Genomic DNA, 45,296 nt, shown 5'->3' with positions numbered 1-45,296 from the left:
TGAATTCGAGCTGATCCGGATCCAGATGGTGCTGGCGCGACAGTCGCCGCCACCAGAATGCCGCCCGCTGCCGCGCCTTGCCGACGTTGCCCTCGTGAAGCAGCACCATCGCTTCGATATAGGCCAGGGACGGCGAGTCCGGCAGCGTTCGCTGCGCGCTCTGGAACGCTTCCCGCGCGCTGGCGAGATCGCCGCTGTCCAGGTGCATCAGGCAGAGACGCTCCAGCGCCGCGCCACGGAGAAAGTCGGGGCCCTCCGCCATCACCCGCTCGAGCAGGGCGCCGCGCTTGCGATGAAAGCCGCGCTCCTGGTAAAGGTCGACCAGTATCTCGAACGCCGGCTCGATCTGCTCCTCCAGCGCCTCCCAGTCCCGGTTGCCGGCGAACAGCGACTCCAGGATCTGCTGCGCCCGGCCGTTGTTGCCGCTCTCCGCCGACACGATGCCCGCCTCCAGCAGCGCCTGCGCCGGCGCCTTGCGACTCTCCAGGGCCGCCTTCAGCGTTTCGCCCCGCCATTCGCGTAGCGACAGCATCCACATCAGATGCCCGGGTATCACGCTCGGCATCTCGACGCGGGCGCAACAGTCACGATAGAGCCGGCCGGAGTCGCACCAGCACGGCTCGTCGCGCTTGGGCTCGGCCAGGGGTTCGGTATCGAAGTCGCGACGCTTGAGCGGGGTCTGGTTCCAGATCAAAGGGGCCAGCGCCTGAGCCAGGTCGAGGCTGCCGCCGCAGTGTTCGACCCCCTCACTGCGGGCCCATGCCATCATCGTCGGGTAGTGTTCATTGGCGCGAATCGCCTCGAGGGCGCCGCTGGCAAAACCCAGCAGCTGTTCGACCCAAGCTGTCAGCATGGCATTCCTCCATTTGCTGGCTCCATCCTAGCACGCCGGGCAACAGCGCTGGCGAGTGCCGCCATGGGGTGATAATTTAGCCGCCGCCCCCGTCGTCGCTGCCAAAAGAGGAGCGCCCGTGCTCTTGCCGATCCCGTTTCGTCGCCCTTCGCAGTCGACGGCCAGCGATGCGCCTCAGGTTCGACTGGAACGCGAGGGTCGCGATGAAATCCGGCGGATCACCGCGGCGGTCGAGAAAGTGCCGTGGACCGTCAGCCTGCTCCAGATCCTCTGGACCGCCGGGCCGGTGACGCTGCTGGGTGCCTGGGGTGGCTACCTGCTGGGATACGGCAAGGCACCGACGCTCGAGAACTACATCTTCTTCATCTCGTTCACGGTCATCACCGGCGCGGCGGGTATCATCGCCAACCTGCTGCATCACCTCACCGGCGGACGGCGGCTGGAGCGCACCTCGAGTCGCATCGAGCGGGTCATCAAGACGCTGCCGGAGCTCCTGCTGGCAACCCGCAACCTGATCGTCGAAAGCCTCGAGGGCGATGCCCGACGCCGTGAAGCGGCGGCCATGCTGCTGCGCAAGCAGGACCTGTCCCCCGAGGGCGTCGAACTGGCGGCGCTCGAGCTGCTGGACGACCGCGACAGCGCCCGCCTGATCGGCCAGATCGACGTCTATCGCCGGGTCGGGCTTCACGCCCGCGTCAGCGACCTGGTCGAGATCTACCGTGACGAGATCGAACCTCGCTTCACCGAACTCTACGACCTGGCACCGGCGGCGATCACGCTGCTGAGGGAGCGCTTCGAAGGCCACGCGCCGGACCCACGCTACGGCGTCCCCCGGGATGAGCACTTCATCGAGCGCGTCATGGCCGCGATCGAGAACGACAATGACCTGCTGATGACACTGCAGGACGTCGAGGAGATGGTGATCCTGGCATTCGAACTGATCAGCGGCCGCGAGATACCGGTGCTGTCGTTCGAATACCGCGGCCGCTGGAAGCTGGCGCGGGCGTTCGACGGCCTCGAGGAGGCGCGCGCCCGGCACCGTATCGCCCAGGCCACCGGTCTCTCCCGTCTGAAGGCCCTGAACACCTACCTCATCGAGCATTCGGTGACCCCGCTCGCCGAGAGCGTCGCCGGGCAGCGCGCCGACGCGCTGCTGACCCACAGTGTTGCCGCCATCGACGATCTGAGCGAGAAGATCCAGTCGTTGGCCCACGCCATTCACACCGGGCGCAGCGACGATCGCCAGACCCTGCGTCATCAGGCGGAAGTGCTGACCAACGCGATCAAGCTCTACAAGAGCGTCTCCAATGCCTACAGCGAGGTCGGCCGCAGCCACGCGCATCGGCTGCGGATGGCCGAGCGCTGGGAAGCGGTCAGCGCCGATCTCTCCGACAACTCCACGCGGCTGCGCTTGGGCCCGGGTCGTCGGGGCCTGCGCATCCGCGAGAGCAAGATCGCCCTGGACGACGAGGCCAAGGCGGTGGTCTGCAAACAGCTCGGCAGCTATCTCGAGAAGGCCAACATCGGCACCCTGCGGGAACGGCTGCGGCAAGCCGAGCGCGACACTCAGCTCAGCGTGGGCGTCGAGAGCGCCAAGCGCGTCGCGGTAGAGATATTCCTGGCCCTGGAGCCTCACGTGCACCTGTCGCGGCCGGCCGTACAGCGCGCCATCAACAGCACCAACGCGGCGGACTTCGGGCAGCTCGAACCCAACCTCTCGGTGGCGGCGAAAGCGGCGATGGGATCCGCCATGGTCCGCGAGATCGAGACCGATCTGTCGCGCACGGCGGAGTCGCTGGCGCTGGCCCTGGTCAGGCATTATCGCGTCGCCCTGGAGCCGGAGGCGATGGCGTTCCTGCAGCGCCAGTACGGCGCCCGGGAGGCCACGCTGCAGATGCTGACCAACGTCAATCTGGAGCGCGGCGAGACGCCCAACGTCAGCTATCTCAGCATGGCGCCGCCGGCCGTGGGGACGCCCCATCGGCACTGGTATCGTGCCCTGGTTCGCGCGCGCCGCCATCTCGAGAAGTGATTCGCCACCGGACGGCATCCTAGGGTCCGCGGCTTTCCCCGCGGGGTCACGCCGCGGCAGAATCCAGCAACCACACCCCCCATCACCGGAGCGCGCCATGCGTTTGATCGTCGCCGAAAAACCGAGTCTCGCCCGCGCCATCGCGGATGCTCTGCCGGTCAAGGCGACGCGTCGCGAGGGCTATCTCGAGGCTGGCGATACCGTGGTGAGCTGGTGTCTCGGCCATCTGCTGGAGCAGGCCCCGCCCGAGCGCTACGACCCCAGGTACAAGCAGTGGCGACTCGACGACCTGCCGATCATTCCCGAGCGCTGGCAGCTGGTGCCCAGAAGCCAGGCACGAAGCCAGCTGGCCGTCCTGCGCAAGCTGGTCAAGGGTGCCGACAGCGTGGTGCATGCCGGCGACCCCGACCGCGAGGGGCAACTGCTGGTCCAGGAGGTCTTGAATCACCTGGGCTGGCGCCGGCCGACACAGCGTCTGCTGGTGCAGGACCTCAACCGCCCGGCGGTGGCTAAAGCACTCGCCAGCCTCGAGGACAATCAGCGCTACCAGCCGCTCTACGCCGCCGCCGAGGCTCGCTCCCGCGCCGACTGGCTCTACGGCATCAACCTGACCCGGGCCTGGACGCTGATCGGGCGCCAGGCCGGGTTCGACGGATTGCTGTCGGTGGGTCGCGTGCAGACGCCGGTACTCGGGCTGGTGGTCCGCCGAGACCGCGATATCGCCGCCTTCGAACCCAAGCCGTTCTACGTGTTGTGGGCCGACCTGCAGGTCGCCAATGGCGCCCTGCGCGCCTGGTGGCAACCCGCCGAGCATCACCCGCTGGATGGCTCCTGTTTCGATGAACAGGGCCGCCTGCTCGATCCGCGTCCGGCCGAGGCGCTGTCGCAACGCCTCGCAGGCGCCCAGGGCCATCTCGCCGAACTCGACCAGAAGCGCAAGCGCCAGGCCGCCCCGCTGCCCTATTCGCTGTCGTCGCTGCAGATCGATGCCGCACGCCGCCACGGCCTGTCGGCGAAGCGGGTACTCGACGTCTGCCAGACGCTCTACGAGCGCCACCAGCTGATCACCTACCCCCGTTCCGACTGCCGTTACCTGCCCGCCGCGCATCACCGGGAGGCCGCCCGGACCCTGACCGACGCCTGTCGCCTCGATGGCCAGTTGCGGGAATGGGCCGAGCAGGCCGACTTCGGCCTGCGCTCCAAGGCGTGGGACGACGCCAAGGTCGGCGCCCACCATGCGCTGGCGCCCACGGGCCGGCCGGCCGAGCTGGAGAAGCTGAGCCGCGACGAGGCCAACCTGTTCCGGTTGATCGCCCGTAACGTCCTGGCCCAGTTCTATCCGGCGCTGGAGACCTACGAGACCCGGGCCACGTTCGACATCCTCGGCGAGCGCTTCAAGGCACAAGGGCGGGAGATTCTGGAGCCGGGCTGGAAGCCGCTGTTCACGACGCGCGACGACGTGCCAGCCCTGCCACCGCTGACGAAAGGCGAGGCGGCGAGCGTGATCGAGGCCGGCTGCGAGGCTCGCGAGACCCGACCACCGGAACCCTTCACAGATGCCAGCCTGATCAAGGCGATGATGAACATCGCCCGCTACGTCGAGGACCCTGCGGTCAAGCGCACGCTGCGCGAATCCGACGGTCTCGGCACCGAGGCGACCCGCGCCGGCATCATCGAAACGCTGCTGACCCGGGGCTATCTGGTTCGCGACGGGAAAGCCATCAGGGCCACGCGCACCGGGCATGCGCTGATCGACTCGCTGCCACCGGCCGCGACTCGCCCCGAGCGCACCGCCCTGTGGGAGCAACGGCTGTCGGCGATCGCCGAGAGCCGGGATGCGCCGGCACCGTTCTTGACCGCACTGGTCGAGGATCTCCGCGCGCTGCTGGCCCAGGCGGACGCCGGGCGTCTCAACCAGGCGCTCGCGGCATCGGCCAAGGGTACGGCGCCGGTCGCACCGCCGCCCAAACGTGGCAGGCGGGGTACTTCGGGGCGCAAGGCCGGAGCGGGCCGCTCGCGGCGTGGCGGCAAGACGAACGGCGGCCAGTCGCAAGCCGCGGCGGACGGCGGGCAAGCACGCCCGCAACGTCCACGAAAGCGCTCTTCGTGAGCCTGCCCCAGCCGTTACTCGACGGCGTTTGCCGCCGTCGCCGATGCCCCCTTCGAATCGTCCCTGGCCTTGTCCGCCGGGAAGAAGACACCTTTCTTGAGATCGCTCTCGATCTCCTCCAGCGAACGCCCCATCGTCTCGGGTACGTAGCGGATGATGAAGACGAGCGCGATCGTGGTGATCACCGCATAGAGCCAGAAGGTACCGGAGGTGCCAAGCGCGCTGATCAGCGAAAGCGTCGTCAGCGTCACCAGCAGGTTGAAGACCCAGTGGCTCAGCGCGCCCATGCTGGCGCCCTTGCCTCGTACGAACAGCGGATAGACCTCGGCGTTGATCAGCCATAGACAGACGCCGAAACTGCAGTTGAGCGCCATGTAGATCGCCAGACAGGCGACCAGGGCGTACTGGCTGAAGGCATCCTCCGGGGCGCCGCCCACGAACAGTATCCCCATGATCACCAGCGCCACCGCCGAGCCGGGCACCATCCACAGCAGGAAGCGTTTGCGCCCGATCCGATCGACCAGGAAAATCCCCAGGATGGTCGCCAGGTTGATCAACACGGCGCCACCGATGGCCGCCAGCACCGAGGCGCCGTCGCCGAAACCGGCCTGGCTCAGGATGGTCGGCGCGTAGTAGATCAGGGCGTTGTTGCCGGTGATCTGGGAGAACATCGCGATCCCCACGCCGGCCACCAGCGCCGGACGGATCCAGGGCTGGAACAGATCGCGCCAGGATCCTTCGGGCCGGGCCGACACCTCCTTGATCTCGTCCATCTCCGACTGCGCCCCCTCCCGGCTGGCACGTACCCGCTCGAGGATACCCAGCGCCTCGGGTTCACGCCCCTTGCTCACCAGCCAGCGCGGGCTCTCCGGCAGGACCAGCATGCCCAGCATCAGGATCACCGCCGGGATGGTGCCCAGGCCGAACATCCAGCGCCACTGCTCGCCCAGGCCGTAGCCCACCAGGTAGGCGACGAGAATGCCGAACACCACCATGAACTGGAACATCACCACCAGCTTGCCTCGGTGCTCCGGCGGCGTGACCTCGGCGATATAGACCGGAATGATCTGCGTCGCGCTGCCGGCGGAGAGCCCGAGAATGAATCGCGCCGCGATCAGCATGCCGACGCTGGTCGAGGCCGCCGACAGGATCGAGCCGACGATGAATACCGCGCCGACCAGCACGATCGTCCAGCGACGCCCGAGCCGGTCGGAGAGCCGGCCGGTACCCACGCAGCCGACGATGGCGCCGAGGATGATCGCCCCGGTGACGAGCTGCTTGAGCGTGTCGTCCAGCGCGAACTGCTTGGACAGCCCGAGCAGGGCCACGCCGATGATGCCGGTATCGTAGCCGAACAACAGACCACCCAGGGCGGCCACGACCGAGACCATCACGACCAGCCCCTTGCGCTTCGGACCGCGACCGGCGGCAGCGATTGCATTCATGCTTCTCTCCTTGAAATCGGGCGTCCTGGAGATTGAGTCGCCCAGCTCGAATGATGACTACACGTCTCTGCTACGTGTCCTTGAATCGAATCCGGTTGCCGCTCCACCACAGCTGGCGATCGGCGTTGGCGGCTAGCGCCTCGATACGCTCGGCGTTGGGCGCATCGGTGGTGCGGACCCAGTCCAGCGCCTGCCGCTCGGTGCGCCCGAACTGCCGATGGCGGGCGACCAGGCGGGACTCGCGCAGCTCACGGTCGACATCGAGAAACCACACCTCGTCCAGCATCTCCCGCACCTGCGGCCACGGCGCGTCCTCGAGCAGCAGGTAGTTGCCCTCGGTGATGATCAGAGAGGTCTGTGGCGCCACCGCGATACTGGCGGCGATGGGCTCCTCGAGCTCGCGATAGAAGCCCGGCGCGTAGACCGTCTCCCCACCGAAGCCGGCGCGAAGGCGCTTGAGCAGGTCGCGATAGCCGAACGCGTCGAACGTATCCGGTGCTCCCTTTCGCCCGGCCCGGTCCAGTGCCGCCAGTTGTCGATTGGAGAGATGGAAACCGTCCATGGGGACGATCTGCGTCCGATCGCCGAGTGCAGCGAAAAGCGCCTCGGAGAGCGTACTTTTGCCAGAGCCGGGAGCACCGACCAGGCCGAGAATTCGACGTCGGGATGAATCGATTAAGCTACGGGCGGCATCGAGAATGAGCGGATCGATATCGATCGATAGCGTCCGCGTCTCCGTCGTGGTGATACGCATGGGGGATCGCAGGAAAGCCGGAAGTGGCAACAAGCGTAGCATGCTCATTTTGATGGTGAGAGTCGTCTATCGGCGACACAACCAAAGTCGTAAACTTACTAACGTCAGGGGCCGACGAAACGCCACTCGCCGAATTCACTCCGACGAGTGGCGCGAGGCGCCGGTACGGCTTCGAGTCGCGGTATCCGGCCGGGGGTCACTCGCCGGCTCGCCGACGCAAACGCGCGACCTCGTCCATCAGTTCCAGCGCCAGTGCCGCGCCGGCCAGATTGACGCCCAGGTCGCGCTGCAGACGCTGGACGACCCTGACGCGATGCAGGCTCGCGCCATAGAAACGCCACTGTTCGCGTCGGCGACCGTGGGGGACGATGACGCCCTCGTCGACCAGCTCGATGACCCATTCGGCATGTACCGTACAGGTTCGGCACAGCTCGCCCAGCGTCAGGACCGGCGTCTCGTCGAGGTTGTCGACCGGGACCCGGGTGAGATCGTGGATGGTCATGACCTGCCCTCCGCTGTCGCTCTGGGGTTGAAGTTCGCCACCGCTTCCAGCTGGCGATAGGCCGCCTTGACGTCGTCATTCGTCGCCGGCGGCAGTACGATCTTCAAGGCGACGTAGCAGTCGCCCGGTGGCTCGCCGGGAATGCCTCGACCCTTGAGTCGCAGGCGCCGCCCGTCCTGGGAGTCCGCCGGGACTTTCAGTTCCACCGAACCCTCGGGCAACGGTACCGCGATCGTCGCGCCCAGCGCCGCTTCCCAGGGCGCCACGGGCAGGGTCAGGGTGACATCGCGCCCCTCGACCTGATAGCGCCGGTGCGATTCGAACTCGATCTCCAGATAGAGATCGCCAGCCGGACCGCCACCCATGCCAGGCTCCCCCTGACCGGCCAGACGAATTCGCTGGCCCTGTTTCACGCCCTTCGGAATCCGGACTTTCAAGGTCCGCTGGCGGGGCCGCAACCTGCCCTGCTCATCGAGTTCGCCGCTCTGCAGCGTGAGGGTGCGCACGGCACCGCGATAGGCATCCTCAAGCGCGATCGACACCTTGGCATGATGATCCTCTCCGCGAGCACGATACCGCATGCCGCCGGGATCGCCACTCGAGCCTGCGAAACCCTGGCCCGACCCTCGACGTTGACCGAACAGCGATTCGAAGAAATCGCTGAAGGCGGCGTGCTGCTCCTGGGAGTAGCCCTCTTGGGTATAACCGCCACCCCGAAACTCGAACCCGGCATCCCAGTCCGGCGGCGGCCGGAAATCCTCGCCGGCCCGCTGACCTTGACCCACCCGATCATAGGCGAGACGTTTTTCGGGATCCTTCAGGACTTCGTATGCCTCACCCAGCTCCTTGAAGCGCGCATCGGCATCGGCTTCCTGGCTGACATCCGGGTGATACTTTCGAGCCAGCCTGCGATAGGCGCGCTTGATCTCATCCTGGGTGGCATCCCGCTCCACGCCCAGTACCGCGTAGTAATCCTTGAACTCCATGCCGCACTCCCTGTCGAGGGGCCGCCGGCACCCGAAGTCGGGCCGGCGTGACGATCATTACCGTTATAGCAGGTATCGATCCGCCCGCCGTGGTTAGCCGGTGTTGCGGAGCCCGGCGGCGATGCCCGCCATGGTCACCATCAGGGCCCGCGACAGTTCCGGCGTGATATCGCCGCTGGCGTCCCGGTTTCGCTGCAGCAGTTCTGCCTGGAGGCCGTGCAGCGGGTCGATATAGGGGTTGCGCACCTCGATGGCCTGGCTGATCAACGGCGTGTTCTCCAGCAGTCGATGCTGGTCGAGGATTCGCAGCAGCACGGCCTCGAGATCGACCAGCCGCTGGCGCAGCGATTCGCCCAGCCGGGTCAGGGCGGGGTCGTCGACCAGGCGCTTCTCGTAGTAGGCCGCAATGAGCGGATCCGACTTGGCCAGCAGCATCTCGAGCATATCCAGATAGGTGCCGAAGAAGGGCCACTGTTCGCGCATCTCTCGTAGTCTGTCGAGCCCCCCGTGCTCCTCCAGCCGCGTCGCGAACGCCTCGCCGCTGCCGAGCCAGGCCGGCAGCATCAGCCGGGTCTGGGTCCAGGCGAAGATCCACGGGATGGCCCGCAGCGTCTCGATACCACCCTCCTGGCGCCGTTTGGCGGGGCGCGACCCCAGCGGGAGACGGCCCAGCGCGCCCTCCGGCGTCACCGCGCGGAAATAGGGAACGAAATCCGGATCTTCGCGCACGACGCCCACATAGGCGCGATGGGCGATGTCGGCCAGGCGATCCATCTCCTCGCGCCATACGGGTCGGGGGGCGGGCGGTGGCAACAGCGTCGCCTCCAGCACCGCGCAGACGTAGATCTCCATCGACCGCAGGGCGATATCGGGCTGACCGAACTTGAAGCGGATCATTTCGCCCTGCTCGGTCACCCGCAGGCTGCCGTTCACAGATCCCGGCGGCTGCGACAGGATCGCGGCGTGGGCGGGGCCGCCGCCGCGACCGACGGTGCCGCCGCGACCGTGGAACAGCGTCAACGCGACGCCGCCGTCGCGACACACCTCGACCAGCCGCTCCTGGGCCCGGTACTGGGCCCAGGCCGCCGCCAGCTGACCGGCATCCTTGGCCGAATCCGAGTAGCCGATCATCACTTCCTGGTAATCGCCGGCGACCTCCCGATATCCCGGCAGAGCCAGCAGACGTTCGATCACGTCGCCGGCCCGGTCCAGATCGTCCAGGGTCTCGAACAGCGGCGCGATGGGCAGACGCACGCCGTTACCGGCCTCCTTCATCAGCAGCGCCACCGCCAGCACGTCGGAGGGTTGCTGGGCCATCGAGATGATGTAGGTCCCCAGGGCCTGGCGGTGCTCGCGTCCGATGACGCCGAAGGTGTCGAGCACTTCCCGGGTTTCCGCGGAACAGGCCCAGCACGACGGAATCAGCGGCCGCGGCGAGGTCAGCTCCTCGAGCAGGAACGCCTGACGGCGCTCTTCGTCCCAATCCCGATAGTTGCCGAGGTCGAGATATTGGGTCAGCTCTTCGAAGACCTGGGCATGGCGGGCGCCATCCTGGCGCACGTCGAGCTTGGCCAGGTTAACGCCGAACACCGCCACCCGTCGCAAGGTATCCAGCAGTACGCCGTTGGCAATGGTCTCCAGTCCCACGTCGCACAGCGAGCGGTGGCAGGCCAGTAACGGGGCGAAGAGCTGATCTCGCGTTTCGATGATCGCGCTGTCGGCGGGAACCTCCCCGTCGAGCCGCGCTCGCGCCCACGCCCGGGTCGCCTCCAGCCGAGTCGACAACCGCTTCAGCAGTGCCCGATAAGGCTCCGGGTCGTCACCGACCTCGGCGTGGAGGGCATCGCTCGCCTCCCACATCGACAGCTCCGCCTTGAGCTGTTCGAGATCGCGAAGATAGAGATCGGCCGCCATCCAGCGCCCCAGCAGCAGCACCTCCTCGGTCACGCTGGCCGTCACGTTGGGGTTGCCGTCACGATCGCCCCCCATCCAGGACGCGAACCGGATGGGCGACGCCTCCAGCGGCAGGCGCTCGCCGGCCTTCTCCATCAGCAGCGCATCCAGGTCGCGATGGAAGGTCGGCACCGCTTCCCACAGCGAATTCTCGATGACCGCGAATCCCCACTTCGCCTCGTCGACGGGGGTGGGACGCTCATGGCGGATCTCGTCGGTATGCCAGGACTGGGCGATCAGCTCCTCGAGTCGCCCCTGCGCGCGGTGCTGCACTTCCGGCTGGTCGCCACTGTCCTCGATGATCTGCAGGCAGTGGTCGATGGCGTCGTATTTCTGGATCAGCGTGCGTCGAATGACTTCGGTGGGATGGGCGGTCAGCACCAGATCGATGCGCATGCCGGCAATCGCATCCACCAGTTGACGAGGGGATTGACCGGCCGTCGTCGCGCGCTGGAGCAGTTCGCCCAGATCGGGCTGGGTGCCCGGCTTGTAATCCTCGACACGCCGAAAGCGCGCCCGGTAATGCTGCTCGGCGATGTTGGAAAAGTTGAGAAACTGGTTGAACGCGCGGGTGACCGGCAGCAATTCGCCTTCGGGAAGTGACCGGAGATAGTCGATCAGCTCGCGACGATCCGCCTCCTCGGCGCTCTGCCGCCCCTTCTTGGCCAGGGCGCGAATCCGTTCGATCCGATCCACGAACTCGCTGCCCAGATCCTTGGCAATGGTCCGGCCAAGGCTATCCCCCAGCAGCCGGACATTGTCTCGCAACGACTCGTGCAGCGACGTTTCCTGTTCTGAACTCATGGCATCCCTCCCCAAAATGACCCAACCGGCACGCCGGCGGGCGTGCCGGTCGCCGACGACACGACACGACACGACACGACACGACAAAGATAAATCGTTCAAGGCGTCAGCATAACGATCTGGGGGAAAGAATCGACCGGAACAGAAGCGACATTAGTCGTAAGTTTACGACATTGACGATCTGCCGCTGGCGCTCTCTTCCTGTTTCGCCGCCTGCCAGTGGCGCTCCATCTGCGCCAGCGTGGCATCGCCAGGAGTGACGCCGTCGCGGGCCAGCGCACGCTCGACATGGCGGAAACGTCGCTCGAACTTGGCGTTGGTGCGGCGCAGCTGCTGCTCCGGATCGCACCCAAGCCGCCGGGCCAGATTGACCACGGCGAACAGCAGATCGCCGACCTCTTCTTGGGCGTGAGCCCGGTCGTCGTCGGCCAGCGCCGACTCGACCTCCGCCAGCTCCTCCCGGATCTTGTCGATGACGCCACGCTCCTCCGGCCAGTCGAAGCCTTCGCCGGCGGCCCGCTTGCTCAGCTTGGCGGCACGGCTCAGCGCGGGCAGTGCCGTGGGAATGTCGTCCAGCGCCGAGAGGGGTTGCGAGGGGGAAGAGACGCGCGCCTCGCGCTCCTCCGCCTTCAACGCTTCCCAGCGCGCCTTGACCCGGCTCTCGGCTACCGGCTGGGTGGTGCCATCGCCCTCGTCGCGCCGGGAGTCCAGGGTGCCGTCGGGGAACACATGCGGATGTCGCCGCAGCATCTTCGCCGTCAGGGTGTGCACGATGTCGTCGAAATCGAACCGCCCTTCTTCTCTCGCGAACTGGCTGTAATAGACCACCTGAAACAGCAGATCGCCCAGTTCGCCGGGCAGTTCGTCGAAGCCGCGGCGCTCGATGGCATCGGCCACTTCATAGGCCTCCTCCAGCGTATGGGGGACGATGGTGTCCCAATCCTGCTTGATATCCCACGGGCAGCCGTGACGCGGGTCCCTCAACACCGCCATCAACGTCAGCAGGTCATCCAGCGAATGGCGGCCATCGTTCGGCGCTGTCGGGGCGTTGCTGTCCTGCATATGGATTCCTATCCCTGTCCATGGCCTTGCCGCAGCCGTTTCACGTCGATCACGTTGGGGAGCTGCTGGATACGCGAGAAGATGCGCTCGAGCGCTTCCAGCCCCTCGATCTCCAGGGTGATTCGCATCCGCGCGATGTTGTCGAGCTTGTCGGTCACGGTGTTGACCGAGGTCACGTTGACACGATCGCTGGAGAGCACGTGAGTGACGTCGCGCAGCAGTCCGGAGCGGTCCCACGCTTCGATTTCGATGTCCACCGGATACTGGGCGCGCTCTTTCTGGCCCCACTCGACGTCGACGATGCGCCTGGGCTCCTCGCTGCGAAGCTGGAGTACGTTGGGGCAGTCCTGGCGATGGACGGTGACCCCCCGGCCCTGGGTGATGTAGCCGATGATCTGGTCGCCGGGTACCGGATGGCAGCAATTGGCCATTGCGGTCTTGAGATTGCCGACGCCCAGCACGGTGATACCGTCGCTAGGCTCCTTGCCCTGATGCCGACGAGGCTTGGTCAGCAGGCGGTCGAGCTGCTCCTGGTCGTCGCTCTCGCCGAACAGCTGCTGGGCCTGATGCAGCACCTGGCCGATACGCAGATCGCCGGCGCCGATGGCGGCATACATGTCCTCCACGGAGGTGTAGTTGACCGCGCCTGCCAGTCGCTCGAGATCGACCCCGTCGATATCGAGGCGACGAAACTCGCGATCGAAGATCGCCTTGCCCTCGTCGAGATTCTGCTCCCGCGCCTGCAGCTTGAACCAGGCCTGGATCTTGGACCGGGCACGCGTGGTGCGCACATAGCCGAGATTGGGATTGATCCAGTCCCGGCTCGGCGCGCTCTTCGTCGCGGTCAGGATCTCGACCTGCTGGCCGGTCTTGAGCAGGTAGGTTAACGGCACGATGCGGCCGTCGACCTTGGCACCGCGGCAACGGTGGCCGATCTCGGTATGCACGCGGTAGGCGAAGTCGATGGGCGTCGCGATCTGCGGCATGTCGATGACGTGGCCATCCGGGGTGAACACGTAGATCCGGTCCGGCGCCACGTCGCTGGCCAGCCCCTCCCGGAAATCGCCGACATCGCCCACTTCCTCCTGCCACTCGAGCACCTGGCGGAGCCAGGCGATCTTCTCCTCGTAGCCCCGGCTCTTGGCGTCGGTATCCATCCCCTTGTAGCGCCAGTGGGCGCAAACGCCGAGTTCCGCCTCCTCGTGCATGCCGAAAGTCCGCACCTGGATCTCCAGCACCTTGTTCTCGGGCCCGATGACGGCGGTGTGCAGCGACTGGTAGCCGTTCTTCTTGGGGTTGGCGATGTAGTCGTCGAATTCGTTGGGGACGTGGTGCCAGCGTGAATGCACCACCCCAAGCGTGGTGTAGCAGTCGGCGATCTCGGGTACCAGGATACGCACCGCCCGGACGTCGTAGACCTGGGAAAAGTCGATGCGCTTGCGCTGCATCTTGCGCCAGATCGAATAGATGTGCTTTGCCCGGCCATCGACCTGGTAGCGCAGGATCCCCTGGCGCTCGAGCAGCGTCTCCAGGGTCTCCACGACCTCGTGGATGTAGCGGTCGCGATCCAGGCGCTTCTCCGCCAGCTGCTTGGCGATCGACTTGTATTCGGTCTCGTGCAGGTAGCGAAAGGCCAGGTCCTCCAGCTCCCACTTGACCTGGCCGATGCCGAGGCGATGCGCCAGCGGCGCGTAGATGTCGAAGACCTCGCGCGCGACGCGCAGGCGCTTCTCCCGCGAGGCATCCTTGACCTGACGCAACATGCAGGTGCGCTCGGCGATCTTGATCAGCGCGACGCGGACGTCGTCGACCATGGTCACCAGCATCTTGCGCAGGTTGTCCTGCTGGTTGTGCTGGGACAGCCCCTGCTTGGGTGCCTGCAGCTGGCTGATCGCGGCCATGCTGAGCACCCCCTCGATCAGCTTGGCGACCTCTTCCCCGATCTGCTTGGCGACGCTCTCCAGGCTCAGCAGGCCGCGACGGACGCTGCGATAGAGGATCGCGGCCTCCAGCGTCTGCTGGTCCAGCTTGAGCTGACTGAGGATATCGGCCATCTCCAGGCCGGTCAGCAGCGTCTGGTCGGCGAGGGCGTCGCCAGCTTGAGTGTCCCGCTCGCTTGCCCGCAGGGCCAGCTGGCAGGCCTGAAGGATGCGCTCGGGGGCGCGCAGTTCGACCTCCTGCTGCAGCCGCGTCACCCACAGATCCAGATCGACGCTGCCGTCATCGACCAGCGGCTCGCTTTCTCGCACCTTCACCATGCTAGTGCCTGCCTCCCGAAGCTGGGGTCCCGTGGCCTTCGTTCCGACGCCTTGACCGGCTGGAACGGGCTGGCCGTTCGAACAACGCGAGTGATTCCAGATGTGCCGTGTGGGGAAACATGTCGGCCATCGCCAGGCGGGACAGCACGAAACCGCCAGCCAGCAAGTGGGCCGCGTCCCGGGCCAGCGACGCCGGATCGCAGGAGACGTATGCCACCCGCGCCACGCCGCTGTCTGCCAGTCGGCGGCAGATCGCGCTGGCGCCCTCCCGTGGCGGATCGAGCAGCACCGTGTCGTGCTCGGCGATCAAGGCGTCGACCGCGCTGCCGGGGTCGCTGAGGTCGGCCTGCAGCGCATCGACGTCGAGACCGTTCCGCCTGGCATTGTCCCGCAGGCGCTCGACCATCGCATTGCTACCTTCGACAGCGGTGATCCTGGCAGCGTCTTCGGCCAGGGCCAGCGAGAAATTGCCGATGCCGGCGAACAGGTCGAGCAGGGAGTCGTCGCGCCCCGGCGCGAGCCAGTCCCGAAGGGTATCGATCAGGCGTTGGTTGACCGGGGCGTTGACCTGCAGGAAGTCCCCCGGCGTCAGCGCCAGCGACACCGGCCGCCGACGGCCGGACACGGTGGTGACCAGTCGCGGCTGATCGCTCAACCAGACCAGCTCGGCCGTCTCCCGCCCGCGTCGCAGCGCACAGGCCAGGGCCTCACGCGCCGCGAACGCGCGCCAGCGCTGCTCGTCTTCCGGCACCTGGCGCAGCTGTCGGACCACCACGGTGACGACATCGCCATCGGTCAGCAGCAGCTCGAGATGACCGACGTGGCGCGGCGCCTCGAGCGACTCGAGCTGGGCCCGCAGTCGCGGCAACAGGGCCGCCAGCGAGGGCGCAAGCACGTGACAGCTGTCGATATCGACCAACTGCTCGCTGCCCCGTGCACGAAAGCCGAGATGGACTCGGCCCTGGGCATCGCGTTTGACGCCGAGCCTGGCCCGGCGCCGGTAACCGGCATCGTCACCCGCCAATATCGCCACGTCCTCCGGGGCATCGATACCCTGGCGCCCGAGCAGGTCGACCAGCACCTGTCGCTTGTGCTCGCGCTGCCCCGCAACACTCAGATGCTGCAGGTCGCATCCTCCACAACGAGTGGCGTACACGCAGGGCGGTTCCACCCGGCTCGCGGCATCGCTGAGTCGCTCGCGGACATGCGCTTCGTCGTAGCGCTTGCGCTGGCGGTGTATCGCCACCTCGACGCGCTCTCCCGGCAGTGCGGCGTCGACGAATACCGTCTTGCCTTCACCGTCGCGCGCGACGCCGCGCCCGTCATGGGCCAGCCGCTCGACCGTCAGCGTGCCCGCGTCCGCGGACGCCGCGGTGGCGGGTCGCGATACCTGGCGTTCCCGGCGCACGGCCGGCGTCCGCTTTTTCCCCAGCATCGCCATGGTCAGGATTCCGGCGCGTAGAGGCCGGTGGAGAGATAGCGGTCGCCGCGATCGCAGACGATGAACACGATGACGGCATTGTCGACCTGCTCGGCGACCCGCAATGCACCCGCCAGCGCGCCGCCGGAGGAGACACCAGCCAGAATGCCCTCTTCCCGCGCCAGCCGGCGCATGTGTTGCTCGGCCTCCTGCTGGCCGATATCGAGTACGCTGTCGACCCGCTGCGGTTCGAAGATGTCGGGGAGGTAGGCTTCCGGCCAGCGTCGAATGCCGGCGATGCTGGCACCATCGGCCGGCTGCAGGCCGACGATCTGGATCGAGGGATTGCGCTCCTTCAGATAACGCGAGGTGCCCATGATGGTGCCGGTGGTGCCCATGGCACTGACGAAGTGCGTGATGCGGCCGGCGGTCTGCTCCCACAATTCAGGACCGGTGGTGCGGTAGTGCGCCAGAGGATTGTCGGGGTTGGCGAACTGGTTGAGCGGCTTGCCTTCTCCCCGGGCGATCATCTCGTCTGCCAGGTCCCGGGCGCCCTCCATGCCCGCCTCCTTGCTGACGCCGATCAGCCTGGCACCGTACGCCGCCATGGCCTGCTTGCGCTCGCTCGAGGCGTTGTCGGGCATGATCAGGACCATCCGGTAACCCATCACCGCCGCCGCCATGGCCAGGGCGATGCCGGTATTGCCGGAGGTCGCCTCGATCAGCGTGTCGCCGGGAGAGATGTCGCCGCGGGCCTCCGCCTCGCGAAGCATGGACAGCGCCGGACGATCCTTGACCGACCCCGCGGGATTGTTGCCTTCCAGCTTGGCCAGAATCGTGTTGTCGCGCCCGGCGGAAATGCGAGCGAGTCTGACCAGCGGCGTGTTGCCGACGGTCTGCGCAAGCGTGGGGAATGCCATAGTGAGTGTCCTAGAGCCAGAGCCTGAGCGTTTTCGGTCCCTGCTGTCTCGAGAAGATCAGCCGAAAACCGATGATAGAGAGTCACTACAGTATATCGAAGCCAGCGGGGGACATGACAGCGCTCGGCCAACCGATCCGGCCTTCGCTACGCTGGTGATGCTGTGACACGATGCCGAAGAGATTTTTTACACCAGGGTCGACTGAGGTTACGGCAGACACTACGGTTTTAACCGTATTCGCCGATAGAATCGATTGGGAACGCAAAAGGCTCGGGTAACTCATGGCTTCACGCTGGCTGATCATTCTATCGCTGCTGTTGTCGGCGCTACTACTCGGGATCACCGGGTGGCATGCGTGGGACTGGCATCGAGCCAGCGACGAGATGCTCTTCCGGCGGCTGAAAAGTATCAATCGCGTCTTCACGCCTTCATTGGCCGAAGCGGCGCAGGATGAAGACATGGCACGAGTCCATCGGCTGCTGGTGCGCCTGACCGACGATCCGGCGATCATCAACGCCACCCTGCGAGACGACAGCGGCGCCACACGGGACTTCACCGGGTCCGCGCCGCCCCCGCCACTTACGACGCTCCCGGCGACCTTGGCAACCTGGGACCAGGGCGGCTCGCAGCGCTGGGTGCAGCCACTGGGCGACTTCCTGGCACAGCAGTCGCCCCGTCGTTACTGGCTGGACCTGACCCTCGACCCCTCGAGAGCCAGCACCTATTCGCAAAGCGCCCTCCCCGCCCTGATGCCACTGCTGTCGCTGCTGCTGCTGATTCCCGCAACTCTCGCCTGGCGACACTCACGGCGCGCCAGGAGAAAGCCCGACAGCCTGCCGGGGCAGGCGGCTCCCGCCGGCCACTCCGTCAACCTCTCCGAGGCCGGTCCGGACAGCGACCTGACCTACATGAGTCATGAGCTGCGCGCGCCACTCTCCGGCCTGCTCGGTTTTTGTCGCCTGCTGGAGAACACGCCCCTCGATGCCCAGCAGCGCGAGTGGCTGCGTCACATTCACCTGGCGTCCAATGGCCTCCTGGATACCGTCGACCATGTGCTGGGGGACTCCCGTCGCTGTCGGACGAACAACGTGTTCGATATCGCCGAGGTGCTGTGGGAAGTCCTCTGCCTCCAGACCCCGCTGGCACAGTCCAAGCGAATTACCCTGCTGGCGATCGTCTACGACGATGTCCCGCCCCGCCTCATCGGCGCCGACGTCGCCGTGCGCCAGTTGCTGACCAACCTGGTCAACAATGCCATCAAGTACGGCGGTGAAGGCGACGTCGTCACGCGCATCGTGCTGGAGAGCCGGGAAGGCAGCGCCGTCCGGCTCCGACTGAGCGTAAGCGACGGAGGCAACGCCACCCCCGCCCACCGTGAACGGCTGCGCCGACTGATCGACCAAGGTGCGACTCGCTCCGTCAACGCCGAGGACGGCGTCGGTATCGCCATCTGCCATCGTCTGGCGGCGGAGATGGACGGCTCTCTCGCGCTGGGCGAGCGCCGGGCCGGGAGTCAGACGATCGTTTCCCGCCTCGGGTTCGAGGCCTGCGAACCCTACGTTCGTCCGGCGGAGTTCGATCTCGGGGGGGCCAGGATCGGCGTATGGCAGCCCCACACCCGTCTCGCCCACCTGCTGGATTACGCCCTCAAGCGCTGGCACGCGCTGCCGAGTACCATGGCCACGGCGGATTCGCTGACGTCGGCGGATGACACGAGTCAGCTCCTCATCATCGGCATCGACGACGAAGCGCTCTCCCCCGACACCCACGACCTCTGGCAGCGCCGATTCGACGCCATTTCCCAGCCCTGCCTGGTGGTCGCCAACGTGGCACCGACGCGGGCGCTGGCCTGGCGCCTTCCTCAGGGCAGCGTCGTGCTGAGGCAGCCGATGTCCCGCTATATGCAGGGCCGTACCCTGGCCAAGATGCTTGCGGAATGTCGTCAGCGAACACTGCCTCGCCGCCCCCGAGTGCTGGTCGTCGACGACGACGAGGTCTCTCAGCACTACCTTGACGCGGTCCTGCCCATCATTGGCGCCAAGGCCCTGGTGGCCGGCACCGCGGCAGAGGCCATCGCCATCGCTTCGGAAACACCGGTCGATCTGGTGCTGATGGATCTGCATCTGCCGGACGCCAGCGGCTTCGAGACGACGAGTCGGCTGCGACGACTGGGCGCGGATTGGGCGCACAAGCCCGTCATTGCCATGACGGCGGGGCCGGACAACCATGACACCGGGGTGGCGGGCAGCGAGGCCAACGAAGTACTGGCCAAGCCGTTGGACGAGCGCCTGCTCAGGGAACTGCTGGCGAAATACCTGCCCATCGCCGAATCGCCGACCGCTGACCGGCAGCCGGAAACGGCGATGGCCGACCGGGAGAGCGCGGTGGAAGAAGCCGGTTTACCCGCCCCGAACCCGCTGTCCCATGCCGGCGACCTGCCGGTCGTCGACAAGGCCCAGGCCCGGGAACGCAGCGGCGGTCGCGAAGCGCTCGTCACGGAGATGATGACATTGCTGATCGCGGAGCTGCCGAGACACCGCCGGGAACTGAATGCGGCATGGCAACAGCGTGATGTCGCCCTGCTTCGAGAGAGAGTGCATCAGCTCGGGGGCGGCTGTCGCTACTGCGGCGTACCGCAACTCGCGGCGGCGTGCGAGGAACTGGAGCGACGCTGTCGCCACGCCGACATCGACGAATGCGACGAGGCGTTTCGTGAGCTGATAGCCGCCTGCGATCGCCTGATCCTCTGGGCCGACGACCAGGCGATCACCGACATCCACTGACAGGTCTACCCGTGGTCGTGGTCGTGGTCGTGGTCGTGGTCGTGGTCGTGGTCAAAGGATTCGATCTGGGCGATCAGCCCGGACTCCTGGCCCGCGACCATCAGCCGCTTCATTTCCCCCACGGCTTCCTTGAGCCCGACGAACAGCGCGCGGGCGATGATCGCATGGCCGATATTGAGCTCGTGAACGCCGGGGATCGCCGCGATCGCCTCGACGTTGTGGTAGTGAAGTCCATGCCCGGCATTCACCACCAGACCCAGTTCGCTCGCGAACTCCGCCGCCGCCGCCAATCGCTCGTACTCGAGCCGCCGTGAAGCGCCCGTCGCCTCCGCGTACGCGCCGGTGTGCAATTCGATCACCGGCGCGCCCGCCTCGAACGCCGCCTGAATCTGCGCAGGCTCGGGATCGATGAACAGCGATACCTGGCAACCCGCCGCCCCGAGTCGCTCGCAGGCGCCTGCGACCGCATCACGGCCGGCCATCACGTCCAGCCCGCCCTCGGTCGTCAACTCTTCCCGCTTTTCCGGCACCAGGCAGACATCCGCCGGCTTCAGCCGCTCAGCGAGGGCGATCATCTCCTCGGTCACCGCCATCTCCAGGTTCATGCGCGTATTGAGCACGGCCGCGATCAGTTCGACGTCCCGCTCCTGGATATGCCGTCTGTCCTCGCGCAGATGCAAGGTGATGCCATCGGCACCGGCTTCCTCGGCCAGCAGCGCGGCCTGGACCGGGTCGGGATAGCGGGTACCGCGGGCCTGGCGTAGCGTCGCGACATGGTCGATGTTGACACCCAACTGAATACGAGTAGCGATCATGAACTCGGGCTCCTTGGAGCGGTGAAAGACAAGAGGACCTGGGTCGAGGGACGAGCTCCCCGGCCCGGCGATAGCGAGAATCAGGCACGCCCCTGACGGCGGCGCTGGCTGAGCCGTTGCATCAGTTCCCGGGAGCGTAGCGGCTGGTTGCCAATCAGCGGCGCCAGCGCCGCTCGGGTCAATGCCTTGCTCAGGCCAGCAAGCCCGGACGCGTCCCAGTCGCCGCGCGCCAGCAGCTTGAGGCTGCGGCCATCCCAACCGGGGTGCTGCGCACCGACGGGCATGAAGCGGCGGCTCTCGACAACGTAGGTGTAACGGGTGGAGGGGTCGAGCGGGCTGTCGTCCGTCTCGAGAAAGATCGGCTCGGCATCCAGTGCCTCCAGCAGGGTGATCTCAAGGCGCCTGAGGCTGGTGGCACGTTCGGCCGGCCGGGTCAGTCGCTCGATCGTCCAGGCGTAGATGGCGAAGAGATCGCCCGTCGGCAGCCCGACCGGCAGCGCTCGCGTCAGCAGCTCATTGGCGTAGAGTCCACAAAGCAAGCCTTCACCGGCCAGCAACACGGCGCTCTGGGTGGTTTCCATCATCCGCAGGCGTTTGAGATCGCCGTCGCCGATCCAGGTCAGATGCAGTGGCGCAAAAGGTTGCAGCTTGGCGCGGGACTTGCTCCCCGCCCGCTGAACGCCCTGGGCGACGGCGCGGATATGGCCGTGCTCCAGCGTGATGACGTCCACCAGGGCGCTGGTCTCCCGATAGGGCCGCTTGTGCAGCAGATAAGCCGGCTGGGGCGTCATGGCCAATGCCTCTTGAGAGGAGCACGCAGTTCCCTGCTCGAATCAGTTCGTCGATCGGAAGATCGGATCGTCAATCGAGATGCTCGTCAATCGAGATTGTAGCCAAGGCTCTTGAGCGCCCGGTCATCGTCCGACCAACCCCGCTTGACCTTGACCCACAGGTTGAGCATGACCTTGCTGTCGAAAGCGCGCTCCATCTCCTGGCGCGCCTCGATGCCGATCTTCTTGATCCGCTCCCCCTTGTCGCCGATCAGAATCTTCTTCTGGCCCTGGCGCTCGACCAGCATCAACGCGCTGATGTGGATGACCTTGCCCTCGTCGCGGAACTCCTCGATCTCGACGGTCATCTGGTAGGGCAACTCATCACCCAACTGGCGCATGACCTTCTCGCGCACCAGCTCGGCGGCCAGAAAACGCTGGCTCTTGTCGGTGATCTGGTCGTCCGGGAAATAGTGCACGCCTTCCGGCAACCGCTTGGCGACCTCGCCCTCGAGCTCCGGCACGTTGGTACCGTGTTTGGCCGAGATCGGCAGAATGGCGGCGAACTCGCGCCTGGCGGAGAGCGATTCCAGCCACGGCAGCAACGTCGTCTTGTCCTCCAGCCAATCGACCTTGTTGACCGCCAGGATCACCGGCGCCTGCACGTGGGTGAGCTTGTCGAGAACGACCTGGTCCTCGTCCGTCCAGCGCGTGCGGTCGACCAGGAACACCACACAATCGACGTCGCGCAGCGCCTGGGTGGCCGCCTGATTCATGAAGCGGTTGATCGCCTTGTTGCGATCGCGGGTCTGCAGGTGAATACCCGGAGTATCGACGTAGATGAACTGCGCTTCATCGATCGTCTTGATGCCCATGACCTGATGGCGCGTGGTTTGCGGACGCCGGGAGGTGATGGAGATCTTCTGCCCCAGGATGCGGTTCATCAGCGTCGATTTACCCACGTTGGGACGCCCGACGATAGCGACGAAACCACAGCTCTGTGTCATTGGCGCTTGCCCTTTGATGGTTCGAGTTTGGACAACGCAAGCTCGGCGGCTTGCTGTTCGGCGATCCGCCGGCTGGAGCCTTCGCCCAGCGTCGGCGACTCGTCCAGCATGGAGACGTGGCACTCGACGCTGAAGGTCTGGGCGTGAGCTTCGCCCTCCACCGAGATCACCTCGTATCGCGGCAGCGCCTGCTGGCGGGACTGCAGGAACTCCTGCAGTCGCGTCTTGGGATCTTTCTGCGTGTTGTGCAGATCGATCGCCTCCAGCCGTGTCCCGAACCAGGCCAGCACTCGGCTGCGCGCCACGTCCATGCCGGCGTCGAGATAGATCGCACCGATCACCCCTTCCAGCGCGTCGGCGAGGATGGAGTCGCGACGATGGCCGCCGCTCTTCATCTCGCCCGAGCCCAGCCGCAGGCACTCTCCCAGCTCGAACTCACGTGCCACCACGGCGAGGGTCTGCCCCTTGACCAATCCGGCACGCAGACGGGACAGCTGCCCCTCCCGCGCGGCCGGAAATCGCTTGAACAGCGCCTCGCCGATCACGAAATTGACGATCGAGTCACCCAGAAACTCGAGTCGCTCATTGTTGGCGCCGCCCACGCTCCGGTGCGTCAGCGCCAGTTCCAGCAGCGTCGGGTCACGGAAGTCGTGGCCGATACGACGGCTGAAGCCTTGCAGAGGATCACTCACGTCATTCCCATTGAGTCGTTGTCTTTGAAACGAAGAGTCGTTGCATTCGACGCAAAGCGGGCGCGGGGAAGTCCCGTCGCCCGCCATGCGAGTCCTGTTGCTGGCCAACGATCCGGGAGCGGGCCTGACAGGCCCGGCGCGGGGTCGGTGGCGGGTTATATGAGAATCAGTTTATCTGGCGTACCGTACTGAAGCTAGGCAATCCGCCATCCCAGTGCATCCACACGGCGAACGCCTTGCCGACGATGTTCTTCTCCGGCACGAATCCCCAGTAGCGGCTGTCATTGGAGTGGTCACGGTTGTCGCCCATCATGAAGTATTCATGATCCGGCACCACGACCTCCCGCATCTGCGGCCCCGGGCTCTGCGGATTGTTGAAGATGCGATGGTCGACATCGCCGAGATGCTCTTCGAACAACTCCTCTCCGGGCGCCTCGGCGGGATCGGCGTCGGTCATCGACTTGGGCACCGGCTTGCCGTTGACGTAGAGCTGCTTGTTCTCGTAGCGGATTCGATCGCCGGGCAGCCCGATGACGCGCTTGATGAAGTTGACCGAAGGATCCTGGGGAAACCGGAAAACCATGACGTCACCGCGCTGGGGTTCTCCGACATCGGCGATTTCGGTGTTGATGACCGGCAGGCGAAGCCCGTAGCTGAACTTGTTGACCAGGATGAAATCGCCGATCTCCAGGGTCGGGCGCATGGAACCGGAGGGAATCTGGAAGGGTTCGATGACGAAACTGCGCAGCACCAGGACGATCAGCAGCACGGGGAAAAAGGAGCGGGCATAATCGACCGGCCAGGGGTCCTTGTAGCCCACCGACTTTTCATTACCCTGCGCTGCGGCGGCCGCCTGCTGACGCTGGCGACGGGGACGACGCCAAAACAGGCTGTCCAACAGCCAGACGAGCCCCGTGATGGCGACAGCCAACACCAGTAACAACGAAAAATCCATGAAGTGTTTTCCTACTCGTTCACTTTGAGAACGGCGAGAAACGCATCCTGGGGTATTTCGACGCGACCCACTTGCTTCATGCGTTTCTTGCCGGCTTTCTGCTTCTCCAGCAGTTTCTTCTTGCGCGTGGTGTCACCGCCATAGCATTTGGCCGTCACGTTCTTGCGCAGCGCCTTGACCGTGGATCGGGCCACGACATGGCCACCGATCGTCGCCTGAACCGCCACGTCGAACATCTGGCGCGGTATCAGCTCCTTCATCTTGTCGACCAGGATGCGGCCACGGGAGTGGGCATGGTCGCGATGGATGATCAGCGCCAGTGCGTCGACGCGCTCGCCATTGATGAGGATATCCAGGCGCACCAGCTTGGCCGCGTCGAACCTCTCGAAGCTGTAGTCGAGGGACGCGTAGCCCTTGGAGATCGACTTGAGCCGGTCGAAGAAATCCATGACGACCTCGGCCATCGGCAGTTCGTAGACGAGCTGCATCTGGCTGCCGAGCACCTGCATGTCGAGCTGGACCCCACGGCGGTTGACGCACTCCGAGATGACGTTGCCCACGTACTCCTGCGGCACCAGGATGGTGGCGCGCACGATCGGCTCGCGCATCTCCGACACGTTGGCCATGTCGGGCAGTTTCGACGGGTTGGAGATGGTGACCAACTCGCCGTTGTCCATCAGGATCTCGTAATTGACCGTGGGCGCCGTGGTCAGCAGATCGATGTCGTATTCGCGCTCCAGGCGCTCCTGGACGATCTCCATGTGCAGCGTGCCCAGGAAGCCGACGCGGAAGCCGAACCCGAGCGCATCGGAATTCTCCGGCACGTAGTCGAGCGAGGCGTCGTTGAGCGCCAGCTTCTCGAGTGCGTCACGGAAATCCTCGTAATCGTCGGAGCTGACCGGGAACATGCCCGCGTAGACCTGCGGCTTCACTTTCTGGAAACCGGGCAGGCGTGGCACGTCCTTGGTCTTGGTATGGGTGATGGTATCGCCGACGGGTGCACCCTGGATGTCCTTGATCCCGGCAATGACGAAACCCACCTCTCCCGCTCTCAGGATACCGGTGGAGTTCTGCTTGGGCGTGAAGTAGCCGATATCGGTCACCTCCCAGTCGCGACCGGTCGACTTCATCTGGATCTTGTCGCCCTTCTTCAGCGTGCCGTCGAACAGACGCACCAGCGACACGACGCCCTGGTAGTTGTCGAACCAGGAATCGATGATCAGCGCCTGCAGATGACCCTCGCGGTCTCCCTTGGGCGGCGGGATGTCCCGCACCAGCCGCTCGAGCAGCAGGTCGATGTTGAGACCGCTCTTGGCCGAGACGCGTACGGCATCTTGCGCTTCGAGGCCGATGATCTCCTCGATCTCGTGGGCGACCTTGTCCGGGTCGGCCTGGGGCAGGTCCATCTTGTTGAGCACCGGGAGCACTTCGAGATTCTGCTCGATGGCGGTGTAGCAGTTGGCAACCGACTGCGCCTCGACCCCCTGGGCGGCATCGACCACCAACAGCGCCCCCTCGCAGGCGTAGAGCGAGCGCGACACTTCGTAGGAGAAGTCGACGTGGCCCGGCGTGTCGATGAAATTGAGCTGATAGGTATTGCCGTCCTGAGCCCGATAGTCGAGCGTGACCGACTGGGCCTTGATGGTAATGCCGCGCTCGCGCTCGAGATCCATCGAGTCGAGCACCTGCTCCTTCAACTCACGCTCCGTCAGCCCGCCGCAGAACTGGATGATGCGGTCGGCGAGAGTGGACTTGCCGTGGTCGATGTGGGCGATGATCGAGAAGTTGCGGATGAACTTCAGTTGCTCGTTACTTGCAGCGTCTGCCATTTAAGCCTTACCGGTAATTTGTACGCGCGCAGTCCACACGGTGGCGCTGTTGCCGAGAAAACGCCGATGGGTGCCGTTCTCTTCCCGCGTGCGGTCGATGACGAATGTGGCGCATTGTACCGACATGACCGGGGCAAGGACAGCAACAAGCCCAAAGCACACGGCCCCGCCGAAGCGGGGCCGTGTGGCGGGTAGCCGTAGGCTGCCGACCGGCGCCGGTCAGCCCTTGGCCTTCAGCCGCAGCGCCACGAACAGCGAGTTGCCGTCGCGCACGATACGTACCGGGATGGCGCGATCGTCGTCAGCCTTCTTGACCGCGTCGATCAGTTGATCGGCGCTCTCGACCGGCTTCTGGTCGAAGCCGACGATGACATCGCCCGGCTGGATCCCGGCTGCAGCCGCTGCACCGCGCGGGTCGACACGACGAACGAGCGCGCCCTGGTCGATATCCAGCTGCTGCTTTTCCTGATCGCCGAGATCGCTGATCGCGATTCCCAGCTTGGTCTGATCATCGGCAGACCGGGAGGACGGCGCCCCATCGGCAGCCATCTCTTCCGGCCAGTCGCCCACGGTGACGTCGACTTCACGCTTGTCGCCGTTGCGCATGACCTGGAGCTTCACCTCGTCGCCCGGGGCTACCTGGCCGATCAGACGGGGCAGCGTCGTGGAGTCGTCGATATCGGCACCCTCGGCACTGAGGATGACGTCGCCTGCCTCCAGCCCCGCTTTCTTGGCCGGGCTGTCGTCGCTGACATCGGAGACCAGCGCACCGCTGGTGCCGTCGAGCCCGAACGATTCGGCGAGATCCTTGGAGACCGGCTGGATCACCACACCCAGCCAGCCACGGCTGACATGACCTTCGGTGCGCAGCTGATCGGCGACGTTCATGGCGACGCTGATCGGAACCGCGAAGGAGAGCCCCATGAAACCGCCGCTCCGGGTATAGATCTGCGAATTGATGCCAACGACCTCGCCGTCGAGATTGAACAGCGGACCGCCGGAATTACCCGGGTTGATGGCAACGTCGGTCTGGATGAACGGAACGTAGGTCTCGCTCGGCAGCGTCCTGTTGATGGCGCTGACGATACCCGCCGTGACCGAATGATCGAAACCGAATGGCGAACCGATGGCGGCAACCCACTCGCCGGCTTGAAGATCATCCGAATTCCCGATCTTGAGCGTGGGCAGGTCCTTGGCATCGACCTTCAAGAGCGCCACGTCGGTTCGAGCATCCGAGCCCACCAGCTTGGCGGGTAGCTCGCGCCGGTCATTGAGCCGAACCATGATCTCGTCGGCGTCCTTGACCACGTGGGCGTTGGTCAGAATGTAGCCATCCTTGCGAATGACGAACCCCGACCCCAGCGACTTGCGCTCCTCCTCGCCCTGCGGCATCCCGGGCATCGGCGGCATCTGGTCACCGAAGAAGCGGCGGAAAATCTCGGGAACATCCTGCTGGCCATAGGGTCCGGCGGGTGCGCTGACACTGCTGGTCGTGGAGATATTCACCACGCCGGGAGCAGCCTGCTTGACCAATTCGGTGAAATCCGGCAGCTCGCGCGCCTGAGCGGCCTGGACAGCGAGCAGAGTGACGACCATCAGCAGCCACGGAGCGAACCATCTTGTCATGCGTTCCATTAAACACTCCTAAACACTGGATAAAGACTCTGGAGAGCCACACGTTGAACCGATCGATGCCCAAGGGGTAAACGTCACGAAAGAACCTTGCGCATCGAACCCCGCCGCACCTGGAGGCAGGACACGGCGACATTCTCATTGATAAGAAAAGACGGCAAGAGTTCAACGGGATGTAAAGTTTCTTTGCGGCGACAAGCGCCTGGGGCTGGAGACTGGTGGCGCCGGACGACCGCTCAGGAACCGGGAGTGGAGGTCTCGGCGGTAACGTCTTCCTGCTCTCCCTGCGCGTCGCCGACGGCCCGATCGACGCCGCCACTCCCCTCGTCCCAGATCACTCCCGAGGCGATACGTGCAAGCACTTCCGCAGGGGCTTCGCCCAGCGCCAGTATCTGCATCGGCCTGCCCTGGTGAATCACATGGCGAACCGCGGCGTGGGAGATACCCAGACGATGAATCCCGGCCAACAGCGGGTGCTGGTCACCCGCCAGGGGTTCGACGAACAGACTGATACTGGTCAAGCCGTCGCTGTACATCCGGTGCTCGGCGCGTTCACTCTGTTTCGGACTATCGGGGGGGATCGGCTGTGGCGTGAAGCCATCCGGCAACCATCGAGCCTGCCAAGGCGAGTCGGCGGGAGGATGACCGGGACCCAGGCGAAGCGTTTCGGGATACAGCGAAGGCGACTGCAGATCGGTTATCTGGAAGGTTTCGAGAATCTGGCCATCGACACCGATCATCTCGCGCTTCAACGGCAGCGATGTCTCGCTGTCCAGCCACAGACGATAACCGTAGCGGAGCCCGTCCTGTGGCTCGATATCGAGACGCCACGCCGAACGCCCCGCGACCCGCTCCAGCTCCATCGGCTGGAGTTCGTAATGTTCCACGATTTGAGCGGTCAGGGCGCCCGGTGCGACCCCAGCGGTGAAATCGAGCGCGGCCTGGCTGGAATCCTGGCTCACGCTGCCCCGCTTCTTGACCGCGACGGGCGGGCCGTCGAGAAACCGGGCGACTTCGGTCTCGACACCTTTCTCCACCCGATGGGTCAGCGCCAGCGTCCTGACGCCATCGTAGCTGATGCGTACGGCGCGGGCCTGGAAGTTGTAGCAGTGGCTGGCCCAGAGGCTTCGCAGGAACATCGCCCTGGGAGAGACGTCATCATCCGCCTTGGCCAGCTCGCGACAGTCGAAGCTCTCCGTGGCCGCCCGGGCCCCGCCGGAGGACTGCGCCAGCGCGGCGCCCGGTAGCGCTAACAGGCTGATAGCCACAGCCCCGAGGTAACACCGAAACATCAACGCGCGTCCATGGCTCCAGTTCCGGCACCCTCCGCCTGCGCGGACAGTGAACCTGGCGTGCGGAGTAGCGGCATCCAGTTGTCACCCGTGCTGTAGGCGGCGCCGACCGAGTGGCGTTCGAGGTAGGATTGCAGCGTCTGCGCCTGCTCGAGATCGACGTTGGGCGACTGGCGGGCATTCGGTGACAGGAACATCGGCCGCATGACCTGCTCGTCGACGGTCATCAGGCCGTTCCCGCTGCCCAGGCCGTTGCCACCCAGCGAGTAGGGCAATCCGTTCGATACCGGCGCCTGCATGGAAGCCTGCATCGCACCGCTCTGGCCCCCGGACCCGGCGTCGACGGCCAGCGAAGCCTGCACGCCTCCACCCTGAGCGGCACTCCCGCTGCTCGTCGCGACATCGGAAGCCGTGGTGGTGTCACCGCCGAACCGACCGTTGTACACCTGCACCCCCGTGATCACCATCAACGACACGGCGGCAGCGACGGCGGCGCCACCCATCATGGAGAAGGAGTGGCGTTTGCCAGGCTGGCCGGCAGGCTCCCGAACCGGCACCGGCTCGTCCGCCAGCGCCGCCATCACGTCACCGGAAATATCGATGTCGACGATCGCGTCGCGCTCGCGTCGCATCATGCTGCGCGCCAGATGGTATCGACGCCAGGTGTCGGATTCCTGCGACGCGGTATCCAATCGCTTGAGTACCCGTCTCAGGTCGAATTCATCGGCTTCGTTGTCCATCAATGCGGAAAACGATTCGTGTACCTGCTTCATAGTCACACCCTCACACTCGCCTTGCGGCTTGCCACGTGTTGAATGACAGCGACACCCAGGGAACACCTGAAGGCGCATCATTGCAGTCGCAAGACCGCGCCAGCCTGCTCTTCACCGGCCCTGATCGCCTGTCGTGTCACCAGTCGACGACGCCTTGACTCTCGCCTGCACCACTATGACGACGGAAACCGGTAACAGTTCATTTTCGATTCATCTTTCGTGACCCCACCGCCGACGCGGATCGAACGTACCGATACAGGCGGCGGTGCCAGCGGGACTCAGGAGCCATTGACAGCATTCTGGGCGCCATGTTCCAGCAATGGCTCGATATGCCTGTCGACGGCCTCGCGCGCCCGGAAGATCCGCGAACGGACCGTACCCACCGGGCACTCCATGATCGTGGCGATATCTTCATAGGAGAGGCCGTCGAACTCACGCAAGGTGATCGCAGTGCGCAGATCGTCGGGTAACTGCTCGATCGCCGCGAACACGGCCGACTCGAGCTGGTCGCGGGCGATGGCAGCTTCCGGTGACTCGATATCCGACAGTCGCCCGCTCTGATCGACGATCTCGGCGTCGCTGATGTCCAGATCGCTGCCGGGCGGCCGTCGCCCCCGGGAGACCAGGTAGTTCTTCGCCGTGTTGATGGCGATGCGATACATCCAGGTATAGAAGGCGCTCTCGGCACGAAAGCTTCCCAAGGCGCGATACGCCTTGATGAACGCTTCCTGGGCTACGTCCTGCACCTCGGAGTGGTCCTGAACGTAACGGCTTATCAGCCCGAGAATCTTGTGCTGGTATTTTTTGACCAGGAGATCGAAGGCCCGAGTATCTCCCTTCTGCGCGCGCTCGACGAGTTGTTGATCGGTCTCTCGAACACCCATTCAACGCCTCCCCGAACGACTGGGGGCAGGATGCGGCAGAGCAAAACAGCGGTGACAACTATGGTGACTGGGAGACAATACGCTCATGATCCAACCTGGAGCCCTTGGGGCTCGCGATTCAGTGACAGGCGTGCAACTTATAACAGAAACGAAGGATTAGCACGCGAAGCCGGCCCAGTGTTGCCGTTTTGGCCTCTCCCATCAAGCCGCCAGTTTTCCGACCGCTTCCCGGGAGACGGCGCCAGCCGGGCTCGCGAAGTTGATTTTTGTACCCCGAAACCTCCATAGTACGCGCTTCACGCGCAGCCACTACCAGAGCCAACGGGACCCAGCATGTCGGAACAGCAGGTCAACAATCTCAACGTTCTTTCCCAGGATCTCCTGATCACCCCGGAGGCGTTGAAGCAGAACATTCCACTTTCGGAATCCGCCGAACGCACCGTCATCGAAGGCCGCCAGACCATCCAGCGGATTCTCGATCGCGAAGACCCCCGCCTGCTCGTCGTCATCGGCCCCTGCTCGATCCACGACCCGGATGCGGCCCGCGACTACGCCAGGCGCCTACGCAAGCTGGCCGATGCGGTCAGCGACAGCCTCTACATCGTGATGCGCGTGTATTTCGAGAAACCCCGTACCACGGTGGGCTGGAAAGGCCTGATCAACGACCCTCACCTCAACGACTCGTTCGAGATCGAGGAAGGCCTGCATATCGCCCGCCGGCTGCTGGTGGATTTGGCCGAGATCGGACTGCCGCTGGCCACCGAGGCGCTGGATCCCATCTCGCCGCAGTATCTGCAGGACTGCATCAGCTGGTCCGCGGTGGGCGCCCGCACCACCGAATCCCAGACGCATCGCGAGATGGCCTCCGGCCTCTCCGGCCCCGTCGGATTCAAGAACGGCACCGACGGCAGCCTCGACGTTGCCGTCAACGCGCTTCAGTCGGTGGCCAGCCCGCACAATTTCCTGGGTATCGACCAGGCCGGCCAGGTCGCGGTCATCCGCACCCGTGGCAACGCCTACGGCCACGTCGTGCTGCGGGGCGGCAACGGCAAGCCCAACTACGACAGCGTCAGCGTCACCCTCGCCGAGCAGGAACTGCACAAGGCGGGCCTGAAGGCCAACCTGATGGTCGACTGCTCCCACGCCAACTCCAACAAGGATCCGGCGCTGCAGCCGCTGGTGATGGAGAACGTGACCCACCAGATTCTCGACGGCAACCGCTCGATCATCGGGCTGATGATCGAGTCGAACATCGGCTGGGGCAGCCAGAAGGTGCCGGAGGATCGCAGTCAGCTCCAGTATGGCGTTTCGATCACCGACGCCTGCATCGACTGGCCGACCACCGAGCGCACGCTGACGCAGATGGCGGAGCAGCTCGAGGCGCCGCTGCGCGACCGCCTGCAGGCCGACGACTGATCCGTTATCGGTAACGGATCGACTCCCAGGGTCGACAAGGGAAAACGCCCGGTGCTGGAACCAGCACCGGGCGTTTTCACAACGGCGAATTAACAACGACAGAGGCCTCGCTCAGCGATCAGTTCCGGACCGGCTCGCCCGCTTCCACCCCGTCGATCTGGCGTCGAAACGGTGGCAGCGCATCCAGCAACGCCTTGCCGTAGCGACGTGTCAGCACGCGCCGGTCCAGCAGCGAGATACGGCCGCTGTCGTTCTCCTTGCGGATCAGCCGCCCGCACGCCTGTACCAGCTTGATCGACGCATCCGGCACCGAAATCCGCATGAACGGGTTGCCACCCTGGCTTTCGATCCATTCGGCCAGCGTGGCGCCGACCGGATCGTCCGGCACCGAGAATGGCAGCCGGGTGATCACCACGTGGGTCAGGTAACGACCCGGCAGGTCGATTCCCTCGGCGAAGCTCGCCAGACCGAAGATCAGGCTCCCCTTGTCAGCGTCGACGGCGAGGCGATGACGCTCCAGCAGCTCCCTTTTCGGCAGCCGGTCCTGGGAGAGCAGCCGCGAGGCCCACGGCTCCTCCAGCGCATCCGCCACGCTGCGCAGCTGCTTGCGTGACGAGAACAGCACCAGTACCGCTTCATCGTCACCCAGGCCTTCGATGAACTGGACGATCGAGCGATCGTGGGCCATGGCGTCCCCCGGCTCGACCGCCTCCCGCGGCACGCTGAGAATGGCGCGGGAGTAGTCGAACGGGCTCGGCAGGCGCTGGTAGCGGTAGCGGTTGGCCAGCCCTGCCCGCTCCTGAAGTCGTTCGAAGCGGTTGAGCGCCGTCAGCGTGGCGGAAGTCACCACCGCCCCATAGCAGCTCCCCCACAGATGGCGCGCCAACGTCTCCGCCGCCGATACCGGGCTGGCCGAGAAGGTCAGCTCCGGCTCCCCGCCGAAACTCTGGAACGTCAGCCAGCGCGCCTGGGGGGCCTGCCCTGCCGGATCCGGCTTGGCCATGGCGGACCACAGCGCATGCGCCTCGAGCGCCCGACCGTGGAGCAGCGCCGTCAGCGGCAGCCAGGGTTCGGCCTGCTCCTTGGGCAGCCCGGTCGATTTATCCGGGTCCAGGCTTTCGCGCAGAATATCGCTCATGGTCTCGAGATCCCGCGACAGCTCGGCGAACGGAATGACCAGTTGCTGGGCGAGCTCGACCAGTGGTTCGGGCGCGCGACCGTTGGGAAAGCGAAAATGCTGGGTTTCATCGCCGGCACCCGCGCTCAGCCCGGCGATCTGGTGCCCCATGGCATAAGCGTCACCCAGCCGAGGCTCCAGCGCCGCGATCCGCTCGGGGAACGCCGCCAACAGTCGCGCCAGCGTGGGCTGAGCGCCCAACGCGGTATTCAATTCGGTCAGCGACTTCTTCAGCGTGCGCAGCCAGCGCAAGGTGCTATTGATACCGAAGCGGTGATAGAAGTGATCCAGCGCCTTGTCCGGCAGATGGTGCCCTTCATCGAAGACATAGATGCAGTCCTTGGGCGACGGCAACACCATTCCCCCGCCCAGCGCCAGATCCGCCAGCACCAGGTCATGGTTGGCGACGATGATGTCGGCCTGCTCGAGATGCCGGCGCGAACGAAAATAGGCGCAGGCGCCGAAATGGCCGCAGCGGCGGTTGGTGCACTGGCGGTGGTCCACGGTCAGCCGCCGCCAGTCCCGGTCGTCGATGGCGACCGGCCAGCTGTCCCGATCCCCTTCCCAGTTGCCGGAAGCGTAGGTATCGGCCATCTCCTGGATCAACTGCGGAAAGTCGCCGCCCGCATCGGTGGCGATGGTCTGCTCGAACAGCGACAGCGTCGGGTTGGGCTCGGCGCCTTCCAGCGCCTGATCCAGCTTGGCCACGCAGAGGTAGCGGCCGCGACCCTTGGCCAGCGCGTACTCGAAGTCGAGGCCGCTGTGGGCCTTGAGCATCGGCAGGTCCTGATTGAGCACCTGCTCCTGCAGCGCCACCGTGGCAGTGGCGATGACCAGCCGCTTGCCGCGGGCCTTGGCCACCGGCAGCGCCGCCAGCAGATAGGCGAGGGTCTTGCCGGTTCCGGTACCCGCTTCCAGCACGCAGACGTGTTCGTTGGAGGTCCGGCGCCCCTGCTCGTCCCGCTCGATCGACGCCAGCGTGCGCGCGATCTCCGCGATCATCAGGCGCTGGCCATAGCGCGGCGTGAGCTCCAGCCCTTCGAGCACGCGCCGGTAAGCCTCCTGGATTTCCTGCTTGAGGGATTCGTCGAGCATGCGCTTTCCGGGCGGACTATCGGAGATGAGATCGCCCACCGGCGGCGGGCGACTGCCACGAGACGATCAGGTCGTCCAACGACATCGTTTGAACCGCAGCGCCAGCCGACCGGCGCCAACGGCTCACGACAGCATGGACTCGGGCGGATGCTCGCAGGGGAGCTTGCCGTTGATGTAGTTCTCGATTTCGGGCAGCGAGAAGGCGTCTTCCTCGCCGACGAAGCTGATCGACACGCCCTTGGCGCCGGCGCGACCGGTCCGGCCGATACGGTGGACGTAATCCTCGGGATCTTCCGGCAGCGTGAAGTTGATCACGTGGCTGACGTCCTCGATGTGAATCCCGCGTCCGGCGACATCGGTGGCCACCAGTACCGTGACTTCACCCTCGCGAAAGCGCTCGAGCGTCTTGATGCGCTGGTTCTGGGGCACGTCGCCGGAGAGCATGGCGGCGTTGATGCCCTGGTCGCGCAGCAGCTGATCCAGCTCGCGCACCAGATCGCGACGGTTGCCGAACACGATCACCCGCTCCATCGCTTCCTGGTTGACCAGGTTGAACAGCAGCTTGCGCTTTTCGCTGTCGCTGACCAGATAGACGCGCTGGTCGATGTTGGCGGCGTTGTCGTGGGTCACCTCGATCTCGACGTGAGCGGGATTCTGCGTCCACTGCTCCGAGAGACTGAGGATATCCGGCGTGAAGGTCGCCGAGAACAGGAAGGTCTGGCGCTCCTCGCGCTTGGGCGTGTAGCGGATGATGCGCTTGACGTCGGGAATGAACCCCATCGACAGCATGCGGTCGGCCTCGTCCAGGACCAGAACCTCGACCTGGGACAGGTCGATGTCCCGCTTCTGCTGGAAGTCGAGCAGGCGCCCGGGGGTGGCCACCAGGATGTCCAGGTTCTTGCTCAGCTGGTCGCGCTGCTTCTGGTAGTCCATGCCGCCGACCACGCTCGCCACATGCAGTGACGTGAAACGGGACAGCGCCTTGGCGTCCTTCTCGATCTGCAGCGCCAGCTCGCGGGTCGGCGCAACGATCAGGGCGCGCGGCGTCCCCGGCTTCTGGCCATCCGGCGCTTCCTCTTCCAGGAAGTAGGCCAGCATCGAGATCAGGAATGCGGCGGTCTTGCCGGTGCCGGTCTGCGCCTTGCCGACGACGTCGCCACCGAGCAGCGTGTGCATCAGTGCCTCGGCCTGGATCGGGGTGCAGTACTCGAAGCCTTCGGCCTGGATCGCGCGCATCAGCGGATTCGGCAGGTCGAAATCGTGGAATCGCCAGCGTCCGGCAACGGGCTCGACCTGAAACTGCTTCAGCGACCAGCCCGAAGTGTTCCGCGACTGCGATTTACGTGGCTTGCGCCGACGCCGCTTGGGTCTGCGATTCTGTGCCGGGGCCTGGGTGTTGTCAGACTCACTCATAGTTATGACGAATGTCCGAAATCGATTGACGGTTTGACTCGCGAAGGCTGGCGCTATCCATACCGGGGGCCGGAAGCACCGTGATCGGCGCGACGGGCATTCATGCCTTCAAGGCGGATCCTCGACGCGACGAGTGACGATCTCGCGCAGAGATCACCCGGCGCGAGCCGACGGTATTGTACCAGCCTCGCCCGCCAACGTCGCGAGCCCAGTGGATCAACGTCGCGAGCCCAGTGGATCAACGTCGTCGAGCCCAGTGGACCGGCCTGGTGCTGCGGGTTTGCGAGTCCCGTTCGGGTATTCGATGGCAGGCGCTTCGCTGGCTGTTAAACTACGCGCCAATCTTTCGCTCTCGATTACCCGCCACGAAACGCATAGGTCGCGCGCATGACTCGCAGAAAAAAGACCAGGTCGCTGGCCGACAAGGTGACGATCCGCACCGGCAAGCGCAAGGATTACCGCCGCTGGCGCCATGACAATCCCGATGAAGTCGCGCCGTCGCGTCGCTACGTCGACAAGAAGACCCAGCAGCGCAAGCTGCAGGCCGAGCGCAAGCGCCAACGCCAGAGCGCCCCGCCGCTCCCCCTGCACAAGCCCGCCAACGACGACAAGGATTCCGACTGATGCGCCTGGTTTCTTTCAACATCAACGGCATCCGTGCGCGGCTGCACCAGCTCGAGGCGCTGATCGCGACACACGCACCGGATGTCATCGGCCTGCAGGAGACCAAGGTTCAGGACAGCGAGTTTCCCAGGGAAGCCGTGGAGGCCATGGGCTATCACGTCCATTTTCACGGCCAGAAGGGTCACTACGGGGTCGCCATGCTGACCAGGTCCGCGCCGGAGTCCGTCCACTACGGGCTGCCGGACGACGGCGAGGACGCGCAGCGCCGGCTGATCGGCGTCACGCTGGCCATGCGCGACGGCCAGCCAATGACGGTGTGGAACGGCTACTTTCCGCAGGGCGAGAACATCGCCCATCCCACCAAGTATCCCAACAAGCGGGCATTCTACGCCGGCCTCAACGCGCTGCTGGAAGAGCGCCATCGACCCGACGAGCGCGTGGCGATCATGGGGGATTTCAATATCTCCCCGGCAGACATCGACATCGGCATCGGCGAAGAGAACCGCAAGCGCTGGCTCCGCGAGGGCAAGACCAGTTTCCAGCCGGAAGAGCGCGAATGGCTCGCGCGCTTGAAGGCCTGGGGGCTGGAGGACAGCTATCGGCGCTGCCATCCCGACAGCACCGATTTCTTCAGCTGGTTCGACTACCGCTCCAAGGGTTTCGACCGTGAGCCCAAGCGCGGCCTGCGGATCGACTACATCCTGGTGACCGAGCCGTTGGCTAGCGCCACTCGGCGAGCCGGGATCGACTACGACCTGCGCGGCATGGAAAGGCCTTCCGATCACGCCCCGGTGTGGAGCGAGTTCGACCTCGACTGAGTCGATGTCGATCCGAATTGAGCCGGCAGCAGAGACGGCGCCTCGGATCCCGGGGCGTCGCCGCCGGGACGCCGTCGTTCAGCCCAGGGAATCCAGCCACTGCTGCGCCTGCTCGACGCCGGCGGCCCTGGCCTGACGAAAGGCTTCCCGGGCCTGGTCACGCCGATCGAGCTGGGCCGCCGCGATTCCCTGCAGCAGCCAGTCCCGCCCCGACACCTCACCGCCCGACTGACGCAGGCTGGAGAGCGCATCCAGCGTGGCTTGCCATTCGCCCCAGCCGTAGGCGATCTCCGCCAGCTGTCGCCAATCCTGCCCGCGACCGGTCCGCTCCGCCAGCGCCCGCCAGGCCGAAAGGGCCTCGTCGTGGTTACGGGCCGCGGTCCAGGCCTGCGCCAGGAGCTTCAGGTTGTCGGCGTTGGCTTCCAGCCGGCCGTCATCCAGCCACTGCGTCAGATGCTCGGCGGCACGGGCCGGCGTGCCGCCGGCGATATGCAGCTTGGCCAGTTGTCGCAGATCCTCTCTCGAGACCAGCACGCCACGGCGCCAGCCGCTCTCCCATATCGCCGCGGCCCGGCCGCTATCGCCGGCTTGCTGGGCCAGGCCCGCGGCGCGACGCCAGACGTCCGGCGAATCCTGGTCATCGCCCAGTAGCGCCAGGGCGTCGTCGAACCGCCCACTCTGCTGATAGACCGTGCTTGCCAATTGACGCTGCGACGAGCTCCAGCCTTCGGTTCCGGATTCCCGCAGGCGATCGAGAGACTGGCTGGCCGCGCTCCAGTCATCGAGCGACGCCCGCGCCTGGACCAGCAGCCAGCGCGAGGCATCGTCACCGCCGCTGCGCTCGATCCAGTCGGTCAGCAGGTCCGCGCCCTGCCGCGTCTGGCCGGCGCGGAGCCGGAGACGCGCTTCCTGCTGCAGCCAGGAGAGCCGGCGAGCGGCGGGGACGCCGTCGATCCGCCGCGCTTCGGCAAATTGGTCCGCCGCCGTGGCATCATCGTTCCGATTGGCGTTGGCCGTGGCGGCCAATTGCAGGAACAGCGCCCGCGCCCAGCGGTCGGCGGCGTTACCGCCTTCGAGCCGCGAGGCGGATGCCGCCGCACGCGAGGCCACCGCAGCATCGTCGCCGGCCTCGAGCCGAGATTGCATGGACTGCAGCGTTCGAATCATGTCCGGACGCAGCGCCGGCCCCTCCGCCTGCGCCAGCGGAACGCCGCCGAAGCCGATCAGGCCCGCTGCCAACAGCGCCAGGCAACGCTTGCCCAGCGGGCGAACCGTCGTCGAACTCATCATCAGCCCTCCAACTGGAACTGGATACGCTGGGTGGCGCGCCGTACGTCGTCGGCCGGCGGGAACCGCCACTGCGATACCGCCTCTTCCACCGCTCGGTCGAAGACATTGGCCGGGTCGGCATCGATCACGCGCAGACTGCCGGTATCGACACGCCCATCCGGTTGAATGATGAAGCTGACCTCGACATAGCCTTCCATGCCGCGACGACGCGCCCGCATCGGGTAGGTCGGATTGACCCGACTGGTCGGCTGCAGCTGGCCGACGTCACGTGGCGAAGCCTGGGTGCCTCGGGGCGGTTGCTGCGGCGGCCCATCCGTCGCCTCGGGCGTGGCTTCCGGCTGCGGCGCGGTTTCAGCAACCGTTTCCTGCGTCGGCCGGGGCTCAGGCTCCGGCTCGGGGCGAGGCTCCGGTTCGGGGCGTGCTTCGCTCAGCTCGGGCAGCGTCTCGTCCAGCGTGACGTCCGGCGTCTGCATCGGCGGCGTCTGCGGCTCTGGAATCTCCACCGGGCTGGGCGCTTCCGCTGCCGGTGGCGGCGCTGCCGCCGGCGGCGGCGGTGGCGCGCTGGGCGGCGGTAACGAGGGGGATGTCGGCGTCGGCTGCGCCTGGTCCTGCTGCGGCGCGTCGACCATCGAAATCGCCGTGGGCGTCACGATCTGGGTGCGATCCGGCGCCGGCGGCGCCACCAGCAGCGCCAGTAGATAGAACAGCAGCAGCGCCAGCAGCGCGCCACCTGCCAGCCCGGCCAACCTGCGCATCAGCCGGCGTCCCGATTGGCGGCCACGGCAACGTTGTCGACCCCGGCCTGGTGAATGCGATCCATCACCTGGATCAACAGGCCGGTAGTCGAGTTCTTGTCGGCCTGGACCACGACGCTGCCATCACCGGAGACCAGCTGCGCCACGCGCGCGCCGACGCGATGGGCATCCACGGCCTCGCCATCGACCCACACCGCGCCTTCGCCGGTGATCGCGACCAGCACCTGGGTGTCCTGGCGCGCCGTCGCCTCGCTGGACTCGGGCCGCTGAATCTCGACCCCACTCTCCTTGATGAAGCTGGTGGTGACGATGAAGAAGATCAGCATGATGAAGACGACATCCAGCATCGGCGTCAGATCGATGCCGGTGGAATCGTCATTCGCTTCCCGCAAGCGGCGCCTACGCATGAGAGTCCTCCACGGCGCGGGCCATGCGGTCGTGCAGCCGCTGGTCCTCGCGCCGAATGATCTGTTCCAGACGAGTGACGAACAGCAGACCGACCACGGCGACCGCCATTCCGCACAGCGTCGGCAACGTGGCCTGGGCAACGCCGTCGGCCATCGCCCGCGCCTGACTGCTCTCGGTCAGTGCCAGGCTGTCGAATACCTGAATCATCCCGGTCACCGTCCCCAGCAACCCGAGCAAAGGGCAGATCGCGATGAGCAGCTTGAGCCACGGCACCGGTAGACGCAGCCGGGCAATCAGTTCGCGGGTCCACACCTCGCGCAGTGTCAACGCGCTCCAGCTCGAGTGATCGCGACGCCGAATCCAGGCTTCGATCAGCGCCCGCCGGGCACGGCGGTGGGTGAACCGCCAATAGAACAGCCGTTCCAGCGACATCGCGAACAGCGCCATGGCCACCAGCATGATCACCACCAGCACCTCACCGCCGGCGCCGATCAGCCAGCGGATCGGCTCAAGCGTGAGCACCATGACGGCGCTCCTCCGCGTGGGCAACGGCAGCGGTTTCGGCTTCGAGATGCTCGGCGAGCACGGCGCTGGCGCGGCCTTCCAGCAGGCCGATCAGGCGGCGGCTGCGGCTGTTCAGCGCCGTATTGACGAACAGCAGGGGCACGGCGGTGATCAGACCCAGCACGGTCGTCACCAGCGCCTGGCTGATGCCGCCCGCCATCAGTTGCGGATCGCCCGTCCCGAACACGGTGATCGACTGGAAGGTGACGATCATGCCGGTGACCGTGCCCAGCAGCCCCAGCAGCGGGGCCACCGCCGCGATCAGCTTGACGATCGGCTGCCCCCGCTCCAAGCGTGGCTGCTCCGCCAGCATGGCCTCGTCGAGACGAGCTTCCAGCGCTTCCGGGGCGTGATCGCGGCCCAACGCGGCGAAGCGCCCCAGCACCCGGCCCAACGGGTTGTCGTCATGCAGCGTCTCCGGGCTCTGCATCTGGCGGCGCATTTTCGCGCTGACCCGAAGCAGATAGGCGTACTGGACCAGCGCCACCAGCAGCCCGACGAGTCCCAGCGCCACGATCACGTAGCCAACGTAGCCACCCTGCTGGAAGCGCTGCCACAGCGTGGGCTGCTGAGATAGCGCCTCGAGCACGTCACCGTCGGTGGGATCGATCACGATCTGGTTGCCCTCGCCCTGCTGGAACGCCCGCAACGCCTGCCGGGCGTCGCCCGGCGTCGCCGCGAATACGGCGAGGCGCCCGTCGTCGCCCATGCGCTGCAGCAGATCGCCATCGCTGAAGGCGACGGTATCGCCCAGACGCACGACTTCACGCTGGCTCACGTCGCCATCCTGGCCCGCCACAGGTGCCTGGAAACGCACCCCGCGCCCGCTCTCCGCGATCAGCCCCGCCAGGTCCTGGCGTACCCGTTCGAAAGTCTGCAGATCGACGAGCCCATGATCGTCGAGACGCGGCGGCAACGCCGCATCGCCGCCAACGGTCAGCCAGCTCTCGGCGAGGGCGTCGCGAAGCTCGCTGGCCTGTTGCTTGACGATGCCGGAGACATCGCCGATATCGCCGGCCTCCTGCGTGCGCTGCTGGTGTAGATCGACCAACTGCTGCTGCTGGTCGGACCGGCGCGCTTCCAGCTCGTCGCGTCGGGCCTGCGCCTGCTGCAGCCGCTGCTCGGCATCGGTCACTGCCTGTTGCAGCGCCTGACGGTCGTCCAGCAGCGCTTCCAGCCGCTGGTTGTCACGCTGCTCGGCGGCTTGGCTGTCGGCACGGAACCTGTCGAGTACCTGCTGCATCGACGCCGCAGAGCCACTCGTCGCATCGTCGCCTGGCGTGGCGCTGGATTGCGCACTGACGCTGCCGGGCAACAGCGTGATCGCCGCGATGGGCAGCGCCAACCACCATGAATGACGGCTCATGACCGGCCCTCCGTCGCTGACCGCCCCGCGCCGACCACCAGCGACGCCGGCAGATGCAACAGGGCCGGCGCGCTCTGGTCCTGAGCGATGCGAATACCACGGCGAACCTCGCCGATCTGATCGCCGCTCAGCGCTTCCCACTCGCCGTCGGCGACGCTCCAGACACCGCCGGCGCGATCGTCCGGGGTGACGTAGTACCAGCCGGTGCGGCCGACGCGCAAGTAATCGACTTCCCTCGCCATCTGGCTACCCTGACTGGCGGCATCGGACTGTGCGCCCTCGAGCGGCCCGCTCCATTGATCCATCTCGCGCCCATAGGCCAGCTCGGCGCGCCAGGCGGAAAAGAGACGCTGCAGCTTGTCGGCCTGGGAGGCGTCATCGCGGGAAAGCATCTGCTCCAGATCGTCGACGCGCGCCAGTCGCTCGTCGCGCAGGAATGGCATATCCGCTTCGATCATCTCCCGTAGTTGTTCGACCATCTGGCGCATCTCTCCCGGCAGCGCCTCGCGGGTCACGGAAATCTGCGTGAGCGCCTGCTTTTCAGAAGCGATCCGCTTGGCCTGGTTGTCGACGATTGGCGCCAGTTCGGCGTTGTAGCTCTCCAGCCGATCGGCCTGCTGGCCGGCCTGCCGCAAGCGCTCCAGCGCCTCGCGCGTGGCGTCATCGGCCGCGTCGATGCGCTGCTGGAGCTCGGCCTGGGTCTGCTGCGCCTGGATACTGGCCTGACTGAGCGAATCCTGGGCAAGTATCGTGCTGGGCGCGCTCACGCCGATGGCTGCGAGGCAAAGGGCCGATACATACCCACTCGTTCTTCGCGGGAAATGAAGCACCACGCTATCTCCTTGCGGATGAGCCTTAACGACGAGGCGGTGAAGAGCGCCGCCGGGTCGGCGGGATGACGACGTTGAATTCGACGCGACACGCTAATACAAACAAGAACAATTATCAATCCGCATGCACGCCGCCACCCTCTCAGCGACGCCCTTCACTGGCGCTGAGGCAAGGCTTCCTGAACACGGCGCCCGATCCCCGGACACGAAAAAGCCGATGCCATCGGGCATCGGCTTCTTCACCACCGCGGTTCCACGGCGACGGGACTACAGCTTCTGTTCCAGCTCGAACAGGTCGCCCACCAGGCCGGAAACCTGCGAGAGCGCCACCTGGAAAATCCCGGTTTTCTACAGCTTCTGTTCCAGCTCGGGCAGGATCTCGAACAGGTCACCGGCCAGGACGGGAACCCTCGAGAGTGCCACCTGGAAAATCCCGATTTTCTACAGCTTCTGCTCCAGCTCGGGCAGGATCTCGAACAGGTCGCCCACCAGGCCATAGTCCGCCACCTGGAAGATCGGCGCCTCGTCGTCCTTGTTGATCGCCACGATCACCTTGGAGTCCTTCATCCCGGCCAGATGCTGGATCGCGCCGCTGATCCCCACGGCGATATAGAGATCGGGGGCAACGATCTTGCCGGTCTGTCCGACCTGCATGTCGTTGGGCACGAAGCCGGCGTCGACGGCGGCGCGGGAGGCACCAATCGCCGCACCCAGCTTGTCGGCGATGCCGTCGAGAAGCTTGAAGTTGTCGCCATTGCCCATCCCGCGACCGCCGGAAATGACGACGCGCGCGCCCCCCAGCTCCGGACGTTCGTTCTGGGCCAGCTCCTCGCCGATGAAACGCGACAGCGTGCTGGAGGCCACGATATCCAGGGCTTCGACGGATGCGGCGCCGCCGTCGGCCACCGGCTCGAACGCCGTGGTGCGCACCGTGATGACCTTGAGCGGATCGCTGGATTGCACCGTGGCAATGGCGTTGCCGGCATAGATCGGCCGCTTGAAGGTATCGGCACTCTCGACGCTCAGAATCTCGGAGATCTGGGAGACGTCCTTGAGCGCGGCGACGCGTGGCAACACGTTCTTGCCATCCGTGGAGGCCGCGGCCAGCACGTGGCTGTAGTCGTCGGCGAGCTGGGCCAGCAGATCCGCCAGTGGCTCGGCCAGTTGGTGGGCGTATACCGGGGCGTCGGCCACGCGGACGCGCGAGACGCCGTCGAGCCTGGCGGCCGCTTCGGCAACGCCGGCGACATTGTCGCCCGCGACCAGGATATCGATATCGCCGCCGATGGCCTGGGCTGCGCCTACGACGTGGGCGGTACCGGCAGCGAGCTGTCCGTCATGGTATTCGGCGAGAACCAGAATGCTCATCCCATCCGCTCCTTTCAAAGCACTTTGGCTTCGTTCTTGAGTTTGTCGATCAGCTCATCCACGGAGCCCACCTTGATACCGCCCTTGCGCTCGGCCGGCGTCTCGACCTTGAGCAGCGACAATCCGCTGGCAACGGTCACGCCGAGCGCCTCCGGCGTCCTGGTATCGAGCGGCTTCTTCTTGGCCTTCATGATGTCCGGCAGCTTGGCGTAGCGCGGCTCGTTCAGGCGCAGGTCGGTGGTGACCACGGCCGGCAGCTTGAGCGCGACGGTCTGCAGGCCGCCGTCGATCTCGCGGGTGACGCGAATCTCGCCCTCCTCGACACCGTCGCCGAAGGCCACTTCGGAGGCGAAGGTACCCTGGCCCATGCCGCTCAGCGCCGCCAGCATCTGGCCGGTCTGGTTGTTGTCGGTATCGATGGCCTGCTTGCCGAGGATCACCAGGTCGGGCTGCTCCTCGTCGACGACGCCCTTGAGCAGCTTGGCGACCGCCAGCGACTCGACACGCTCGTCGGTCTCGACGTGGATGGCGCGATCCGCGCCCAGCGCCAATGCCGTGCGCAGCTGTTCCTGCGAGGCCTTGGGACCGACCGTGACGGCGACGATTTCGGTGGCAATCCCCTTCTCCTTGAGCCGAACGGCCTCTTCCACCGCGATCTCGCAGAACGGGTTCATGGCCATCTTGACGTTGGTCAGGTCGACATCGGAGTGGTCCGGCTTGACCCGGATCTTGACGTTGTAGTCGATGACGCGTTTGACCGCGACGAGTACTTTCATGGGTGTCCTCGCTGGCTGTTGGCAGACCGACCCGGCAGGCATCGGCCGATATCGACGATTGGCGCCTCTGCGGCCCCCGATCATGGCTCGATGCCCGGTAACAAAAACGTCGGCGGAGACAGAATCACGCCGACGCCGGCCGGGGTCAACTCGACACCCACCGCGCCCCAGGATGGTGCATCACGGGGACAGCGATGGGCGAAAATGCGATAATAGCGCATCGACGGCATCGTGCCGAAGCAGCACCTTCGCATAAGACCAGCGCCGGTTGGCATAACGGCAATCATCTGGCTAACGTTAGGCTATAACAAACGACGGTCCATCGCCGTCGACGAACGGACCGGGCAGGCATCGTGACATAGGCCCTGCCAGCAAGCGAGGAGATCGGGTTTGGAACGTGAATCCATGGATTTCGACGTAGTGATCGTCGGTGCAGGCCCCAGCGGGCTGTCGGCGGCGTGTCGTCTGATGCAGCAAGCGAGCGACGCCGGACGGGAGTTATCGGTCTGCGTGGTCGAAAAGGGGTCGGAGGTCGGCGCGCACATTCTCTCCGGCGCGGTGTTCGAACCGCGAGCCCTGGCGGAGCTGTTTCCCGACTGGGCCGAGCGCGGCGCGCCGCTGAACACGCCCGTGCTGCGCGATGAACTCTACCTGCTGAAAGACGCCGACAAGGCGCAGAAACTGCCCAACGCCCTGGTGCCGAAATCGATGCACAACACGGGCCAAGGCAGCGACAGCCAGGCCACGCAGAACGATGCCACAAGAAACCAAGGCACACAAAACTACGTCATCAGTGCCGGCAACCTCTGTCGCTGGCTGGCCGAGCAGGCCGAGGGGCTGGGCGTCGAGATCTTCCCCGGCTTCG

Annotated in this window: 37 protein-coding genes; 7 read left to right on the top strand and 30 right to left on the bottom strand. The window is 65.7% G+C overall.

The features are described 5' to 3' along the window. Positions 1 to 853: SEC-C domain-containing protein (locus tag Q0602_RS06020; protein WP_298840293.1), on the bottom strand; the 853-nt coding region annotated here is incomplete at its 3' end. A 118-nt stretch (positions 854 to 971) separates the two neighbouring features. Here Q0602_RS06020 and Q0602_RS06015 point away from each other — a divergent pair. Both Q0602_RS06015 and Q0602_RS06010 read left to right on the top strand, forming a co-directional pair. After that, positions 972 to 2,885 carry a hypothetical protein gene (locus tag Q0602_RS06015; protein WP_298840291.1) on the top strand — a complete coding sequence of 638 codons (1,914 nt, stop codon included), beginning with the start codon at positions 972 to 974 and terminating at the stop codon, positions 2,883 to 2,885. 97 nt (positions 2,886 to 2,982) lie between these two features. Then, the gene (locus Q0602_RS06010; RefSeq protein ID WP_298840289.1) at positions 2,983 to 4,995 is read left to right on the top strand and encodes a DNA topoisomerase III; all 2,013 of its coding nucleotides are present in this window, start codon (positions 2,983 to 2,985) and stop codon (positions 4,993 to 4,995) included. 14 nt (positions 4,996 to 5,009) lie between these two features. Here Q0602_RS06010 and Q0602_RS06005 read toward each other — a convergent pair whose 3' ends face one another. The 9 genes from Q0602_RS06005 to cysM all read right to left on the bottom strand — a co-directional run bounded on the left by Q0602_RS06005 (position 5,010) and on the right by cysM (position 17,099). Continuing rightward, the gene (locus Q0602_RS06005) at positions 5,010 to 6,440 is read right to left on the bottom strand and encodes a sugar porter family MFS transporter (RefSeq protein WP_298840286.1); all 1,431 of its coding nucleotides are present in this window, start codon (positions 6,438 to 6,440) and stop codon (positions 5,010 to 5,012) included. Between the two features lie 70 nt (positions 6,441 to 6,510). Beyond that, complete coding sequence (locus tag Q0602_RS06000; RefSeq protein WP_295037498.1) at positions 6,511 to 7,194, bottom strand: nucleoside/nucleotide kinase family protein; 684 nt, start codon at positions 7,192 to 7,194, stop codon at positions 6,511 to 6,513. A 196-nt stretch (positions 7,195 to 7,390) separates the two neighbouring features. Next, positions 7,391 to 7,696 (bottom strand): chaperone modulator CbpM, encoded by a 306-nt coding sequence (locus tag Q0602_RS05995; RefSeq protein ID WP_295037496.1) that lies wholly within the window; start codon positions 7,694 to 7,696, stop codon positions 7,391 to 7,393. Beyond that, positions 7,693 to 8,682 (bottom strand): DnaJ C-terminal domain-containing protein, encoded by a 990-nt coding sequence (locus tag Q0602_RS05990; RefSeq protein ID WP_298840281.1) that lies wholly within the window; start codon positions 8,680 to 8,682, stop codon positions 7,693 to 7,695. The genes Q0602_RS05995 and Q0602_RS05990 overlap by 4 nt, the downstream gene beginning before the upstream one ends. Positions 8,683 to 8,775: 93 nt before the next feature. Further along, positions 8,776 to 11,439: a phosphoenolpyruvate carboxylase gene (gene ppc / locus Q0602_RS05985; RefSeq protein ID WP_298840277.1), complete on the bottom strand. Its 2,664-nt coding sequence runs from the start codon at positions 11,437 to 11,439 to the stop codon at positions 8,776 to 8,778. Positions 11,440 to 11,604: 165 nt separating this feature from the next. After that, a complete protein-coding gene (gene mazG / locus Q0602_RS05980) occupies positions 11,605 to 12,501 on the bottom strand; it encodes a nucleoside triphosphate pyrophosphohydrolase (protein WP_298840274.1) in 897 nt (298 codons plus the stop codon). A gap of 8 nt (positions 12,502 to 12,509) precedes the next feature. After that, positions 12,510 to 14,759 (bottom strand): GTP diphosphokinase, encoded by a 2,250-nt coding sequence (gene relA, locus Q0602_RS05975; protein WP_298840271.1) that lies wholly within the window; start codon positions 14,757 to 14,759, stop codon positions 12,510 to 12,512. A 1-nt stretch (position 14,760) separates the two neighbouring features. Then, positions 14,761 to 16,200, bottom strand: coding sequence for a 23S rRNA (uracil(1939)-C(5))-methyltransferase RlmD (gene rlmD, locus Q0602_RS05970; protein ID WP_298840268.1), 1,440 nt, complete (start codon positions 16,198 to 16,200; stop codon positions 14,761 to 14,763). 2 nt (positions 16,201 to 16,202) lie between these two features. Beyond that, entirely contained in the window at positions 16,203 to 17,099 is an 897-nt protein-coding gene (cysM, locus tag Q0602_RS05965; RefSeq protein ID WP_298840266.1) for a cysteine synthase CysM, read from the bottom strand. A gap of 281 nt (positions 17,100 to 17,380) precedes the next feature. Between cysM and Q0602_RS05960 the strand changes: the two genes are divergently transcribed. Then, positions 17,381 to 19,882 carry a response regulator gene (locus tag Q0602_RS05960; RefSeq protein WP_298840264.1) on the top strand — a complete coding sequence of 834 codons (2,502 nt, stop codon included), beginning with the start codon at positions 17,381 to 17,383 and terminating at the stop codon, positions 19,880 to 19,882. Between the two features lie 5 nt (positions 19,883 to 19,887). Here the strand turns inward: Q0602_RS05960 and pdxJ are convergent, their stop codons facing one another. From pdxJ to rpoE, 10 genes are all read right to left on the bottom strand, one after another. Beyond that, entirely contained in the window at positions 19,888 to 20,697 is an 810-nt protein-coding gene (gene pdxJ, locus Q0602_RS05955) for a pyridoxine 5'-phosphate synthase (protein WP_298840261.1), read from the bottom strand. A gap of 80 nt (positions 20,698 to 20,777) precedes the next feature. After that, positions 20,778 to 21,488: a DNA repair protein RecO gene (recO, locus tag Q0602_RS05950; protein ID WP_087719489.1), complete on the bottom strand. Its 711-nt coding sequence runs from the start codon at positions 21,486 to 21,488 to the stop codon at positions 20,778 to 20,780. 86 nt (positions 21,489 to 21,574) lie between these two features. Beyond that, complete coding sequence (gene era / locus Q0602_RS05945) at positions 21,575 to 22,474, bottom strand: GTPase Era (RefSeq protein ID WP_149434742.1); 900 nt, start codon at positions 22,472 to 22,474, stop codon at positions 21,575 to 21,577. After that, positions 22,471 to 23,166, bottom strand: a complete 696-nt coding sequence (rnc, locus tag Q0602_RS05940; RefSeq protein WP_149434741.1) for a ribonuclease III — start codon at positions 23,164 to 23,166, stop codon at positions 22,471 to 22,473. The genes era and rnc overlap by 4 nt, the downstream gene beginning before the upstream one ends. Before the next feature lie 166 nt (positions 23,167 to 23,332). Further along, positions 23,333 to 24,121: a signal peptidase I gene (lepB, locus tag Q0602_RS05935; protein ID WP_295040840.1), complete on the bottom strand. Its 789-nt coding sequence runs from the start codon at positions 24,119 to 24,121 to the stop codon at positions 23,333 to 23,335. An 11-nt stretch (positions 24,122 to 24,132) separates the two neighbouring features. Then, on the bottom strand, positions 24,133 to 25,950 hold the full coding sequence (gene lepA, locus Q0602_RS05930) for a translation elongation factor 4 (RefSeq protein WP_295040838.1): 1,818 nt from the start codon (positions 25,948 to 25,950) through the stop codon (positions 24,133 to 24,135). Between the two features lie 219 nt (positions 25,951 to 26,169). Beyond that, positions 26,170 to 27,585 (bottom strand): DegQ family serine endoprotease, encoded by a 1,416-nt coding sequence (locus tag Q0602_RS05925; RefSeq protein ID WP_298840250.1) that lies wholly within the window; start codon positions 27,583 to 27,585, stop codon positions 26,170 to 26,172. A 233-nt stretch (positions 27,586 to 27,818) separates the two neighbouring features. Further along, the gene (locus Q0602_RS05920) at positions 27,819 to 28,874 is read right to left on the bottom strand and encodes a MucB/RseB C-terminal domain-containing protein (protein ID WP_298840249.1); all 1,056 of its coding nucleotides are present in this window, start codon (positions 28,872 to 28,874) and stop codon (positions 27,819 to 27,821) included. Next, complete coding sequence (locus tag Q0602_RS05915; RefSeq protein WP_298840247.1) at positions 28,874 to 29,647, bottom strand: sigma-E factor negative regulatory protein; 774 nt, start codon at positions 29,645 to 29,647, stop codon at positions 28,874 to 28,876. Before Q0602_RS05915 ends, Q0602_RS05920 begins: the two co-directional genes overlap by 1 nt. Positions 29,648 to 29,925: 278 nt before the next feature. Next, the gene (rpoE, locus tag Q0602_RS05910) at positions 29,926 to 30,531 is read right to left on the bottom strand and encodes an RNA polymerase sigma factor RpoE (RefSeq protein WP_149434735.1); all 606 of its coding nucleotides are present in this window, start codon (positions 30,529 to 30,531) and stop codon (positions 29,926 to 29,928) included. A gap of 333 nt (positions 30,532 to 30,864) precedes the next feature. On the opposite strand from rpoE, the gene Q0602_RS05905 reads away from it, so the two are divergent. Beyond that, the gene (locus tag Q0602_RS05905) at positions 30,865 to 31,947 is read left to right on the top strand and encodes a 3-deoxy-7-phosphoheptulonate synthase (protein ID WP_298840245.1); all 1,083 of its coding nucleotides are present in this window, start codon (positions 30,865 to 30,867) and stop codon (positions 31,945 to 31,947) included. A gap of 118 nt (positions 31,948 to 32,065) precedes the next feature. Here Q0602_RS05905 and dinG read toward each other — a convergent pair whose 3' ends face one another. Together dinG and rhlB are read right to left on the bottom strand one after the other, a co-directional pair. Continuing rightward, a complete protein-coding gene (gene dinG / locus Q0602_RS05900) occupies positions 32,066 to 34,219 on the bottom strand; it encodes an ATP-dependent DNA helicase DinG (RefSeq protein WP_298840243.1) in 2,154 nt (717 codons plus the stop codon). A gap of 123 nt (positions 34,220 to 34,342) precedes the next feature. Beyond that, positions 34,343 to 35,632, bottom strand: a complete 1,290-nt coding sequence (rhlB, locus tag Q0602_RS05895) for an ATP-dependent RNA helicase RhlB (protein WP_298840241.1) — start codon at positions 35,630 to 35,632, stop codon at positions 34,343 to 34,345. 387 nt (positions 35,633 to 36,019) lie between these two features. Here rhlB and Q0602_RS05890 point away from each other — a divergent pair, with 387 nt between their 5' ends. Together Q0602_RS05890 and xthA are read left to right on the top strand one after the other, a co-directional pair. After that, positions 36,020 to 36,256, top strand: coding sequence for a hypothetical protein (locus tag Q0602_RS05890; RefSeq protein ID WP_110716506.1), 237 nt, complete (start codon positions 36,020 to 36,022; stop codon positions 36,254 to 36,256). After that, positions 36,256 to 37,074, top strand: a complete 819-nt coding sequence (xthA, locus tag Q0602_RS05885; RefSeq protein ID WP_298840238.1) for an exodeoxyribonuclease III — start codon at positions 36,256 to 36,258, stop codon at positions 37,072 to 37,074. The genes Q0602_RS05890 and xthA overlap by 1 nt, the downstream gene beginning before the upstream one ends. A 78-nt stretch (positions 37,075 to 37,152) precedes the next feature. On the opposite strand, the gene Q0602_RS05880 is transcribed toward xthA, so the two are convergent. The 8 genes from Q0602_RS05880 to Q0602_RS05845 all read right to left on the bottom strand — a co-directional run bounded on the left by Q0602_RS05880 (position 37,153) and on the right by Q0602_RS05845 (position 44,431). After that, entirely contained in the window at positions 37,153 to 38,361 is a 1,209-nt protein-coding gene (locus tag Q0602_RS05880; protein WP_298840237.1) for a hypothetical protein, read from the bottom strand. Between the two features lie 2 nt (positions 38,362 to 38,363). Beyond that, complete coding sequence (locus Q0602_RS05875) at positions 38,364 to 39,119, bottom strand: energy transducer TonB (RefSeq protein WP_298840235.1); 756 nt, start codon at positions 39,117 to 39,119, stop codon at positions 38,364 to 38,366. Beyond that, a complete protein-coding gene (locus tag Q0602_RS05870; protein WP_149434727.1) occupies positions 39,119 to 39,526 on the bottom strand; it encodes a biopolymer transporter ExbD in 408 nt (135 codons plus the stop codon). The genes Q0602_RS05875 and Q0602_RS05870 overlap by 1 nt, the downstream gene beginning before the upstream one ends. Next, positions 39,519 to 40,052 (bottom strand): MotA/TolQ/ExbB proton channel family protein, encoded by a 534-nt coding sequence (locus Q0602_RS05865; RefSeq protein WP_298840232.1) that lies wholly within the window; start codon positions 40,050 to 40,052, stop codon positions 39,519 to 39,521. Before Q0602_RS05865 ends, Q0602_RS05870 begins: the two co-directional genes overlap by 8 nt. Next, complete coding sequence (locus Q0602_RS05860) at positions 40,036 to 41,457, bottom strand: MotA/TolQ/ExbB proton channel family protein (RefSeq protein ID WP_298840230.1); 1,422 nt, start codon at positions 41,455 to 41,457, stop codon at positions 40,036 to 40,038. The genes Q0602_RS05865 and Q0602_RS05860 overlap by 17 nt, the downstream gene beginning before the upstream one ends. Next, the gene (locus tag Q0602_RS05855; protein WP_298840296.1) at positions 41,454 to 42,287 is read right to left on the bottom strand and encodes a DUF3450 domain-containing protein; all 834 of its coding nucleotides are present in this window, start codon (positions 42,285 to 42,287) and stop codon (positions 41,454 to 41,456) included. The genes Q0602_RS05860 and Q0602_RS05855 overlap by 4 nt, the downstream gene beginning before the upstream one ends. Before the next feature lie 441 nt (positions 42,288 to 42,728). Then, a complete protein-coding gene (locus tag Q0602_RS05850; protein ID WP_298840228.1) occupies positions 42,729 to 43,655 on the bottom strand; it encodes an FAD-binding protein in 927 nt (308 codons plus the stop codon). Between the two features lie 14 nt (positions 43,656 to 43,669). Continuing rightward, the gene (locus Q0602_RS05845) at positions 43,670 to 44,431 is read right to left on the bottom strand and encodes an electron transfer flavoprotein subunit beta/FixA family protein (protein WP_298840226.1); all 762 of its coding nucleotides are present in this window, start codon (positions 44,429 to 44,431) and stop codon (positions 43,670 to 43,672) included. A 405-nt stretch (positions 44,432 to 44,836) separates the two neighbouring features. Between Q0602_RS05845 and Q0602_RS05840 the strand changes: the two genes are divergently transcribed. After that, on the top strand, positions 44,837 to 45,296 hold a 460-nt coding region (locus tag Q0602_RS05840), incomplete at its 3' end, for an NAD(P)/FAD-dependent oxidoreductase (RefSeq protein ID WP_298840224.1).

The organism is uncultured Salinicola sp. (assembly GCF_937921195.1).
GTDB lineage: Bacteria > Pseudomonadota > Gammaproteobacteria > Pseudomonadales > Halomonadaceae > Salinicola.
Note: the sequence above shows the minus strand (reverse complement) of the source record. Positions and strands in the feature narration are given on the sequence as shown.

What these genes read in the sequence shown, in the direction of transcription:
- Q0602_RS06010 (WP_298840289.1), top strand. Translation starts at nt 2,983, where the DNA reads ATGCGTTTGATCGTCGCCGAAAAACCGAGTCTCGCCCGCGCCATCGCG.
- Q0602_RS06005 (WP_298840286.1), bottom strand. Translation starts at nt 6,440, where the DNA reads ATGAATGCAATCGCTGCCGCCGGTCGCGGTCCGAAGCGCAAGGGGCTG.
- Q0602_RS06000 (WP_295037498.1), bottom strand. Translation starts at nt 7,194, where the DNA reads ATGCGTATCACCACGACGGAGACGCGGACGCTATCGATCGATATCGAT.
- Q0602_RS05995 (WP_295037496.1), bottom strand. Translation starts at nt 7,696, where the DNA reads ATGACCATCCACGATCTCACCCGGGTCCCGGTCGACAACCTCGACGAG.
- Q0602_RS05990 (WP_298840281.1), bottom strand. Translation starts at nt 8,682, where the DNA reads ATGGAGTTCAAGGATTACTACGCGGTACTGGGCGTGGAGCGGGATGCC.
- ppc (WP_298840277.1), bottom strand. Translation starts at nt 11,439, where the DNA reads ATGAGTTCAGAACAGGAAACGTCGCTGCACGAGTCGTTGCGAGACAAT.
- mazG (WP_298840274.1), bottom strand. Translation starts at nt 12,501, where the DNA reads ATGCAGGACAGCAACGCCCCGACAGCGCCGAACGATGGCCGCCATTCG.
- relA (WP_298840271.1), bottom strand. Translation starts at nt 14,759, where the DNA reads ATGGTGAAGGTGCGAGAAAGCGAGCCGCTGGTCGATGACGGCAGCGTC.
- rlmD (WP_298840268.1), bottom strand. Translation starts at nt 16,200, where the DNA reads ATGGCGATGCTGGGGAAAAAGCGGACGCCGGCCGTGCGCCGGGAACGC.
- cysM (WP_298840266.1), bottom strand. Translation starts at nt 17,099, where the DNA reads ATGGCATTCCCCACGCTTGCGCAGACCGTCGGCAACACGCCGCTGGTC.
- Q0602_RS05960 (WP_298840264.1), top strand. Translation starts at nt 17,381, where the DNA reads ATGGCTTCACGCTGGCTGATCATTCTATCGCTGCTGTTGTCGGCGCTA.
- pdxJ (WP_298840261.1), bottom strand. Translation starts at nt 20,697, where the DNA reads ATGATCGCTACTCGTATTCAGTTGGGTGTCAACATCGACCATGTCGCG.
- recO (WP_087719489.1), bottom strand. Translation starts at nt 21,488, where the DNA reads ATGACGCCCCAGCCGGCTTATCTGCTGCACAAGCGGCCCTATCGGGAG.
- era (WP_149434742.1), bottom strand. Translation starts at nt 22,474, where the DNA reads ATGACACAGAGCTGTGGTTTCGTCGCTATCGTCGGGCGTCCCAACGTG.
- lepB (WP_295040840.1), bottom strand. Translation starts at nt 24,121, where the DNA reads ATGGATTTTTCGTTGTTACTGGTGTTGGCTGTCGCCATCACGGGGCTC.
- lepA (WP_295040838.1), bottom strand. Translation starts at nt 25,950, where the DNA reads ATGGCAGACGCTGCAAGTAACGAGCAACTGAAGTTCATCCGCAACTTC.
- Q0602_RS05925 (WP_298840250.1), bottom strand. Translation starts at nt 27,585, where the DNA reads ATGGAACGCATGACAAGATGGTTCGCTCCGTGGCTGCTGATGGTCGTC.
- Q0602_RS05920 (WP_298840249.1), bottom strand. Translation starts at nt 28,874, where the DNA reads ATGTTTCGGTGTTACCTCGGGGCTGTGGCTATCAGCCTGTTAGCGCTA.
- Q0602_RS05915 (WP_298840247.1), bottom strand. Translation starts at nt 29,647, where the DNA reads ATGAAGCAGGTACACGAATCGTTTTCCGCATTGATGGACAACGAAGCC.
- rpoE (WP_149434735.1), bottom strand. Translation starts at nt 30,531, where the DNA reads ATGGGTGTTCGAGAGACCGATCAACAACTCGTCGAGCGCGCGCAGAAG.
- Q0602_RS05905 (WP_298840245.1), top strand. Translation starts at nt 30,865, where the DNA reads ATGTCGGAACAGCAGGTCAACAATCTCAACGTTCTTTCCCAGGATCTC.
- dinG (WP_298840243.1), bottom strand. Translation starts at nt 34,219, where the DNA reads ATGCTCGACGAATCCCTCAAGCAGGAAATCCAGGAGGCTTACCGGCGC.
- rhlB (WP_298840241.1), bottom strand. Translation starts at nt 35,632, where the DNA reads ATGAGTGAGTCTGACAACACCCAGGCCCCGGCACAGAATCGCAGACCC.
- Q0602_RS05890 (WP_110716506.1), top strand. Translation starts at nt 36,020, where the DNA reads ATGACTCGCAGAAAAAAGACCAGGTCGCTGGCCGACAAGGTGACGATC.
- xthA (WP_298840238.1), top strand. Translation starts at nt 36,256, where the DNA reads ATGCGCCTGGTTTCTTTCAACATCAACGGCATCCGTGCGCGGCTGCAC.
- Q0602_RS05880 (WP_298840237.1), bottom strand. Translation starts at nt 38,361, where the DNA reads ATGAGTTCGACGACGGTTCGCCCGCTGGGCAAGCGTTGCCTGGCGCTG.
- Q0602_RS05875 (WP_298840235.1), bottom strand. Translation starts at nt 39,119, where the DNA reads ATGCGCAGGTTGGCCGGGCTGGCAGGTGGCGCGCTGCTGGCGCTGCTG.
- Q0602_RS05870 (WP_149434727.1), bottom strand. Translation starts at nt 39,526, where the DNA reads ATGCGTAGGCGCCGCTTGCGGGAAGCGAATGACGATTCCACCGGCATC.
- Q0602_RS05865 (WP_298840232.1), bottom strand. Translation starts at nt 40,052, where the DNA reads ATGGTGCTCACGCTTGAGCCGATCCGCTGGCTGATCGGCGCCGGCGGT.
- Q0602_RS05860 (WP_298840230.1), bottom strand. Translation starts at nt 41,457, where the DNA reads ATGAGCCGTCATTCATGGTGGTTGGCGCTGCCCATCGCGGCGATCACG.
- Q0602_RS05850 (WP_298840228.1), bottom strand. Translation starts at nt 43,655, where the DNA reads ATGAGCATTCTGGTTCTCGCCGAATACCATGACGGACAGCTCGCTGCC.
- Q0602_RS05845 (WP_298840226.1), bottom strand. Translation starts at nt 44,431, where the DNA reads ATGAAAGTACTCGTCGCGGTCAAACGCGTCATCGACTACAACGTCAAG.